Origin of the sequence: Kitasatospora albolonga (genome assembly GCF_039535905.1) — a bacterium.
Lineage (GTDB): Bacteria > Actinomycetota > Actinomycetes > Streptomycetales > Streptomycetaceae > Kitasatospora > Kitasatospora albolonga.
The window spans coordinates 1-56623 of the sequence record NZ_BAAAYB010000002.1; the positions used below are offsets into that span (position 1 = coordinate 1).

Annotated in this window: 57 protein-coding genes and 2 pseudogenes (1 of these 59 cut by a window edge); 24 read left to right on the forward strand and 35 right to left on the reverse strand. The window is 71.0% G+C overall.

Annotation, left to right across the window (positions count from 1 at the left end; translation table 11 throughout):
* Positions 1-27: 27 nt before the first annotated feature.
* Positions 28-945 carry a zinc-dependent alcohol dehydrogenase family protein gene (locus ABD946_RS00110; RefSeq protein WP_345278762.1) on the reverse strand — a complete coding sequence of 306 codons (918 nt, stop codon included), beginning with the start codon at positions 943-945 and terminating at the stop codon, positions 28-30.
* Between the two features lie 128 nt (positions 946-1073).
* On the opposite strand from ABD946_RS00110, the gene ABD946_RS00115 reads away from it, so the two are divergent.
* Positions 1074-1865, forward strand: a complete 792-nt coding sequence (locus tag ABD946_RS00115; RefSeq protein WP_345278764.1) for a helix-turn-helix domain-containing protein — start codon at positions 1074-1076, stop codon at positions 1863-1865.
* Between the two features lie 4 nt (positions 1866-1869).
* Here the strand turns inward: ABD946_RS00115 and ABD946_RS00120 are convergent, their stop codons facing one another.
* From ABD946_RS00120 to ABD946_RS00155, 8 genes and pseudogenes are all read right to left on the reverse strand, one after another.
* Positions 1870-2160, reverse strand: coding sequence for a YccF domain-containing protein (locus ABD946_RS00120; protein ID WP_345278950.1), 291 nt, complete (start codon positions 2158-2160; stop codon positions 1870-1872).
* Between the two features lie 70 nt (positions 2161-2230).
* Complete coding sequence (locus ABD946_RS00125) at positions 2231-2632, reverse strand: YccF domain-containing protein (RefSeq protein ID WP_345278766.1); 402 nt, start codon at positions 2630-2632, stop codon at positions 2231-2233.
* A gap of 107 nt (positions 2633-2739) precedes the next feature.
* Positions 2740-4041, reverse strand: coding sequence for an ArsB/NhaD family transporter (locus ABD946_RS00130; protein WP_345278952.1), 1302 nt, complete (start codon positions 4039-4041; stop codon positions 2740-2742).
* A gap of 330 nt (positions 4042-4371) precedes the next feature.
* Positions 4372-4527: pseudogene (locus ABD946_RS42330) on the reverse strand (CBS domain-containing protein); the annotation flags it as partial.
* Between the two features lie 2 nt (positions 4528-4529).
* The gene (locus ABD946_RS00140) at positions 4530-5834 is read right to left on the reverse strand and encodes a cation:proton antiporter (RefSeq protein ID WP_345278767.1); all 1305 of its coding nucleotides are present in this window, start codon (positions 5832-5834) and stop codon (positions 4530-4532) included.
* 476 nt (positions 5835-6310) lie between these two features.
* The gene (locus tag ABD946_RS00145) at positions 6311-7759 is read right to left on the reverse strand and encodes a hypothetical protein (RefSeq protein ID WP_345278768.1); all 1449 of its coding nucleotides are present in this window, start codon (positions 7757-7759) and stop codon (positions 6311-6313) included.
* 268 nt (positions 7760-8027) lie between these two features.
* On the reverse strand, positions 8028-8888 hold the full coding sequence (locus ABD946_RS00150; protein ID WP_345278770.1) for an IS5 family transposase: 861 nt from the start codon (positions 8886-8888) through the stop codon (positions 8028-8030).
* A 37-nt stretch (positions 8889-8925) separates the two neighbouring features.
* A complete protein-coding gene (locus tag ABD946_RS00155; RefSeq protein ID WP_345278772.1) occupies positions 8926-9264 on the reverse strand; it encodes a hypothetical protein in 339 nt (112 codons plus the stop codon).
* A gap of 397 nt (positions 9265-9661) precedes the next feature.
* Between ABD946_RS00155 and ABD946_RS00160 the strand changes: the two genes are divergently transcribed.
* The 6 genes from ABD946_RS00160 (at position 9662) to ABD946_RS00185 (ending at position 15881) form a co-directional block, all read left to right on the forward strand.
* Entirely contained in the window at positions 9662-10738 is a 1077-nt protein-coding gene (locus ABD946_RS00160; RefSeq protein ID WP_345278774.1) for a PP2C family protein-serine/threonine phosphatase, read from the forward strand.
* Positions 10739-10911: 173 nt separating this feature from the next.
* Complete coding sequence (locus tag ABD946_RS00165) at positions 10912-11055, forward strand: hypothetical protein (RefSeq protein WP_345278776.1); 144 nt, start codon at positions 10912-10914, stop codon at positions 11053-11055.
* Between the two features lie 208 nt (positions 11056-11263).
* On the forward strand, positions 11264-12802 hold the full coding sequence (locus ABD946_RS00170; protein ID WP_345278778.1) for a vanadium-dependent haloperoxidase: 1539 nt from the start codon (positions 11264-11266) through the stop codon (positions 12800-12802).
* 295 nt (positions 12803-13097) lie between these two features.
* Complete coding sequence (locus ABD946_RS00175) at positions 13098-13643, forward strand: DoxX family membrane protein (RefSeq protein WP_345278780.1); 546 nt, start codon at positions 13098-13100, stop codon at positions 13641-13643.
* Positions 13644-13965: 322 nt separating this feature from the next.
* The gene (locus ABD946_RS00180; protein ID WP_345278782.1) at positions 13966-14709 is read left to right on the forward strand and encodes a response regulator transcription factor; all 744 of its coding nucleotides are present in this window, start codon (positions 13966-13968) and stop codon (positions 14707-14709) included.
* Positions 14710-14714: 5 nt separating this feature from the next.
* Complete coding sequence (locus ABD946_RS00185; RefSeq protein ID WP_380149586.1) at positions 14715-15881, forward strand: sensor histidine kinase; 1167 nt, start codon at positions 14715-14717, stop codon at positions 15879-15881.
* A gap of 53 nt (positions 15882-15934) precedes the next feature.
* Here ABD946_RS00185 and ABD946_RS00190 read toward each other — a convergent pair whose 3' ends face one another.
* Both ABD946_RS00190 and ABD946_RS00195 read right to left on the reverse strand, forming a co-directional pair.
* A complete protein-coding gene (locus ABD946_RS00190; protein WP_345278786.1) occupies positions 15935-16234 on the reverse strand; it encodes a YciI family protein in 300 nt (99 codons plus the stop codon).
* Positions 16231-16797: a TetR/AcrR family transcriptional regulator gene (locus tag ABD946_RS00195; RefSeq protein ID WP_345278787.1), complete on the reverse strand. Its 567-nt coding sequence runs from the start codon at positions 16795-16797 to the stop codon at positions 16231-16233. The genes ABD946_RS00190 and ABD946_RS00195 overlap by 4 nt, the downstream gene beginning before the upstream one ends.
* A 103-nt stretch (positions 16798-16900) precedes the next feature.
* Here ABD946_RS00195 and ABD946_RS00200 point away from each other — a divergent pair, with 103 nt between their 5' ends.
* Positions 16901-17311 carry a beta/alpha barrel domain-containing protein gene (locus ABD946_RS00200; RefSeq protein ID WP_345278789.1) on the forward strand — a complete coding sequence of 137 codons (411 nt, stop codon included), beginning with the start codon at positions 16901-16903 and terminating at the stop codon, positions 17309-17311.
* A 134-nt stretch (positions 17312-17445) separates the two neighbouring features.
* Here ABD946_RS00200 and ABD946_RS00205 read toward each other — a convergent pair whose 3' ends face one another.
* Together ABD946_RS00205 and trxA are read right to left on the reverse strand one after the other, a co-directional pair.
* Complete coding sequence (locus ABD946_RS00205) at positions 17446-17988, reverse strand: carboxymuconolactone decarboxylase family protein (RefSeq protein WP_345278790.1); 543 nt, start codon at positions 17986-17988, stop codon at positions 17446-17448.
* A 98-nt stretch (positions 17989-18086) separates the two neighbouring features.
* A complete protein-coding gene (trxA, locus tag ABD946_RS00210; RefSeq protein ID WP_345278792.1) occupies positions 18087-18404 on the reverse strand; it encodes a thioredoxin in 318 nt (105 codons plus the stop codon).
* A gap of 205 nt (positions 18405-18609) precedes the next feature.
* On the opposite strand from trxA, the gene ykgO reads away from it, so the two are divergent.
* The gene (gene ykgO / locus ABD946_RS00215) at positions 18610-18732 is read left to right on the forward strand and encodes a type B 50S ribosomal protein L36 (protein ID WP_345278794.1); all 123 of its coding nucleotides are present in this window, start codon (positions 18610-18612) and stop codon (positions 18730-18732) included.
* Positions 18733-18933: 201 nt separating this feature from the next.
* On the forward strand, positions 18934-19509 hold the full coding sequence (locus ABD946_RS00220) for a DM13 domain-containing protein (RefSeq protein ID WP_345278796.1): 576 nt from the start codon (positions 18934-18936) through the stop codon (positions 19507-19509).
* 188 nt (positions 19510-19697) lie between these two features.
* On the opposite strand, the gene ABD946_RS00225 is transcribed toward ABD946_RS00220, so the two are convergent.
* Positions 19698-20126 carry an NUDIX hydrolase gene (locus tag ABD946_RS00225; protein ID WP_345278798.1) on the reverse strand — a complete coding sequence of 143 codons (429 nt, stop codon included), beginning with the start codon at positions 20124-20126 and terminating at the stop codon, positions 19698-19700.
* Positions 20123-20770 carry an NUDIX hydrolase gene (locus ABD946_RS00230; RefSeq protein ID WP_345278799.1) on the reverse strand — a complete coding sequence of 216 codons (648 nt, stop codon included), beginning with the start codon at positions 20768-20770 and terminating at the stop codon, positions 20123-20125. The genes ABD946_RS00225 and ABD946_RS00230 overlap by 4 nt, the downstream gene beginning before the upstream one ends.
* A 340-nt stretch (positions 20771-21110) precedes the next feature.
* On the opposite strand from ABD946_RS00230, the gene ABD946_RS00235 reads away from it, so the two are divergent.
* The 7 genes from ABD946_RS00235 (at position 21111) to ABD946_RS00265 (ending at position 26410) form a co-directional block, all read left to right on the forward strand.
* Positions 21111-21620: a nucleoside-diphosphate kinase gene (locus tag ABD946_RS00235; RefSeq protein WP_345278801.1), complete on the forward strand. Its 510-nt coding sequence runs from the start codon at positions 21111-21113 to the stop codon at positions 21618-21620.
* 88 nt (positions 21621-21708) lie between these two features.
* Entirely contained in the window at positions 21709-22008 is a 300-nt protein-coding gene (locus tag ABD946_RS00240; protein WP_345278803.1) for a hypothetical protein, read from the forward strand.
* Between the two features lie 154 nt (positions 22009-22162).
* A complete protein-coding gene (locus ABD946_RS00245) occupies positions 22163-22741 on the forward strand; it encodes a hypothetical protein (RefSeq protein ID WP_345278805.1) in 579 nt (192 codons plus the stop codon).
* 81 nt (positions 22742-22822) lie between these two features.
* Positions 22823-23551: a hypothetical protein gene (locus ABD946_RS00250; protein WP_345278807.1), complete on the forward strand. Its 729-nt coding sequence runs from the start codon at positions 22823-22825 to the stop codon at positions 23549-23551.
* A gap of 5 nt (positions 23552-23556) precedes the next feature.
* Positions 23557-24942, forward strand: coding sequence for a hypothetical protein (locus ABD946_RS00255; RefSeq protein ID WP_345278809.1), 1386 nt, complete (start codon positions 23557-23559; stop codon positions 24940-24942).
* Between the two features lie 65 nt (positions 24943-25007).
* Positions 25008-25748, forward strand: coding sequence for a class I SAM-dependent methyltransferase (locus ABD946_RS00260; RefSeq protein ID WP_345278811.1), 741 nt, complete (start codon positions 25008-25010; stop codon positions 25746-25748).
* 68 nt (positions 25749-25816) lie between these two features.
* Positions 25817-26410, forward strand: a complete 594-nt coding sequence (locus ABD946_RS00265) for an ATP-binding protein (RefSeq protein ID WP_345278813.1) — start codon at positions 25817-25819, stop codon at positions 26408-26410.
* A gap of 22 nt (positions 26411-26432) precedes the next feature.
* Here the strand turns inward: ABD946_RS00265 and ABD946_RS00270 are convergent, their stop codons facing one another.
* The 6 genes from ABD946_RS00270 to ABD946_RS00295 form a co-directional block, all read right to left on the reverse strand.
* The gene (locus ABD946_RS00270) at positions 26433-27377 is read right to left on the reverse strand and encodes a hypothetical protein (protein ID WP_345278815.1); all 945 of its coding nucleotides are present in this window, start codon (positions 27375-27377) and stop codon (positions 26433-26435) included.
* A 338-nt stretch (positions 27378-27715) separates the two neighbouring features.
* Complete coding sequence (locus ABD946_RS00275) at positions 27716-28024, reverse strand: hypothetical protein (RefSeq protein WP_345278817.1); 309 nt, start codon at positions 28022-28024, stop codon at positions 27716-27718.
* 245 nt (positions 28025-28269) lie between these two features.
* The gene (locus tag ABD946_RS00280) at positions 28270-30903 is read right to left on the reverse strand and encodes an ATP-binding protein (RefSeq protein ID WP_345278819.1); all 2634 of its coding nucleotides are present in this window, start codon (positions 30901-30903) and stop codon (positions 28270-28272) included.
* A 179-nt stretch (positions 30904-31082) separates the two neighbouring features.
* Positions 31083-32831: a relaxase family protein gene (locus ABD946_RS00285; RefSeq protein WP_345278821.1), complete on the reverse strand. Its 1749-nt coding sequence runs from the start codon at positions 32829-32831 to the stop codon at positions 31083-31085.
* The gene (locus tag ABD946_RS00290) at positions 32828-33427 is read right to left on the reverse strand and encodes a plasmid mobilization protein (RefSeq protein WP_345278823.1); all 600 of its coding nucleotides are present in this window, start codon (positions 33425-33427) and stop codon (positions 32828-32830) included. The genes ABD946_RS00285 and ABD946_RS00290 overlap by 4 nt, the downstream gene beginning before the upstream one ends.
* A gap of 402 nt (positions 33428-33829) precedes the next feature.
* Entirely contained in the window at positions 33830-34831 is a 1002-nt protein-coding gene (locus tag ABD946_RS00295; RefSeq protein ID WP_345278825.1) for a DUF2637 domain-containing protein, read from the reverse strand.
* A gap of 183 nt (positions 34832-35014) precedes the next feature.
* Between ABD946_RS00295 and ABD946_RS00300 the strand changes: the two genes are divergently transcribed.
* Positions 35015-35587 (forward strand): helix-turn-helix domain-containing protein, encoded by a 573-nt coding sequence (locus tag ABD946_RS00300; protein ID WP_345278827.1) that lies wholly within the window; start codon positions 35015-35017, stop codon positions 35585-35587.
* Between the two features lie 669 nt (positions 35588-36256).
* Complete coding sequence (locus ABD946_RS00305) at positions 36257-38215, forward strand: recombinase family protein (RefSeq protein ID WP_345278829.1); 1959 nt, start codon at positions 36257-36259, stop codon at positions 38213-38215.
* Here ABD946_RS00305 and ABD946_RS00310 read toward each other — a convergent pair.
* Positions 38199-38321 (reverse strand): annotated as a pseudogene (locus ABD946_RS00310) (YccF domain-containing protein); the annotation flags it as partial. The gene ABD946_RS00305 and the pseudogene ABD946_RS00310 overlap by 17 nt on opposite strands.
* 206 nt (positions 38322-38527) lie before the next feature.
* Between ABD946_RS00310 and ABD946_RS00315 the strand changes: the two are divergent.
* On the forward strand, positions 38528-39010 hold the full coding sequence (locus ABD946_RS00315) for a ricin-type beta-trefoil lectin domain protein (RefSeq protein WP_345278831.1): 483 nt from the start codon (positions 38528-38530) through the stop codon (positions 39008-39010).
* A 47-nt stretch (positions 39011-39057) separates the two neighbouring features.
* On the opposite strand, the gene ABD946_RS00320 is transcribed toward ABD946_RS00315, so the two are convergent.
* Positions 39058-39531 carry a carboxymuconolactone decarboxylase family protein gene (locus ABD946_RS00320; RefSeq protein WP_345278833.1) on the reverse strand — a complete coding sequence of 158 codons (474 nt, stop codon included), beginning with the start codon at positions 39529-39531 and terminating at the stop codon, positions 39058-39060.
* A gap of 102 nt (positions 39532-39633) precedes the next feature.
* Positions 39634-40260, reverse strand: a complete 627-nt coding sequence (locus tag ABD946_RS00325; RefSeq protein WP_345278835.1) for an LbetaH domain-containing protein — start codon at positions 40258-40260, stop codon at positions 39634-39636.
* A 205-nt stretch (positions 40261-40465) separates the two neighbouring features.
* Here ABD946_RS00325 and ABD946_RS00330 point away from each other — a divergent pair, with 205 nt between their 5' ends.
* Positions 40466-42010 carry an alkaline phosphatase gene (locus tag ABD946_RS00330; protein WP_345278837.1) on the forward strand — a complete coding sequence of 515 codons (1545 nt, stop codon included), beginning with the start codon at positions 40466-40468 and terminating at the stop codon, positions 42008-42010.
* A 157-nt stretch (positions 42011-42167) separates the two neighbouring features.
* Positions 42168-42686, forward strand: coding sequence for a hypothetical protein (locus ABD946_RS00335; RefSeq protein ID WP_345278838.1), 519 nt, complete (start codon positions 42168-42170; stop codon positions 42684-42686).
* A 59-nt stretch (positions 42687-42745) separates the two neighbouring features.
* Here the strand turns inward: ABD946_RS00335 and ABD946_RS00340 are convergent, their stop codons facing one another.
* From ABD946_RS00340 to ABD946_RS00370, 7 genes are all read right to left on the reverse strand, one after another.
* Positions 42746-44338, reverse strand: a complete 1593-nt coding sequence (locus tag ABD946_RS00340; RefSeq protein WP_345278840.1) for an alpha/beta hydrolase — start codon at positions 44336-44338, stop codon at positions 42746-42748.
* A gap of 90 nt (positions 44339-44428) precedes the next feature.
* On the reverse strand, positions 44429-44833 hold the full coding sequence (locus tag ABD946_RS00345; protein WP_345278842.1) for an SHOCT domain-containing protein: 405 nt from the start codon (positions 44831-44833) through the stop codon (positions 44429-44431).
* A gap of 93 nt (positions 44834-44926) precedes the next feature.
* Positions 44927-46462: a vanadium-dependent haloperoxidase gene (locus tag ABD946_RS00350; RefSeq protein ID WP_345278844.1), complete on the reverse strand. Its 1536-nt coding sequence runs from the start codon at positions 46460-46462 to the stop codon at positions 44927-44929.
* 158 nt (positions 46463-46620) lie between these two features.
* Positions 46621-48501 carry an FAD/NAD(P)-binding protein gene (locus ABD946_RS00355; protein WP_345278846.1) on the reverse strand — a complete coding sequence of 627 codons (1881 nt, stop codon included), beginning with the start codon at positions 48499-48501 and terminating at the stop codon, positions 46621-46623.
* Between the two features lie 212 nt (positions 48502-48713).
* Positions 48714-49187, reverse strand: a complete 474-nt coding sequence (locus ABD946_RS00360) for a DoxX family membrane protein (protein ID WP_345278848.1) — start codon at positions 49185-49187, stop codon at positions 48714-48716.
* Between the two features lie 291 nt (positions 49188-49478).
* Entirely contained in the window at positions 49479-50690 is a 1212-nt protein-coding gene (locus ABD946_RS00365; protein WP_345278850.1) for a L,D-transpeptidase, read from the reverse strand.
* Between the two features lie 205 nt (positions 50691-50895).
* A complete protein-coding gene (locus tag ABD946_RS00370; protein WP_345278852.1) occupies positions 50896-51762 on the reverse strand; it encodes a helix-turn-helix domain-containing protein in 867 nt (288 codons plus the stop codon).
* 344 nt (positions 51763-52106) lie between these two features.
* Here ABD946_RS00370 and ABD946_RS00375 point away from each other — a divergent pair, with 344 nt between their 5' ends.
* On the forward strand, positions 52107-53018 hold the full coding sequence (locus ABD946_RS00375) for a carbohydrate kinase family protein (protein WP_345278854.1): 912 nt from the start codon (positions 52107-52109) through the stop codon (positions 53016-53018).
* On the opposite strand, the gene ABD946_RS00380 is transcribed toward ABD946_RS00375, so the two are convergent.
* Positions 53007-53282 carry a hypothetical protein gene (locus ABD946_RS00380; RefSeq protein ID WP_345278856.1) on the reverse strand — a complete coding sequence of 92 codons (276 nt, stop codon included), beginning with the start codon at positions 53280-53282 and terminating at the stop codon, positions 53007-53009. The genes ABD946_RS00375 and ABD946_RS00380 overlap by 12 nt on opposite strands.
* Before the next feature lie 144 nt (positions 53283-53426).
* Here ABD946_RS00380 and ABD946_RS00385 point away from each other — a divergent pair, with 144 nt between their 5' ends.
* A complete protein-coding gene (locus ABD946_RS00385; RefSeq protein ID WP_345278858.1) occupies positions 53427-53867 on the forward strand; it encodes a DUF7144 family membrane protein in 441 nt (146 codons plus the stop codon).
* Positions 53868-53907: 40 nt separating this feature from the next.
* Here the strand turns inward: ABD946_RS00385 and lpdA are convergent, their stop codons facing one another.
* From lpdA to ABD946_RS00400, 3 genes are all read right to left on the reverse strand, one after another.
* Positions 53908-55320: a dihydrolipoyl dehydrogenase gene (gene lpdA, locus ABD946_RS00390; protein WP_345278860.1), complete on the reverse strand. Its 1413-nt coding sequence runs from the start codon at positions 55318-55320 to the stop codon at positions 53908-53910.
* A 47-nt stretch (positions 55321-55367) separates the two neighbouring features.
* The gene (gene htpX, locus ABD946_RS00395) at positions 55368-56231 is read right to left on the reverse strand and encodes a zinc metalloprotease HtpX (RefSeq protein ID WP_345278862.1); all 864 of its coding nucleotides are present in this window, start codon (positions 56229-56231) and stop codon (positions 55368-55370) included.
* Between the two features lie 104 nt (positions 56232-56335).
* On the reverse strand, positions 56336-56623 hold the 3' portion of the coding sequence (locus ABD946_RS00400) for an NADH-quinone oxidoreductase subunit N (protein ID WP_345278864.1). 1203 nt of this gene lie beyond the right edge of the window; 288 of the gene's 1491 nt are visible here — the last part of the coding sequence; the start codon falls outside the window, past its right edge; it ends in the stop codon at positions 56336-56338.

Genomic DNA, 56623 nt, shown 5'->3' on the forward strand with positions numbered 1-56623 from the left:
TTTTTTTTTGAGTTCTCTGGAGAGAGATCACCACGTGTGATATCGGATCCGGTGGACCGTCAGGGCCCGGTTCAGGGCCGTGAACTGGGCCCGGCTGCCGACCGCGAGGGGCCGCACCCGGACCCCGGCACCGAACAGCAGGCCGGCCTCCAGGGGACGGCCGGTCGGGGCGGCGCCCACCCGGTGGCCGACGTAGGCGATCTCACCGCCGAGGGCGGCCGCCCGCACCGAACGCTCCAGGTCACCCGCCACGTGCACGACCGTGTCGGCGCCCCGGCCGTCAGTCAACTCCCGTACCCTCAGCTGCCATTCGGCGTGCTCGGAGCGGTCGACCACCTCGTGGGCGCCGAGCGCCTTCAGGCGGTCCGCCCTCGCCGGCCCCGAGGTGGTGGCGATCACCCGGGCCCCGGCCAGCAGGGCCAGCTGTACCGCGGCCAGGCTGACCGCACCGGTGCCCGAGGTCAGCACCGTCTCGCCGGGAAGCAGCGGACGGCCGCCGGTCAGCGCGTTCCAGGCCGTCAGGGTGGTCAGCGGCAGCGCGGCCGCCTCCTCGTACGACAGGTGCTCCGGCAGGCGGACCAGCCCGCGCTCCGCGGCCACCGCGTACTCGGTCAGGGTGCCGTCCAGCGCGGAGCCCAGCTGCGCGGCGCGGTCCAGCCCGAACGGGCCGTCCAGCCACTCCGGGAAGACCGTGAACGCGACCCGGCAACCGGCCGCCAGGGTGGTCACACCCGCTCCGACCGCGACCACCTCCCCCACGCCCTCGCACCCGGCGACCACCTCCGGGCGGACCGGCAGCGGGTAGTCGCCGGCCAGCACGGTCAGGTCCCGGAAGCTGAGCCCGTTGGCCCGCATCCGGACCAGCACCTGCCCCGGTCCGGGCTCGGGGACGGGGTGCTCACGGAGCGTCAGACGGCCGCCCTCGGTGATGTGGTAGCTCTTCATCGCTGCTGGGAAGCCTCTCGCTCGGGGCGCGTCGGACGCTGTCCCGACGATCCTGCGGCGGCCCGGGGCGGCGGACAATTCCGCACAGGGAATGGCCCGGGCGCTCCGGCGGTGGTTGGATCCCCCGGGTGAGCACCGCGACCGAACAGACCGGCTTCCCCGCCGAGTTGCGCCGCCGACGGACCGAGCGGCGGATCAGCCAGCTCGACCTGGCGCTGCGGGCCGGCACCACCCAGCGGCACCTGAGCTTCATGGAGCGCGGCCGCTCCCGCCCCGGCCGGGCGATGGTGATCCGGATCGCCGAGTCGTTGGAGCTACCGCTGCGGGACCGCAACTCCCTGCTGCACGCCGCCGGTTACGCCCCCGTCTACCCCGAGTCCCGGCTGGAGGCCGCGATGCTCGGCCCCGTCCGCGAAGCCCTGGACGTCATCCTCCGCGGGCACCTCCCGTACCCGGCGATCGTGCTGCGCCCGTACGGCGAACTGGTCGCCGCCAACGAGGCGGTGGGCCTGCTCACCGAGGACGTGTCCGCCGAGCTGCTCCGCCCGCCGGTCAACATGATCCGGCTGCTGCTCCACCCCGAGGGGCTGGCCCGCCGGGTCCGCAACCTCCCCGAGTGGGGCCGGCACGTCACCGAGAACATGCGCCGCACGCTGGAGACCAGGGGCCACGACACCCGGCTGGCCGCCCTCGTCGCCGAGTTGGAGACCTACCTGCCGGACGCCGCCCCCGGGCCGGAGCACCTGGGCTTCGCCGTGCCGCTCCGACTGGCCGTCCCCGAGGGCGAGTTGCGCCTGATCACCACCATCACGTCCTTCGCCACCGCCCTGGACGTCACCCTGGCCGAGCTCCACCTGGAGGCCTTCCTCCCGGCCGACGAGGCGACGGCGGAGATCCTCCGGGCCCGGGCGGCCGGCTGACGGATCAGCGGTAGCCGAACTTCTCGTCGGTGGAGACCACCTCGCGGCCCAGCGGCATCAGCGAGATCGGAATCATCTTGAGGTTGGCCCAGGCGAACGGGATGCCGATGATCGTGACCGCCAGCGCGATGGCGGTGGCGATGTGACCGATCGCCAGCCACCAGCCGGCGAAGACGATCCAGATCACGTTGCCGATGCAGGACGGCGCCCCCGCGTCCGGCCGCTCCACCGTGGTGCGCCCGAACGGCCAGAGCACGTACCCGGCGATCCGGAACGAGGCGATGCCGAACGGGATCGTTGCCGGGCGATCAGGATCGAGCGAGTACGCCGCTGCGCTTCCAGCTGACGCTGCCGTAGTCGTGGGGTCAGCGACCGCCGAACTTCTCGTCGGTGGAGACGACCTCACGGCCGAGCGGCATCAGGGAGATCGGGATCATCTTCAGGTTCGCCCAGCCGAAGGGAATCCCGATGATCGACAGGAACAGCGGGATGCTCGTCACCAGGTGACCGATCGCCAACCACCAGCCGGCGAACACCAACCAGATCACGTTGCCGATGCACGACGGGGCACCGGCTCCAGGCTTCTCCACCGTCGTGCGCCCGAACGGCCACAGGATGTAGCCCGCCAGGCGGAACGACGCCACGCCAAATGGAATGGTGACAATAAGGACACAACAGACGATACCTGCGAGTGCGTACCCAATGGCCATCCAGATGCCGCAGAAGATCAACCAGAGCACATTGAGTACAAAATCGATCACCTTCATGGCCTCAGCCTTTCATGGTCAACGCCCGACTTCTCGCAACTGGGTATGCCCCGCCACTTGGCGCCGCAAGGCGTCCGGGTGGCCTGGGCTGCTGCTTAGGGTCTGGCTCATGCTGCGAGGGCGAAGTAGCGGAGCCAGAGGTAGAGGGCGGAGACGGCGATGGTGACGGCGGCGACGGGTGCGCCGTAGCGGGTGAAGGTCCAGAAGGTGATGGGGGTGCGGTTGCGCTCCGCGATGCCGAGGACGACGACGTTGGCGGAGGCGCCGATGGCGGTGGCGTTGCCGCCGAGGTCGGCGCCGAGCGCGAGGGCCCACCACAGGACGTGGCCGTAGGGCTCGCCGACGGTGTGGACGAGGTCCGCGGTGATGGGGGCCATGGTGGCGACGTAGGGGATGTTGTCGACCACCGCCGAGAGAACGCCGGAGGCGACGAGCAGGAGCATGACCGCGCCGAGCGGGTTGCCGCCGGTGGCGTCCGCGAGGGCCTGGGAGACGGTCTCGATGACACCGGTCTCGATCAGGGCGCCGACCATGACGAACAGTCCGGCGAAGAACGCGAGGGTCGGCCACTCGACCTCGCCCAGGACGTCCTTGACCTCGACCTTCGAGACGGCGACCAGCAGGCCGGCTCCCAGGAGCGCGACCACGGAGGGGGCGTAGTGCAGGACGGGGTGCAGGACGAAGCCGGCGATGACCAGGGCGAGGACGGCGAGGCCCTGGGCGAGGAGGCGGTGGTCGTGGATGGCTTCGCGTTCGTTGAGTGCCATGACCTCGGCGGCGCGGTCCTCGTCGAAGCCGAAGTGGGCACGGAACATGATCCGGCACATCACCAGCAGCACGCCGGTCAGGACGATGGCGAGCGGGGCGAGGTGGACGAGGAAGTCGTTGAAGTTCAGGCCGCCGCGGCTGGCGATGATGATGTTCGGCGGGTCGCCGACCAGGGTCGCGATCCCGCCGATGTTCGAGGCGAGGACTTCCGCGATCAGGAACGGCGCCGGCTTGAGGCCCAGGCGTTTGCAGACCAGCAGGGTGACGGGGGCGACCAGCAGCACGGTGGTGACGTTGTCGAGCAGCGCGGACGCGGTGGCGGTGATCACCACGAGCATCGCCATGACGCGGAAGGGCTTGGCGCGGGCGCGTTTGACGGACCAGATGGCCAGGTACTCGAACAGGCCGGTGCGCTTGAGGACACCGACGATCATCATCATGCCCATGAGCAGGAAGATGACGTTCCAGTCGATGCCGGAGTCGGTGGAGAAGAACGCCGACTCGTCGTCGGTGGCGCGGATCGCGAGCATGAGGGCGGCGCCGCCCAGGGCTGCGGCGACCCGGTGGACCCACTCGGTGATGATCAGGACGTAGGCGGCGGCGAAGACCGCCAGGGCCGCCCAGGCTTGCCAGTTGTTCACGCGTTTCCCCAGGAGTCGGTGCAGCAGGTTGGACGCGGTGATCACGCCGAGCAGCTCCCCGCCGGCCACACCGCCGCGGCGGCGGGCGGCGGGACCGGCGGGGTGTTCGACGACGGCGACGAGCGGACTGCGGGTGCGGGCCATCAGGGCCGCGACCTCCACGGCGGTGTCGTCGGCATCGGCGACGGCGGGCTCCGGGGCGTCCCTGGGCAGGCACTCCCGCACGCTGACGCCGGTGAGTTCCTCGCAGAGCCGGTCGGCGTGGGCCTCGTCGATGACGGCGGCGAGGGAGGGGTCCTCGATGACGTAGCCGGGAACCAGGAGCCTCACCAGCTGGGAGGCGGGCAGGACCGCCTTGGGGCGGCCCGCCTCGTCCAGGACGAGAACGCCGGGCAGGCGGTGCTCGGCGAGCAGTCGGGCGGCGTCGAGTGCCTGGTCGTCGAGGTTCACGGTGGGGAACGGTTCGGCGAGGTCGCGTGCGCGCATCGTCAGGTCTCCTTCGTCGCGGCGGGCAGGGTGTCGGCGGCCCTCTGGGCCGGGACCGTGTCGCCCGGCCGGGCCCCTGCGGGTGCGGGGCCCTCGGGGTGGGCGGTGGTCTCATCCTGGTCGTCGGGGACGGGCACCAGGTCCTCGACGCGGAACAGCCGGGCGACGGGGACGTCCGAGCTGGAGTGCAGGGCGATGGAGAAGGCGATGCACACCGCGATCAGCGTGTACGCCTGCTCGCCTTCGGGGATGCCGGCCTGCAGGACCAGCAGGCCGTAGACCACGGAGGCGAAGCCCTTGGGGCCGAACCAGGCGGCGACGAGCTGTTCGCGGCGGTCGATGCGGGAGCGGAGCAGGGAGAGCAGCAGCGAGGCCGGGCGGATCAGGACGATCGCCAGGACCACCGCGGCGTACCCGCCGAGGGAGAGGTCGCCGAACAGCCGCGGGGTGAGCAGGGCCCCGAAGACCAGCAGGGCGGCGAACTTGCTCAGCTCGGCGAGGGCCTCGCCCAGCGGCTCGAAGGACTGCTTGGCTTGCGGTGAGACCGAGGCGAGGACGGCGCCGGCGGAGAACGCGGCGAGGTAGGGGTTGGCGCCGGTGAGGTGGCAGGCGGCGTAGAGGATGACGCCGGTCGCCAGTGGTAGCAGCGGCTGGAGTTTCGCCTCGGCGCCGAGCAGTGGGACCCGCACCAGCAGGTTCACCAGCAGCGGCAGCACCACGCCGAGTGCCAGGCCGCCGAGCAGTTCCAGGCCGATCACGGTGAGGGAGGACTCGGCGGTGGGTGAGGTGGGGCCGGCGGCGGCGATCAGCACGAGGACCACCGGCAGGGCGAGGCCGTCGTTGAGGCCGGACTCGACGTTCAGCAGCTGCCGCAGCCGGGCGGGGACCTCCTTGCGGCCCACGATCGCCGAGGCGAACACCGGGTCCGTGGGCGCCAGGACCGCGCCGACCAGCAGCGACGTCGTCCAGTTCAGACCGACGAGGAAGTGCGTGGCCAGGGCCATGCCGATGAACGCCAGCGGCATGCCCAGGCCCAGCGCGCGGGCAGGGTTGCGCCAGGCGCCGCGCAGGGCGGGGAAGGAGACGTGCATGCCGTCGGTGAACAGGACCGTGAACAGCGCGAGGTCGGCGGTGACGACCACGATCGGGTCGTTCGGGTTGATGTGGATCAGGCCGAGGAAGCCGTCACTGACCAGTGCGCCCGCCAGCAGGAACAGCAGTGAGGTGGACAGGACGGTCCGGGCGGCGAGCCCGGAGATAAGGACCGCGGCCAGTAGCGCGACCCCGAAAACAGCGATGAGCACCATACGAGCCCCCTTGGCGAAGAAGAGATGTGTCCCTTGTTCGCCGACCAGGCTTCCCGGCACTCCGCCTCGGAGTTTATGCGACTTTTACGGTTCTCTAACAGGCTTTTGACGGCCCGGTCGCGGGGGGATCAGCAGGGGCCGGGAGCCCGAGCCACCATCCGGCACACCGGACGGGCGCCGCCGCCGGTGCCGGCGGGGCGGGGAGCCCTGGTCAGCACGGCGCCACGATCGGTGTGCGCGCGGGACCAGCTCCACCCTGGTCCCGGGCGTACCGCTACCGGGCGGGTGCGGACGCTAGAGCCTGTCTCCTTGAACAGTCCGTGCGGTGTTGATGCGGTGGGGTGTCGCCGTCGGGGATACAGCCCGTGTCAGAGGTGGCCGGTTGGGGCTGTCCGTGGGGTTGTCCTGCTGGTTCTGGTGGGTCCGCCCGCGTGGGGTGTTGTGGGCGGGCGGACCCACGAGGTCGTGCCGGTGTGCTAGTTGTCGGCGTCGAGGTTCTCGCAGCTTTCGAACCGCGCGCCGTTGCCCTCTTCGCCGCAGACGTCGGTTCCGGCACCGCCGTTGACGGTGACCTCGTCTGCTTCGCCACGCAGGGTGATGGTGTCGTTGCCAGCGCCGCCGTCGAAGGTGGCCTCTTTGGAGGTGCCGCGTTCGGGCTGGTCGGTGGTTCCGAGGGTGATGGTGTCGGCGCCGTCGATGAAGCCGCTGAGGATCTGGCCGCCGCCTCGGATGTCGGACCACCTGACCGCCGCCGTCTGGGGTGTGCCGCCCGTGCCCGGGTTCAGGGTGATGCGGTCAGCGCCCAGACCGCCCTCCACGACACCACGGATGATGCCTCCCTGGGCATTCTCGGCGCCGTAGACGGCGAGTCCGGGGACGGCGTCGGAGTCGCCTCCGGTGATGGTGATGTTGTCCGCGCCCCGGTCACCGCGCAGCTGCCCCCCGGACAGTCCGTTCCCGCCGGCTCCGGCGGGGAAGTCGTTGCCGTCGGCGGCGCCGCCCTTGCCGCCGGTGAGGGTGATGGTGTCGTCCCCGTCGAGGACGCGTCCCAGCACCGGGTCACCTCCCGCCACGACACCCCCGACCACGGCAGTTCCACCCTGGCCGGCTTGGCCGCCGTTGGCGGCGGCGCCGTTTCCGCCGGTGAGGATGATCTCGTCGGCGCGCGTGCCGCCGGACACCGTCCCTTGCTGCACGGCGACACCGCCGTTGCCGCTGGTGCCGGCCTCGGCGACACCGGCGCCGCCGTCGCCGCCGGTGACGCGGATGGTGTCGGTGTCATCACCGACGTCCAGGCCGGCCAGGCCCGGGTCCCCGCCGTGGACACTGCCGCCGAACACGCCGGACCCACCCGGGGAGGAGGAGAGGCCGTTGCCGCCGCGGACGGTGACGCGGTCGTAGCCGTCCCCGCCCCGCACCTCACCCTTGACCCCTGGGCCGCCGGGGCCCGCGTCGGCGGCGTCGGGGTCCTGGGTGCTGTTGCCGCCGGTCAGGGTGATGACGTCGTTGCCGGTGCCGCCGTGGACCAGACCGCCCGCCCCCACCGCCGCCCCGCCGAACCCGAGCCTGTACTTGCTGATGCCGCCGGTGATGGTGATGGTGTCGGATCCCCCCTGGCCGCGCACCACTCCCGATACCGCGTCCCCGTTGGTCTCAACGTGATTGATTCCGTCCGGCGCCACCACGAGCTCGACCGGGATGCCGGTGACGGTGATGGTGTCCTGGCCGTCGCCGCCGTTGATCTCACCAGCGACGTTCCCGGTCACGGTGATCTTGTCGTCGCCGCCCAGCAGGTTGATCACCGCCCCCGCCGGCACCCCGTTCGTGCACACCACCGTGTCGTTGCCGGGTGTCGTCGCCCCCGTACAGCCCGAGGGGAGCGCGGCGTGCGCGGTCCCCGCCCACACCACCGGTGACAGTGCCACCGCGCCCACCGTCACCAACCGCGCCACAACCGCCGCCGCCCCCACAGACCTGCGAACCCGCGACATCCACGCACTCCCTTGACTCACCACACACCGATGGACGGGCGACGGGGCCAGCTACCTTGCCCGTCCACCCACGCCCAACCATGCGGTTCGTGTTCGGAGCGTGCCCTGCCGACGGAGCGAGTGGGTGATCACCCACCGCCACCGAGGCCGGAGCGGTGGCCGTCGTACCGGACCGGCCCCTCGCCGGCCTCCGCCCCCGCCGCTACCCGCGGGTCCAGATCAGGATCGCGGCGAGGTGGAGTGCGGCCCGGTAGACGAGGGCGAGCTTGTCGCAGCGCATCGCCAGGCCACGCCACTGCTTGAGGCGGGCGATGCACCGCTCGACCGCGTTACGGTCCTTGTACGCCTCGGGGTCGAAGGCGGGCGGCCTGCCCCCGAGGGGACCGCGCCGCCGGCGGTGGCGGACCTGGTCGGCGGGCTGCGGGATCACCGCCCGGATCCGCCGGGCGCTCAGGTGGGCGCGGATCGCCCGGGAGGAGTAGGCACGGTCCGCGAGCACCGCCTCCGGCCGGGTCCGCGGACGCCCCGCTCCGGCGCGCGGGACCCGGATCGCGGTCATCACGGCGGTGAAGGCCGGAGCGTCACCGGCCTGCCCGGCGGTCACCACGACCGCCAGAGGGCGGGCCCCGCTGTCAGCGGCCAGATGGACCTTCGTGCCCAGGCCACCACGGGAGCGCCCCAGCGCGTGGTCACCGGGCTCCGGCCACCCGGGTACGGCCGTCCTCCGGGCGCCGGCGGCGTGCTGATGGGCCCGGCAGACGGTGGAGTCCACCGACACCGTCCACCCCAACTCACCACCCGCGTCCGCCGCCGCCAGCACAGCGGCGAGAATCCGCTCCCACGTGCCGTCCACCGCCCACCGCAGCAGGCGCTTGTGCGCGGTCCGGAACGACCCCAACTCCACCGGCAGGTCTCGCCACGGCGCCCCCGTGCGGTACTTCCACGCGATGGCCTCCAACGTCCGACGGTGATCAGCCCACCGACGACCCCGCACCGGATCCGCCGGCATCAACGGCCCGATCCGCTCCCACATCACATCAGTGATCACCAACCGGACAGACACATCCGATCAACAGCTCAACCCATCAAGGAGAGACGCCCTAGTCCTCGAAGTGGAGCAGTCGTCCGGCCCCGATCTGGCGCAGGGTCTTGCGCACCTGCGGAGAGGCTCCGCGCACCGTCACGGTCACCGCGTCGGGAGGCTGCAGCAGGAACGGCCCCAGGAACTTGACCGCGTTCTCGCTGCCCAGGTGCGTGACGCGGCTCAGGTCCCACGTCCACGAGTTCACCCCGCGCGCGCTCAGCGTCCGCAGGACCTCACTGATCCGCGCCGAGGACTCGAAGCCGCCCAGGTCCCCGGAGAATTCGAGGTCCGCGTGCCGCTGGTGGTGGGAGAGCACCCGGACCGGGCCGCGGCCGAAGGCGTTCCTCCAGGACATGGGCACCGAGAGCCTCCTTCGACGGTCCGGCGGCCAGCTCCGGCGCGGATGGTGCGGGGTGAGGTCAGAAGCGCCCCTCGTCACCATCGCAGAACGCGAGGGTCATCGTCGGCTCCCACGCATGTCGACGCGGGGCCGCCACCCTTCCCCCTTTCCTACGGCCTGCCGGCCGGGCGGGCAGGGCCGGCGCGTCCGAACGGGCGAGCCGGTCCTCGACCACCGGCCGTCGCCGCGGCCCGGGCGCCGCACCACGGCGTCCTCCAGGGTCATCCGTGCCACCGGCAACCGGCTGGGTGCCCGGCCCTACCCGCAGCGCCTCGCACTGATCGGCGCAAATGCCGCATATGGTCACAGGGACGACGTTGCCGTCCACAGGTCCAGGAGGCTCGGGAAGCGCATGGACACTCCATCCGGTCACCGGCCGGCCTATGTGCGGTTCGCACCCGGTCTGATGATCGCGGTCGCCGCGTGCTTCGACCTGCTCACCCCGATCGACTTCCAGGGCGCCCCGCTGCTGGCGGTAGCGTGCGTGGTGGCCGGGGCCACGCTCTCCCTGCGCTCCACCGTCGCGGTCGCGGTCGTCGCCCTGGCCACCGCGATCGTCTTCAGCATCCGCCGTGACACCTTCGGCCACGTCACGGGCGTGATGGAGCTGTGCAACGTGCTCTTCGCGGGCCTCGTCAGCCTCGCGGTGAACCGCGTGATCGCGCGTTACGACCGCCGTCTGGACCTCGTGCGCACTGTCGCGGAAGCAGCCCAGCTCGCGATCCTGCCGATCCCGCCCGACCACCTCGGCCCGCTGCGGATCGCCGTGCGCTACCAGGCCGCTCAGAGCCAGGCGCACATCGGTGGGGACTTCTACGCCGTCCAGGACACCCCCCACGGCATCCGGCTGTTGATCGGCGACGTCCGGGGCAAGGGGCTGGGCGCGGTCGCCGCCGTCTCGGTCCTGCTCGGCGCCTTCCGTGAAGCCGCCGAACAGGCCGCCGACCTCCCGGCCCTGGCCGAGCAGCTCGACCACGCCCTCAACCGGGCGGGCCTGCGAGGCGAGGGGGAGGACGAGCTGGAGGGCTTCGCCACCGCGCTGCTGGCCGAGTTCGCCCCGGACGGCGCCACCGTGCGGCTGCTCAACCGGGGCCACCCCGCGCCGTACCTCCTGCACGGCACGACGGTGCGGGAGCTGGAGGCGAGCGAGCCCGACCTGCCTCTGGGCATCAGCGTCCTCCACCCCCACCGCACGGCACCGGACAGCCACCCGCTCCCGCCCGGCAGCACCCTTCTGCTGGTCACCGACGGAGTCACCGAGGCCCGCAACACCACCGGCGACTTCTACGACCCGGCCACCACCCTGAACGGACGCGGCCCCTTCCCCTCACCCGAGGTCCTGATCGACACCCTCGTCCACGACGTCGACGCCTGGTCCAACGGCACGGCCAGCGACGACATGGCCATCCTGGCCGTCGCACACCACTGACACCGAACAGGCCGAAGAAGTCATGACGGCCCCGCCGCAGGCCGGGGCCCGCCGCGATCATCACGGCCGACCGGCTCGACCCTCGTCACAGGACCTTGGCCGCCTGCGCACTCCACCGGCGGGCCGGCCAGGTCACGCACACACGGCAGGCCGCAGGCCGCAGGCCGCAGCCCGTGATCGGCGACGGCGTACGGCCGGCCCGGCCTGAGGTCAGCGCGAGCGCCACCGCCTCCTCGATCCCGGCCGCCCTCGACGCCGCGCTGGCCAGGACCAGCGCCTTCTGGACCATCAACGCCGAGCCCCGGACAGCGGGGTGAGCAGGACCCGCGGCATTCAGCGCATCGGATATCCCATTGGCCGCAGTGGCATGCCCACACAACAAACCGGTGGGCCGGTTTATGACCTGACGGAGTCCCGCGAAGGCGATGGAACAGTCGTACGCCACGGGGCAAGCATGAGGCCCGCCGCGAGACCACGGGGGCTCCGGCGCACCACAGCTCGTCATCCGAGAGGACGAACCAGCTCATGAGACCCACTCTCAGTACCGCTCTGCGTCGCGCCACCGTGGTCAGCCTGGCCGCGGTGATGTCCCTGTCGACCCTGGCCGGTGCGGCCGGCGCGGCCGAGGACACCACCGACTCGGCGGTCAGCCAGTTCGCCCTGCAGGAGACCTGGGCCGAGTACGAGGACGCGGGCAACAGCCTGCTGCTGGACTGGAACGAGAAGACCGTCCAGGCGACCATCGCCCAGGTCGACCTGAACGGCGCCACGGGGATCCAGCCGCCGGTGGCCGCGCGCTACCACGCGATCGTCTCCACCTGCGTCTACGACGCCTTCGCCGCCTACGACGCCCGCGCGATCGGCACCCGCCTGGGCGGCCAGCTGCGCCAGGTGTGGTGGAAGCGGACCTACGCCAACCGCAAGGCCGCCGTCGCCTACGCCGCGCACCGCGCGCTGAAGGACCTCTTCCCCCAGCAGACCGCGAGTTTCGACGCGCTGCTGCAGTCCCAGGGCTACAACCCGGCCAACAACGAGGTGAACAACTACACCGCGGCCGGCATCGCGCACACCGCCTGCGACGCGGTGCTGAACTTCCGCCACAACGACGGCGCCAACCAGCTCGGCACCCCCGCCTACTCCGACCCGGGCAACACCGGCTACACCCCGGTCAACCCGCCCCAGGACATCAACGCCTTCGACAAGGCGACGATCGTCAAGCCCGACGCCTGGGTCCCGCAGGTCGTGGGCGGTGTCACCCAGAAGTTCGTCGCGGTCCAGTTCGCCACCGCCAAGCCCTACGCGCTCACCACTCCGGGGCAGTTCCGCCCGATCGCCCCGCCGGCCTACGGCACCGCGCAGGCCAACGCCTCGGTCGAGGAGCTGCGGCAGATCAGCGCCAACCTCACCGACACCCAGAAGTCGATAGCCGAGTTCTGGATCGAGGCCAAGGAGGGCCCGACCGGTCACCAGAACCGCCAGGCCCAGTGGGTGGCGCGCCGCGACCACAACATCCTGAGCAAGGATGTGAAGATGTTCTTCGGCCTCAACCTGGCCATGGGCGACGGCGGCGTCGCGGTGCGCGACGCGAAGAAGTACTACGACTACGCCCGCCCGCTCAGCATGATGCGCTACGCCTACGACGGCCAGCAGATCCAGTCCTTCGGCGGCCCGGGCCTGGGCACGGTGACGATGGACGGCAAGAACTGGAAGTCCTACATCCCCACCCCGTCCTTCCCCGCCTACATCTCCGGCCACTCCACCTGGGGCGCGGCGTGGGGCGAGTACATGAAGCTGTTCACCGGCAGCGACACCTACGGCCAGTCCGCCGTGGTCAAGGCCGGCACCCTGAAGTACGACACCAACGCCCCGGCCACCGACATCACCCTGTCCTGGCCGACCTTCAGCGAGGCCGCCGCCCAGGACGGCATGTCGCGCCTGTACGGCGGCGTGCACTGGCGCTACGACATGGAGCAGGGCGCGGTACTGGGCAAGAACCTGGCCAACAACGCCTACACCGTCGCCAACAAGTACTTCAACGGCATCACCCCCAACGTCGCCCAGTGACCAACGGTGACCAACACCGCGGGTGACCACCACCCCTGACGGCCCTTCGGGCGGCCGGCCGCACCTGGCCGGCCGCCCGATCCCGTGCTCCCCGGCTCCGTGTGATCCGGTCGGCCGAAGCGGCTGCTTCCGGCCATCGCCAACACCGGGCGTCCCCATCGGCAGATCGGCGATCCGGCTGTCCGCGTGCGCCCCTAGCGTTGAGGACCAGCTTACGAGGGGCCCAACCGGCCTTTCGCTGACCACTGTTGACGGGACTCCCCCGACGTGGGGCAGCTCGGGAGACGAGGGGAAAATGGACACTTCCAGCAGACGCCGTACGGACCTGGCACGGAGGGGGCGCCGGGCCGTTTCGCTGCCGTTCACGGTCGAGGGGCGGCTCGCGCTCCTGCTGCGCGCGAGCGCCGCCGTGATCTTCCTCTGGTTCGGGATCCCCAAGTTCGTGCCGGGTCTGAGCCCGGCCGAGTCGCTGGTGTCCCGGACAACCGACGTCCTCACGTTCGGTCTGGTGCGCGGCCACGTGGCGTGCGTGCTGGTCGCCGCCCTGGAGGTGGCCATCGCGACGCTCCTGCTCAGCGGCCGGCTGCCGCGGCTCACCGGGCTGGTCTTCCTCGGCCACATGGCCGGCACCGCCATGCCGCTGCTGCTGTTCCCCGCCGAGACCTGGACCGCTCCGATGGTGGGCACCCTGGAGGGCCAGTACATCGTGAAGAACCTGGTCCTGATCGCCACCGTCGTGAGCGGGCTCGTGCTGACCGTCCGTGAGCGTGCACAGCCGCTGCTTCCGCCGGCGGCCACCGCGAGGTCCGAGCAGGTGAAAGCAGGCGTTCTCGTCGGCTGATCACCGGCACCCGGGGAGCAGACGGGCCAGGCCGGTCAGGGGAACCGGAGGCCGGTTGATCTGACGAAGTCCCAAAGGCTTGGTGGAGCCGGTGCGAGGGGCGTAGGAGCATGACTCGCGCCGTGTGGCGGGCAAGCCGGTGCGAGTCGCCTCCAGCACGACGGTCCACACGAAGCCGGCACTCGATGAGCCTGCGGGCGGTCGGCCGTCCATGGCAGACCGCCCGCAGCCGTGGCTTGGGCGGCGGTCCAGGTCGGGAGCAGACTGAGGTCGGCCCGTGACCGGATCTCAGAACGCGCGTTCACGGGGAGAGGAAGATCCGTTGAGCACCGCACCGGCCGCACGTCCAGGGCAGGACAGACGCGTCCTGGTCGTCGAGGACGACCCCACCGTCGCCGAGGTCGTCACCGACTACCTCACCCGCGCCGGCTACCGCACCGTCCACGCCGCCGACGGCCACAGCGCCCTGGAACTGGCCCGGCGGACGGACCCCCACCTGGTGGTGCTCGACCTGATGCTGCCCGGCCTGGACGGCCTGGAAGTGTGCCGCCGCCTGCGGGCCGCCGACGGCCCTCCGGTGCCGGTGGTGATGCTGACCGCCCGCGGGGACGAGGCCGAGCGCATCCTGGGCCTGGAGAGCGGCGCCGACGACTACGTCACCAAACCCTTCAGCCCCCGCGAACTGGTCCTACGCGTCACCTCGGTCCTGCGCCGCGCCGAAGCCGCAGCACCCACCGCCCCTCCAGCCGTACTGCGCACCGGCGCCCTGACGGTGGACCCCACCGCCCGCCGGGCCGAACGGGCAGGCCGCGACCTTGCCCTGACGGTGCGTGAGTTCGACCTGCTGCTGTTCTTCCTGCGCCACCCGGGCCAGGTCTTCTCCCGCCAGGACCTGCTACGCCAGGTGTGGGGGTGGGAGTTCGGCGAAACCTCCACCGTCACCGTCCACGTACGCCGCCTGCGGGAGAAGGTCGAGGACGACCCCGCCGCTCCCAGGCTCATCTCCACGGTCTGGAGCGCCGGTTACCGCTTCGACCCGGTCGCCGTGGAGGCGGTGCAGCCGTGATCGACATGCTGATCATCATCGCGCTCGCCGCCCTCGGCGCCCTGCTTGCCGGACTGCTGGGCCTGCCCGCCGTCAAGGCGCTGCGCCGCCGCTCGGTCGCCGCGTCGCTGTTCGCGGTGTCCGCGCTGTCGGTGGTGGCGATGGCGGCCGGCACCGTGGCGGTGGCACTGGAGATGTTCATCTCCGTCCACGACTTCCACGTCGTGCTGATCGTGGCCGGGGTGTCCGGCGCGATCACGCTGATCGCCGCGCTGCTGTTCGGCCGCAGGATCGCGGCCGGCAGCCGGGAGCTCGCGGACGCCGCCCGTACCGTCGGCGACGAGAGCGGCTTCACCGCGCCGCCCGACCCGCCGACCGCCGAACTCACCGCGCTCGCGGCCGCGCTGGAGGACACCTCGGCCCGCCTGGCCGCCTCACGGGAGCGCGAGCGCACCCTCGACGCCTCCCGCCGGGAGCTGATCGCCTGGATCTCCCACGACCTGCGTACCCCGCTCGCGGGCCTGCGGGCGATGGCCGAGGCCTTGGAGGACGGTGTCGCCCCCGACCCGGCTGGCTACCACACCCGGATGCGGGTGCAGGTGGAGCGCCTGTCCGGTATGGTCGACGACCTCTTCGAGCTCTCCCGCATACAGACCGGCTCACTCGAGCTCGCCCTGGCCCGGGTCTGCGTCTACGACCTGGTCGACGACGCCCTTGCCACCGCCCGCCCGCTCGCCGACGAGCGCGGGGTGCTGTTGGTGGACGGCGGCATCGCCCGCGTCCCCGTCCACGCCGACAGCCTGGGCATCACCCGGGTCCTGGGCAACCTGCTGGTCAACGCCGTGCGCTCCACCCCCGCGGACAACGCCGTGGTGGTGAGTGCCCGTCAGGAGCAGGGCTGTGTGGTGCTCGCCGTCACGGACGCCTGCGGCGGCATCCCCGACGGTGACCTGGCCCGGGTCTTCGACACCGGCTGGCGCGGAGCCGAGGCCCGCACACCTCCCCCCGGCCGCACCGCCGCCCCGCAGCGGCCCCGGCAGGGTGACAGCGGAGCCGGGCTCGGCCTGGCCATCGTGCGCGGCATCGTCGAAGCCCACGGCGGCCGGGTCTCGGTCCGCAACGAGGGCGACGGCTGCCGCTTCGAGATCACCCTTCCCCTCGCCACCTCCAGAGCCCCCGCCCTGGCCGGCTGACCGCTATCCGCCGCGGCGCCCGGCTGCCGGCCCGACGAGTGCCTGCACCAGGGTCAGGGCAGCAGGAACTTCAGCCGGTCGTCGGCCATGCCGGGGGCGATCTCGATGATCTCGGCAGTGACGACGTCCTCGGCGACGAACGGGTCGGCCGCCACCCGCTCCTCCAGGACCTCCTTCGAGAGGCCGTGAGCGATCACCGCTCCTCCAAGACCCGGCTGGATGCTGCCGACCAGCAGGAAGACGCCGTCGTCCAGGCCGCTCCTGATCCACTCCTGATGGCCACTCATGTACCGGGCGGCCTCGGCCTTGTTGGCGGAGAACCGGAGCAGGACCACGAACATGGTGTCTCTCATCTCTCGTAGGTGCGCAGCCACTCGCGCATCCGGTCGACCTCCCGCTGGATGAACTCCTCGTCGCGGAAGGCGTTGGCCATCACGGCGACGCCCTGGCTGAAGGCGAGCACGTGCATGGCCAGTTGGTCGGCCTGCTCCGGTGGGGCGATGAGTGTGAACTGCTCGCGCAGCCACTCGCGGAACAGGGTGAACAGGCGTCCGGCCTGGCCGAGCATGGAGTGCTCCAGCTTGGCCAGCTCCGTGGTCAGGGTGCCCACCGGGCAGCCGTAGTCCTGGATGTCGGTGCGGTTGTCCAGCACGATCTCGACGTAGCGCAGGATGCGGCCGGCCGGGGTGGGCGCCTCGGCCTCCCAACGTTGGAGCATCCGGCGGGTCTTGGCCAGGCGGGCGTCGATCACCGCGTCGAGGATCGCGTCCTTGGACTTGAAGTGGTAGTAGAAGTTGCCCCTCGACAGCCCCACCTCGCCGGCGATGTCCGCGAACGAGGTGTGCTCGAAACCGTGGTGGTAGAAGAGCCTGTCGGCCGCCGCCACGATCTGCTCACGCGTCGCCCCAGCAGCCACCACGCACTCCCTCACTTCGTAGGACAGTCGACCTAGGCGCACAACCTAGGTCAGACGTCCTACGCCGTCAAGCCGTTGACACCGCCGTCGGTGCGGACCTGGCGTGACGGCCCCGCAGGCCCACTTCGCGTACTTCCTCGCCCAGTTGAGCCCGCGCGACCTGGCCTACACCCACGTCCTGGAAGGGGACAAGACGGCCAAGGCCGCAGGCGTCGACTACCGCGCCCTGCGCTGCGCCTTCACGGGCACCTACATCGCCAACAACGGCTACAACCTCCCGCGCGCCCAGAAGACACTGAACTCCGGGCACGCCCACATGGTCGCCTTCGGCACCCCGTTCATCGCCAACCCCGACCTGGTCCGCCGCTACCGCGACGACCTACCGCTGGCCGCCGCCGACCCCACCACCTTCTACGGCGGCGGCGCCACCGGCTACACCGACCACCCCTACCACCCGGGCGACGAGAACGCGGCTCCAGAGCGGACCGCACGGGCTGTGCCGTCGGCCCTCTGACGTGATCCCGGCAGGATCCACCACGCGGCGGCCGGGGCCGGACATGCCGCGGCCCGCGCGCCGGGGAGGTGGCGCGCGGGCGTTGGGCAAGTCCTCACGTAGCGGGCGGGGATCCCGCTGAGGTGGTGTCAGGGTCAGCTGTCGGCGCGGACCACCGGCCAGTCGATGGCCACGTCGGCGGCCTTGTTGAGGTAGTTGGTGAAGACGTTCAGCGCGACGTGGGCGATGACCTCGGCGACCTCACCGTCGGTGAGGCCGGCCTCCTTGGCGGCCTTGACGTCGGTGTCCTCCACGCCGCCCTGGGTGCGCAGCACCGCGGTGGCGAAGGTGAGCGCGGCCTGGGCCTTGACGTCGCCGGAGCGGCCGGCGCGCGCCTCGGTGGCCTCGTCGCCGTCGATCTTGGCGATGTTGGTGGCGATGTAGGTGTGGGCGGAGAGGCAGTAGTCGCAGCCGTTCTCCTGGGCGGTGAGCAGGGCGATGCGCTCGCCGATCGCGGCGCCGAGGGAGCCGCCGCCCAGGGCGCCGGAGAAGCCGAGGTAGGCCTTGAGGACGGCGGGGCTGTTGACCATAGCCTTGGTCATGTTCGGGGTGACGCCCAGCGCCTTCTGGACGCCGGCCAGCAGCTCGGCGGCCTCGCCGGTGGCGGTCTCGGGCTGGATCAGGGGCAGACGGGACATGGCAGTGCCTTCCTCAACGATGGTGCTCGGGTGGGTGGTTGGCGCGGTGGCGGGCTTGCGGAAGCGGAAGAAGGAGCGGCGGGGTGCGGTGCCGCTGCTCACAGGTGGGGCTCCAGTTCGCCCATCAGGGCCTGGGCGGGCATGGCGCCGAGGAGCTCGTGGACGACCTCGCCGCCCTTGAAGAGCTTCATCGCGGGGATCGCCCGGATGTCGAACCGCTTCGCGAGGTCGGGGTTCTCGTCCACGTTGACCTTCACCACGGTGAGGCGGTCGCCGTGCTCAGCGGCGATCCGCTCCAGCACCGGGCTGACCTGGCGGCAGGGCCCGCACCACTGGGCCCAGAAGTCCACCAGGACCGGCTTGTCGCTGCCCAGGACCTGCTCGGCGAAGGTGTCGCCGGTGACGTCGATGGCCATCTGGAGCTCCTCTCACACTCAGCCCTAACGCCTATGGGACCATTCAACCGTTAGGTCCGCAGGGATGATTCCCGCCCTGCGGGAATTTCTCCAAGGTTTTTCCGGAGTGATTCACTCCGCCTCTCCGGTGGAATGAACCGCCCCTGGCCCGTGTTTGCGACCCGTGGCCGGACGGCCCGGCCACGAAACCCCAGGAGGGATTCGCATGAAGGTTCGCAATTCGCTGCGATCACTGAAGAACAAGCCCGGCGCCCAGATCGTTCGCCGCCGGGGCAAGGTCTACGTCATCAACCGCAAGGATCCGCGTTCCAAGGGCCGCCAGGGCTGAGCCGCTCCCGACGATTGACGACCGTACAGCCGGTCGGAGGGGCCGCAGCGGGGTGCCCGGGGAATGTGTCAGGTCATTCCCGGGCGCCCCGCACCAGGCATTGACGTCAGAATTCCGTAATGACTCCACCCCTGGCGGAAGGCACGCCAGAGGTGTTTAAGTCGTGCCCGTCAGCCTGATTTCTCGTTCCCGGAGTTCGTGATGCGACGACGCATTTCCAAGCCAGCCCTGGCCGCCGTCTCGCTCGTGCTCCTGGCCGTGGTTGCGGCCGGCCTGATCGCCTTCCAGCCTTGGAAGGCCTTCACCAGCACCACCATCGACGAGGCCCTGCCCACCCCTGCGGCGGCAGCCGTCACTGCCGCACCCACCGCCGCTACACCCTCGGCTGGCGGCGCGACGCCACCCTCGCCATCCGCTACGGCGGCCACCCCGAGGGACCTCGGCCGGGGAGCCTTCGTCTCGGGCGAGCACGCCACCACCGGCCAAGCCCACCTCGTCCGCCTCGCCGACGGCAGCACCGTCCTGCGCCTGGAGGGCCTCGCCACCTCCGAAGGGCCCGACGTGAGGGTCTACCTCTCCACCCGCCCCGCCGCCGAGTCCAAACTCGACACCCTCGGCCCCGGCGCCGTCGAACTCGGCCGCCTCAAGGGCAACCTGGGCAACCAGAACTACACCGTCCCCGCCGGCACCGACCTCACCCACCTTCGCAGCGCCGTCATCTGGTGCAAGCGCTTCTCCGTCGGCTTCGGCGCCGCAGACCTCACCGACCCCTTGTGATCGAACTGCCGAAGTACCGGTGTGCGCCGACGTGAAGTCGGGGGTCAGGGTGGAGTCGGCGGCGTCACATCCGGCAGGTTCATCGTGCTTCATCGCACGAACTGCTGATCGCTGATGCGCTCACGTCTTACAGAGCTGCTTGAGGCCGCCGCTCGAGCGAGCTGATTCGGGCATACATCCAAGCCCTGTCAGCCATCTTCCCGGGAGGCAGCTGACCTGAGCGCCTCATCCAGGTATTGCTGCACCGGCTCGAACAGGCCGTACGGCACGAACTCGGGGATCTGCTCGTGCGTGACCCAGGCCAGCTCGACCAGCTCCTCGGTGTCGACCACCGTGGCAGTGCCGCTCACCACAATGCACGCGGCGTATGACATCTGACGCCCCGTCTTCGGGTGCACCCGCTCGCCGAGCAGCCGAATGGCTTTGACCGTCAGGCCAACCTCTTCGGTGGTCTCACGGACAGCAGCCTCCTCGGCCGACTCGCCGGCCTCGACTTCACCGGCCGGGAATTGCCACGACAGTTCGCCCTCCTTGACCCGGCGCTGGACCATCAGGACGCGGCCGTCCCGGACCACGATGGCGGCGGCAATGCCTGGCTTGTCGGTCTGCTCGGTCATGTCTGCGACTCCTCCAGGGCGGCCAGGATGGGCGGGAAGATCGTATCGACGGGGATAAACCGCAGCACGGCGTTTCTCGGAACCCACATGACGTCGGCATTCTCGATCGAGTCCTGGTTCTGGGCCTCGCCCACCAGGTACTCCGCGAGGAAGTACTGGCACCAGACGCCGGTGGTCGGGTGGAGCCGGCCGCCAAGGTCTTCGCGCACGGCGCAGTGGACACCGGTCTCGGCCAGCGTCTCACGAATGGCTGCTGACGCTGGGCTACCACCCGGCTTGATCACACCAGCTGGGAACTGCCAGCGGATGCCAGCGGACTCATCGTCTCGGCGGCAGACGAGCAGCACCTCAGCCCCACGCACCACCACCGCGATGGCCACCCGCAAGGCCTGGGCTGTGGCGAGGCTGCTGGCCTCGGCGGTCAGCAGCGCGAACCGCTTCTGGGTGGCCAGCGGCGCCTTCTCCAGGATCTGGTCAAGCAGCTGCCGCATCTCAGTACGGGGGACGAGCTCCGGGTTCTGGTGCCAGCTGGCCACCGTTCGTAGCCCGATGCCCAGGCGGCTGGCGAACGCCTCGTTGGTGTCGCGCAGCGCGTCCTGGAGCTGGCAGGCGGACTTGCCGGTCCAGGTCTCGACGACGTCCACGCTGTCCCCACTCTGTTGTGTGCTGCTGCCGCGCTGCCACCAAGCTGCACCGCGGCTGCACTGGCAGTGCATGGCGACGGGGCTCGGATGCGGCCAGACTCAGGCCCATGCCGACGAACACTCGGACCCAGAGCGCCAGTCGCGAGCGCTTCGCCTACCAAGGATGGGCGGGGCCGCAGCGATTCTAGGCGAGCTCATCGAGTACGTCTGGCGCTTCTTCAACCTGGTGGCAGCCCCGCCAGCCCAACGCGCAAAACCGCTTCACCCGCGCGGGTAACCTCAGTGCCAGACGCGTTTGATGCACCGTCAAATCGCCACTCTGGCAAGGGAAAGGGAACAAATGACCGAGGAGACCCAGGGCCAGATCGAGCGCACGCTCGTCCTGCTCAAGCCCGATGCAGTGGCCCGTGGTCTGTCCGGCCGTGTCTTGCAGCGGTTCGAGGACGCCGCGCTCAAGGTCGTTGGCACGAAGATGAAGTGGATGGACGCCGAGTTCACCCGCAAGCACTACGCGGACCTGGAGGAGCGCCTTGGCTCCGAGGTCTACAACCTGACCGCCACCTTCATGCAGCAAGGGCCAGTCATCGCCCTGGTGCTGGAGGGCTACGACGCCATCGCCACGGTCCGCAAGATCGTCGGCAGCACCTACCCGGACCAGGCGCCCGCCGGCACCATCCGCGGCGACTTCTCGCACATGAGCCGGGGCGCCAGCGTGGCCGTCGGCAAGGCGGTGGCGAACCTGATCCACGCCTCCGGCAACCGCGAGGAAGCCGCGCAGGAAGTCGACCTCTGGTTCGCCAAGGACGAGCTGTTCGACTACAAGACGCTGGCCGAGACGTACATCTACTGATTCGGCGGCCTCCTGGGCGTCACTCCGGTGACGTCGGCCAAGTTCACCACCACGAGAACGACTGGCACGACACGAGGAGAAGGCACCGATGACGAACACGATCCGTCTGGCTTCGCCGGCTGAGCTGGAGGCCGCCTTCCAGCAGGAGCTGGCGACGGACCGCTGGGCCGCGGCCGAGACGGCGTACGCCCTGGCGCTGCTGCTGCGGGACGCCGGCGACTGGAGCACGTCCCGCGAGTGGGTGACGCAGTGCCTCCAGCTGCTGGAGGGTTTCCCGGCCGACACCGAGGACCAGGTGGCCACCAAGCGCACCAGTGTCGGCGGCGTGCCGCTGCCGAACTACCTGCATGCGGGCGTCGTCCGCGAGCGCTTCGGCGAGCAGGCCTGACGTAGCGAAGCTACTGGCGGTGCGGTCAGGGAGCAGAGACCAGCCGCACCGCCAGCGCACCATCAACTTCATCGCCATCATCTGCACCGGCCAGGGGGTACCTGACGCCGGTGCGGGCCATCAGCCATGCCCAGATCATGAGAGGACGACTGCCTTGGCCGTCGAGATCGAGATGCGCGCCCGGTTCAACAAGGACACCCACGACGCGCTGGTGGAGCGGCTGGTCCGCGACGGCGAGGACTTGGGCCAGGACAACAAGCTGATCCACTTCTTCGTGCTGCCGAACCAGCTGCTGAAGGTCACCGACAACCAGTCCGCCGGCACCGCCAAGATCACGCTCAAGGACAGCAAGATCGGCCAGGGTGCCGCGTTCGGCGAGACCGAGTTCCCGATTGCTCAGGCGGACGTGGCCGCGGCCGTCCGACTGTTCGGCGCGCTCGGCTTCGAGGGCACCCGCCACGAGGCCTTCAACTTCCGCCGCAACTTCCGCTTCCGTGGCGTCGAGATCGCGGTCAAGTGGAGCGAAGCGTGGGGCTACCACGCCGAGTTCGAGCGGCTGCTGGACGACGACGCCTCGGACTCCGCTCGCGACGAGGCCGCCGCCGAGATCATCGACGTAGCCGCCGAGCTGGGCGTCACCGTCATGACCGAGCAGGAGCTGGCCGACTTCACCGCCGCGTTCGAGGCCGAGGAGGCCGCGCGCAAGGCCGCCCAGGCGGCGGAGCTCCGGTAGGACACCCAACTGTCTGCAACCACCGAGGGGGTGGGCTGCACGATGACCACAAGCACGACCCACACGGACAGCTTGGTCGAGATGGCTGCCCGCAAGGAACTCCCGCTCCACCAGTTCACCGACACCGCCACGGTCGAGTGGATCAAGGCCAACCGGCCCGACTTCCCGCCGGCCTGGCCGTCGCCGCTCCGGCCCTCCACCAAGGCCCTGGTGGAGCAAGCCGCCATCCCCACCCGGTGGTTCGCCGAGCCCCAACTCGCCGACTCCATCCACGGCCACCGCCACGGTCTGCGGACGGCCGTCCTCGCCGCGCTGCTGGCCGACTGGCACGGCTTGAGCGAGACGGACACCGCCGCCGCGGTCATCGCGGCGGCCGTACACGACTGCCAGCGTCAGCACGACAAGGACGACCAGGGCCACGGCAGCCGAGCGGCGGTCTGGCTGGCGGCCAACGCGGAGTTGGCCTGGTCGCACTTCCGCCTCACGCCCAGTCCGAGCGAGATCATCCGCGCCGCCACCGCGGTCCGGCTGCACGAGGTGCCGTACGAGGCGTTCACCGCTGACGACCGCGCCGACCACAGCCGGGCCGAGCAGATCTGCGACTTGGTGAAGGCAGCGGACGCACTCGACCGCTACCGGCTGCCGAAGCGCTCCTGGTGGCCGAACAGCCAGTACGTCCGCGAGCCCTCCTTCGACCAGCTGCTGCCGCTCGCCTTCGACCTGGTGGTCACCTCCGAAGAAGCCTTCCTCGCCGGCGCCTCCAGCGTGACCGCCGTCCGCTACGCCGCAGCCGAGAAGGGGCTGGTGTAGAGAGCGTGGACTTCACCGACTCCTACGAAAGCTGGGCCGACGCCCACGCCTTCTTCGGCGCCAGCCTCGTGCCGGCGACGCCCAACCCGGACGATCCACTCGGCATCCAGAAGGTCGCCTGGACCGACCGGCTGTCCCTCGGCACCCCCAACGGCCACCTGCTGCGCCGCAACGCCCTGTTCGACTCCCTAGCCACCGGCGGCAAGCTCCACCTGCTGCACGTCACCCACGCTCTGGAGAAGATCAGCCAGGACGGCGTGCTCTACCCCTCCGGCGGGTGCCTGGTCGGCAGCATCTACTGTGCGCCGCTCACGGCGACGAACCACGGCTTCCGGCCGCACAACCTCGGCGCCTACATCCTCAACCGCGAGGCGCCGGCCTTCCTGGCGAAGATCGGGCGACCGGATCACCAGCCCACCCCGCTGGTCTTCGAGCTGGACCTGCCGCCGCAGGCGTACCAGGGACTGGCCGGCGTGGACTACCTCCGACTCGGGTCGATCCACCTGGCCATCTACACCCACCTTGAGTACCTGCTGTCCAAGGCCGAGCGGCACCAGCTGCGCGAGACCGTGGTCAGCCGGGTGAAGAACTCCACCGCCTTCCTGGCGCTGGCCAGCGCCATCGCCTACCAGGGCGCGACCGTCGAGCCCGCTGACTTCCTGCGGCAGCTCGACGCCACGATCCCGCGGCTGCCGATCCTCGGCTACCTGTTCTTCGAGGCCTTGTCCGAGTACGCGATGCTGCACTCCATCAGCTCACGTACGCGCCGGCTGGCCGAGCTGGGCGAGTTCAACAACTGGCTCTACAAGGAGCTGCTGTTCGCCGTCCCCGGGATGATCGGCCGGTTCGACCTGGCGAAGTTCCACGTCCCCGATCTCGCCGACACCCTGGCGAAGGTCGACTCCACCCTCGACCCGACCGCTGCGGCTGCCTACCTGACCGACCGCATCAGCCACCTGGTCGCCGCCCGCCTCTTCACCCCTGGCCAGATGCCGGACCGCTGGCGCCACACCAAGTGGGAGTTCGACAGCCTCGCCACCCAACTCGGCCCGCTGCTCGGCCACCTGATCCACCGTGAGCTGCGCACGTTCGGCCGCTCGCCGGACTTCTACTTCTACTTCGACCAGGTCAAAGCACTCCAAGCCTGGAACTACTGGAACCACCTGGACATCCCGGTGCCCTTCAACGGCACCATCCCCAAGGGCGAGATCGGCATCAACCCGGCCTACCCCGACCTCCAGTACCGCGTCTGGCGCGCCGACCCCGACGAAGCCGGCAACCTCCACCCGACCGAGCAGCTGGAGCTGACGGTCGCCCCGCGCCTGGTCGACCTCCGGTCCACCCTCATGCGCAACAACCAGTGGTCCCAGCCCTCGCCCAGCGCCGCCTGATCACTGCTCAGCTCACGCAACTCGGTACTCCGCCCAAGCCACCACACCCAAGGGAGACGTCTGCCATGCCCCGAGACATTTGCGGCATACCGTTCATCGACCTACTCGGCGAACACATCACAGCCGCCCTCGCCGAGCCGACCACCACACATGGCCTGGCCCGGACGCTGCGCGCAGCCGCCAAGGAGATCGAGCTCAGCCGCTACCACCGGGCGAGCCAGCGGGCCTACCCCAACGGCATCGAGGAGAGGCCGGCCAAGGTCCAGATCGGCGGCGGCAGCCACCAGCTCGACGGCTTCTTCAACATCGACCTGGTCCCGCCGGCCGACCTGCTGTGGGACGTGCGAGAAGGCCTGCCGCTTCAGGACAACACCGTCGAGCTGCTGTTCAACGAGCACTTCCTTGAGCACATCGACTATCCGCAGTCGGCCAAGGGCTTCGCCCGCGAGTCTCACCGCGTGCTGGCACCGGGCGGCCACGTCGTCACCGGCGTACCGGACGCCGCCTTCGTGCTGGACCGTTACCCGGCCGCACCGGACCAGGCCACCGAGATGGTCGAGCGCTGGTACGCCAAGCGCAGCTGCCAGGGCGACATCAACACCTTCCTCGATCTGGTCAACTACGTCTTCCGAGACCAGGACGACGACCCGAAGTACACCCCGCACCTGTGGGCCTACGACTTCGAGAAGCTCGTCCAGCTGTTCAGCGAAGCCGGCTTCACCACGGTCGAGCCCTGGCCCTTCGATGCCACCCTGGCCAACCCCAAGCGCGAGTGGGCCAGCGTCTACGTCATCGCCACCAAGTAGGAACTCGGCCCCAACCAGAGCGGTGGTCCGGCCCAGCCGGACCACCGCCTCGCCGGGAGGCATCCGCAATGCCGCAAGTCCCCACCGCGCACAGCCACCTGATGCTGGCAGACACCCCCAACGCCGTCGGCTGGGCCAGGCGCCACACCCGCGACGTGCTGAACCGCTGGCAGGTGCCTCCCGACCTGATCGACACCGTGCTACTGGTGGTCTCGGAGCTGGCCACCAACGCCATCCGGCACCCTGGTGCGAAGCAGCCGGAGCGGCTGACCTTCGCCGAAACAGCCGAGGTGCAGACCTTCTTGCTCGACCTCCAACTGCACGGCCAGGCCGTCGTGGTCCAGGTCGCCGACCACGACCCGCGGCCGCCGATGCTTCAGCACGTCGGAGAGGAGGCCGAAAGCGGACGCGGCATCTTCCTGGTCGAGCACATGAGCAGCAGGTGGGGCCACTACCAGCCGACGGGCGGCGGCAAGGTGGTCTGGGCCGAGCTACGCCTCGGCGTGCAGAAGCCAGCAGCCCCGCCTGTGGCGATGGTCCCGCGGCTGACGTCGAATCGAGCGGGCAGGCCTCGGCCGTTCAGGCCGATGGCCCACGAGCAGCTGCCTGTCGATGACCACCACCTGATGGGCCGGGTCCTGGTCGGCCTGCGGGGGTTGTAGCAACGCACTCACCACCGTGAGATCAGCTGGGAGTTGTGAGTACAGCGGCACTGTGACGGTCACGCGAGGCGGCCCGGGCCGCGCGAACAAGCGCCCGTGCCCGGGCTGCGCCGCCTGGCGTAGCGGCTTCGCCTCCACCGACGGCAGGCGTGCGGGCTTCAAGTCCCGCACAGGGGCGGCATATGCCGGTCTGGGGTACGGGGTCGTGGCACTTGGTGCACTCGGCGTACCAGGCGGTTACGGGTCGCTCAAACGCCCGGACTGGCGGCATCTTGCGCTCCAGCCGAGACCGGAGCACCGCGACGGCCGAGTGCACCGGTGTGGGCAGGCCCGGCAGTAGAGCTTGGGCGAGGTCGGCGGGACTGCTGCCACGCTCCAGCCACTGCGCCACCAGGGGCGCGAGCGCTTCCGCTTCAGTCTGGCCGAGGCGTAGGCGCGGTTCGGGCCGGATCACCCGGAACAGGGTGGCGACCGCCTCCCAAGCCTGCTCCTCCGGCACTGCCATGGCCTCCTCGTGGTCCTGCTTCCCGGAGTACCCCTCCCGCCCGCCCACACTCGCTGGCGGCTCATCGGCAGGAAGCGGCTCCTCTTCCTGCTCGGCAGGGAGGGAGGGTTCTTGGTACCGGTCCTTTGGAAGGACGTCAGCGCCACCGGTGGTCGCTTCACCGGAGACCGGACGGGTGGCACCCGGCACGACGAGCTGCGAGGTGTCGTAGACGTGGGTCTCGGTGCGGATGGTGCCGTCGGGCATCCGGATCTTCTCGACCCGGTAGAAGCCGGCGTCGGCCAGCTCCTTGAGGGCCTTGCGGATCGCGCCGCGTCCCTGGGGGCTGGTGTCGGCCATGTGGCGGCCGTCCTCGCGCCAGCCGTCGGGGCGGGAGAGGAGGTCCGCGAGCAGGCCGCGGGCGGTGTAGGACAGCTGCCGGTACTGCAGCACGCAGTTGGGCAGCACCGTGAAGTTGCGCACGTGGGCGCTACGATGGACACGCATCGGGAGGTCGCACTCCTGTTGCCGGACCCCGGGGTGTTACCAGCACCGCCGGGGTCGCCTATTTTCGGTTGGACTTCGGAACGTAGCACACGCATCGATCGAAGATCGACTCGATCAGCGAGCGACCACCATCACACTTCGCCGATGGCAGAGCTCACTACGGCTACGTCGCCAAGTGGCAGGACTGACTTACCACTTCGGATCACTGACGCACAGTCGGGCCACTGCTCTCGGCTCCCTCGTAGCGGGTCGGAGCACCGCCTCCGGCGCCCCCGGGGCCGGGAGGCGCAGCGCCTCCCGGCCCGTTCGACCTGTTAGTGCCAGATGGTGCCAGCGAGGAGGCCGTCGAAGCCGAGTCCTCGGTACATCTCCTCAAAGGACGCCCACTCGCGTTCCTCGAAGGCGTCGTCGCGGGCCTCGTTAACGTCGGCGGGCTCCAGGTCGTGTTCGAGCCATTCGTGGGTGCAGCGGCAGCGGACGAAGACCAGGTCGGGGTGGACGTGGATCAGCAGCCAGTCGCGGGCGGCGTTGCAGGCGGCGCAGGTGATGGTGATGCCGCGGGGGTTGAGGGGGCCGGGGTGGGGGACGGCGAGGGTGGTGTTGCGGTCGGCGGGATTGGTCATGCGGTGCCCTTCCGTGTCGGTTGCAAGCACCACAAGACGACTGGCGGGCACACCCTTCCCGGACTTCGAAGAAGACATCGAACCGACACCATGACTGTCTCGCAAGCCAGTTGGCGGTGTCGACCTGGGCGGCTGCCTCGGCTGCGTGCGTCTCGGTGCCCGACCGACATGACGGTCGGTGCGCCCTTCCGGGCCCGCACGGCTGCCGCCCTGGTAGGGGTGGCAGCCGTGCGGGGTGTCGGCTACTAGCGTTCTGTGGCCTGGTAGTTGATGACGGCGTGGCGGGCGAGGGCGGGCAGGTCGACGTGGTCGGACAGGCGCTGGCTGACAAGGATGGGGACGGCGTCCGCCCAGGAGAGGGCGGGACGATGGGTGTGGAACTGGGCGATGTCGGTCGAGCCGATGGCGGTGATCTGGTCGGTGTCGAGGCCGGCCAGGATCTCGTCGATGATCCTGTCCTTGGGGAACATGGCGTCGATCGCCTCCCCGACCGCTGCGGCGGCACGGTGGCGCAGGGAGCCTTCGGCGGTGGCGGACAGCCAGCTGTCGGGGGGTATGACCTTGCCGGTGGCGTGGTGGCGGGCGAGTCCTTCCTTGATGTAGGCGATGAGGTCGGGGGAGGAGAAGGCGTTCAGCTCGACGCGCTGGTAACGCCACTTGCGGGGCTCGCCCTTGCGGTTCCAGTCGCAGGCCTTGCCGGTGAACCAGGCGCGGGCGGTGTCGGTGAGGTGGGGGAGGATGCGGGTGGGCAGGGCGGCTTGGCGGGTGTCGGGTTCGGCTTCCAGGCCCTTGGCTATGGCGTCGTCGACGCTCAGGCCCAGGTCGATGACCTCGACGCGGTGGTCGGGCATGCGGGCGGTCTCCTCTCCGAGGGTGCGGGCGATGTTGTAGCCGGCGGGGTCGGCGTCGTGGAGGACGAAGATCTGCACGTCGCCTGGGGGCATCTTGGCGAGCAGGGCGCGGCACGCCTCGGTGCTGTAGCCCTCGTTGGTGATGATCGCCATGTCGTACTGGTCGGCGATGCCGGACTCGCGCACCGGTAGCCACAGGCCCGTCTTCTCGATGACGAGGATCTTGTTGTAGCTCCATTGCGGCGGCCGGTAGCGCTCGACCTCGCGGGTGCCCAGGCGTACGTCCTTCGTCCCGTCGGGGTCGTGGGGATGGTGGAGGGTTCCGCGGGGTTCGCGGTACAGGCCCCGGATGGGGCCGTTGGCCCGTTCCCAGTCGGGGAGCAGGGTCTGCTCGACGTAGGGGGCCTTGAGCTTGGAGCCGGCAGGCAGGAGCTTCAGCGCGAGCGGGCGGATCTTGTAGAAGAGGGTGTGGGAGGAGAACGACAGGCCATCCGCGCCGCGGGCCTGCGCGATGGCCTCGTGCATGACCGTGAAAACGGCGTCCTTCTTGGTCACCGTCGGCTTGGCTCGGGTGGCGGCCCGGGCGTCGGCCTCGCGTTGGCGCGCCGCCTGCCGTGCCTCTTGTCGCTCTGTGCTCTGCCGGGAGCGCTTGTCCTTGGCCAGCACCCTGCTCGCGTCGGTGAGGGCCTTGGCGCAGGCGTCGGCGACCTCGCGCGGGACGACGAGCGTGGTCTTGCCCTTGTCGGTGAACCGCGGCACCGGGCAGACCAGGTGGACGATCGCCGCGCGCTGGAGCTGGTTGCTCGGGTCGGGGACGGCGTCGGCCTGGGCCAGGAAGGAGAGCGCCCCGGTGTCGGCGATCTTGTCGCCCGCCAGGCGGGTGCGTGCCAGCGGGTCGCCGAAGGTCGCCGAGTAGTTCACGGCGAAGCTGACCGCGCCGGGGCGCTTGGTGCGGGCGACGGTCACTTCGATGCTCCACGGGATCCCGGCCCCGTCGGTGAGCTGCTTGCGCGCGAACCACGGCTCCTCGACGCCGAACGCCTGGTCCAGGACGTGGGCGTAGTGGTCGCGGTGGACTTGGCCGAGGTATTTGGGCGTGGGCGGCTTGCTGTTCTCCTTCATCGCGGCCAGCAGCACCGCCACCTGCTCCAGGTTCTCCTCGAAACCGGACAGGTGCGTGATCCCTGGGACCTGTTCGGCGACCTTCTTGGCCTTGGCCGAGCCGGTCAGGCCGGCGAAGGTGTTGGTGAAGGCCCGCACCGTCAGGTCCGCCCCGCCTTGGCGGTGCTCGCTGATGTGGGCGATGACCAGCTTCTTCATCGCGGCCTCGTCGTAGTGGTGTGCGCTGGTCGGGTCGGTGGGCCAGGGCTTGCGCCACCCCTCAGGCGCGGTGGGCTCGTAAATTCCGGCCCCCTCGCCGCCTTCGGTCTGAGCGTGGTCAACGAAGCGGGCGTGCGGGTTGACGAGTGCGAACTTTCGCAGCCAGCGGGCCGCCTTCTCGGCCGTGACCTGCGCGGCGGGCAGTGGGACCGTGACCGACGTGCCGCCGGTGCGGGCGGAGGGCGCCTTCGTGTGGCGGATCGCGACCTCCGCGCAGGGGTCGGTGGACAGGGCGATGTCGTGCCGCACCCCGAGCGCCTCGATGACCACCGGCTCCGTGACGCCGAGCGCGCAGGGGATGCCGAGCAGGGTCTTGAATGCGTTGCCCTGCATGCCGCGGGTCGGGGAGCGCAGGCTCGCCTTGTCGGAGACGTTGCGGGTGAAGTCCAGGATCCGCTCGATGACCGCGCCCGGGATGCCGGGGCCGTTGTCCGTCACACTGACGCGCGCCACCCCATCGGCCCACGACACCGCGAGACCGATCTCGGGGGCGATGCGGGCGGACTCCGCCGCATCGAGGGCGTTGTCAAGCAGTTCCTTGATCACGACATCGCCGAAGCGGTCGTGGGACTGGCCGGTCTGGGACTCCAGGGCCCGCCAGTCCAGGAACTCCGCGGTGCGGGACGTCGAGAACACGGTGCGCGGCACAACAGGGATCGAACGCAAAGAAGAAGTCTCCAGTACTGGGTTGGTGGTGTGCGGATCTGCCCGGCCACCGCTGGGCGGCCGGCGAACAGGAGAAGGGTTCTGCCGGTCAAGTTGGTGCTGGCAGGGAGGGCTTGGTGGGCGGGGCGGGAAGGGGCTCCCGCCCCGCCCACCGGGGTTGGTCACCGCGTGCGGTGCGCAGTCTCCGGTCCGGAGGGCGGCGGGGACGGCGGGCTGGCCGCGATCGCCGGCGTGCCGACGGTGCGGTGGGTGACCGTGCGGGACAGCGCCGCACCGGTGCGGCGCTCCTCCGGGTTGACGATCGGCGCGGGTACCGGGAGGTGGGCGCCCCGGCGGATGCGCCAGGTGAGCACGGTGGCTGGGGAGTCGGCGCTGGCCAGCTCCCTCTGCCCGGCGGCCTGGGCGAGCAGGGCCTGCGGGTCATGGCCGGCCTGCTCGGCTTCGGCCAGGGTGGCGGCGAGCGCCGCCCAGCCCTGGTCCGCGAGCACCCGGGCTGCCAGGTCAGCAGGCAGTGCCCGGCGGGCCTGTGCCTCGTGCCGATCGCGGGCGGGCTGGGGCAGCTGGCGGCCCTGGGTATCGAGGACTGCGATCGGCCGCCCCGCGTGCCTGCCGTAGGCGGTCCGCAGATGTGCCGCTGCCGCTCGTGCGGCCTCGGCCTGGTGCCGGTGGCCTTGGGCGGCGTGCCACTTGGCGATGACGATCGCCAATAGCACGAGGCTGGCCAGGATCGTGGCTGCGGCCGTGCCCTCCTCGCCCCGGCCTCCGGCAGGGGCGGCGTAGAGGAGTTCGCGGGCCACCGAGCGCATCGCCCGCGCCTCGGCCCGGGCGACGCGGGTGCGGGCGATCGCGGTGAACTCCAGTGCCCGGGCGGCCTGGTTGATCTCCTTCCTGGACAGGATCGGGCTGGTGAGGGCGAGGGTGTCGAGGACCTCGATCGTGCCGCTGACCACCGCGGCGACCTGACCGGCACGCGGGTCTTCGTCGATGGTGGCGGTGGCATGGTCGATGCTGGTACTGGCCCGGTACCTGACCGGGGCCGGCCGCCCCTTGCCGACCAGTGCGGGTTCGTCGATGCCGGCGGCGAACCGTTCGTGGATCTTGGGCAGGGTCAGGTCGGCCGCCAGCTGGCTGCCGGAGAACCACACTGGAGGGCCCGGCCCGCCAGTGGGTAGGGCGAACTTGTAGCCCCTGGCGTCACCGGAGGGCAGGCGGCGGACCTTGCACCGGATCCCCTGCGCGGCCAGGCGGGCGAGGAACTCCTCCTCCCCCACAGCCCCCGCGAGGGCTCGCCGCACACCGGTCCGCAGCCGGGCCCGCCCCGTCTCCTCTTGGCCCAGGCGCTCGGCCTTGCGCAGCTCCGGGCTCTTGGGGCGCTTGGGGATCCCCGCCCGGTAGTCGCGGGTTCGGGTGTCGGACCAGTCCTTGAGCCCCAACTCGCGCTCTATCTTGGTGAGCTCGGCCTCCGTCCGGTACTGGTCACCCCGCAGGCGGGCCTGGGTCAGGTCGGCGCGCACCACGGTGGCGAGGATGTGGATGTGGTTGTCCCCGTGGTGGACGGCGACCCAGCGGCAGCCGTCCGGATCGTCGTCGGGGGCGATGCCGGCGGCGGCCACGACCCGGCGCGCGATCGCGCCCCACTCTGCGTCGCTGAGGTTCCGGTCGGTGGGGTCGGCACGGACCATGCGGTGGTAGACGTGCTTGGCGACCGGACGGCCGTAGCGCACGACGTGCAGGTCAAGGGCGTCGCGCAGCTGGGCCAGAGTGGCCTCGCCGTCGCGGCCCGGGTCGGGGGCGAAGCCGTCCCAGGAGGCCACCAGGTGCGGGTCGGTGTGCTCGTTGCGGCGGCCCGGACCGTACAGGTACTTGAGCGCCTTGAGCGTGTCCGCCCCGGAGCGGGCGGTGGTGATCACCGGCGGGCGGCCTTCGCCACCCGCATCGCCGCGGCGTCCACCCCGGCCACCGCCCTGCGGACCTCGGCCACCGCTTCCCTGGCCCTGGCCAGGGAGGCCTGCGCCGGACCGTGCTCGACACCGATCTCGGCGTTGAGCTGGAAGGCGATCTGGTTGACGTTTGCGCCGAGTCGGCTGACCTGGAAGCGGGCAGCGTCCAGCGCCTGCACGGCCTGATCGAGCTGCTCGTCGCGGGCCACCGTCCCGGCGCCGCCCGGGGTCAGGGCCTGGCGCTCCAGGTAGTCGGCCACGTTCAGGCCGGCCGCCTGCGCAAGCCGCTTGATCTGCACTTCCCGCTCCGCTGTGCACCGGAAGCCGAGCTTCTTCGTCTTCGGGTTGTCGTTGTCGCGCCGGCGGCGCTTGGCACGGCGGACGCTGGCACGCGGAGCGCGCTCGGCGGATCGGGCGGACGAGTGCGGCTCGACGGCGAGCGTCTTCTCCTGCTTCGCCGCGCCCCCGCAGTGAAGCTCCGGTGCTGCCGCCCCCGGCAGCACCGGCACGTCCACGCCCCCTTGGGCGTGGACGTCCGCGTGCGGGGCCCCGTAGGGGCCCCGCACGCACTCGCTTGCTCCGCCAGGGCCCCGTAGGGGCCCCGCACGCACTCGCTTGCTCCGCCATTGACGTGTGGGTGGTCAACTTCGGTGCGGTCGAGCGAGGTTACACCACCGGCAGAGCGGCGGTCCGGAACGGGAAAGATGTCGGTCAGGGCATGCTCCAGGGGTTGTCGGGATCGCGTTGGCCAGCGTCCGGACCATGCCCAGCACGAGGGCGGCAGGCTTCGCGGGCAGGCCGCCATACTCCGGAGGCGGGACGGTCCGGCGTGCGCACGGCGAAGGGATGCAGTCTGTCCGCAGCGGCCGAGTCAGCTGCGGACGGACCGAGCCGGACCAAGGAGTTCTGCGCATCGGCAGAAGTCCGAGCGGACGCACCGGACAGTGGACCGGCTCGCCGGGGGGAGGTCAGTCGACCGGTGGGTGCTCGCGGGCCGGACCGTGCGGGAACTCCTTGCGGAGCTCGTCCATCAGCACCGTGAAGCGGGTACTGCCCATGGGCAGGTTGGCCTCTCGGACCGCGCGCTCGACGACCGGGCGGCTCGGGCGGCCATGGGCTCGGACCGCAGGCCGGCTGACCTCCAGCAACCGCTCCATCGACACCCCCGCCGGACGACCCGTCCGCCGCCCCGGACCACCCCCAGCATCAGGAGACGGCTCGGCCACGCCATCGGCATCCGGTCCACCGCCGTCCGTCCGCGCCTCGGAGCCGGAGAGTTCTGCCGACCCCGCCCCCGGACCACCATCGGCCCGGACCAGCACGGAGTCCGCGGCGGACGAGAGCGGACCACCGGCCTCGTCGGGCGTGGAGGAGGAGGACGGCGCGGACCGGACCGCAGTCTCGTCCGGACCCTCCGGACCGCCGGAGACGGACAGCCCGGTCGCGGCGGACGGCCAGGGGGTGCAACACGGACCGTCAGCCAGCTGGTCCGGCGCGCCGGGGTCCGAGAGCGCGGAGTCGGCAGAAGTCCCGCCCGACGCCCCGGCCGGGGCAGGCTGCGGGGTGATGGCGTGGCGGGCGATGAGGATGTAGAGGTGGACGGCGCCGCCGAGCGCGAGCGGGGAGAGCATCGACAGGGCGGCGACGACGCCGTCGCCGAGCTGCAGCCCGTCGCCCTGGTCGAGCACCTGGTTCAGGCGTACGGCGTGCAGGGCGTTGGCCCACACGCTGGCTGCGGTCGCCCCGGCGAACAGGAACCAGGCGTACAGGCGCGCTGGCCACGGTGCGGCCCGCAGGACCAGCAGAGCGCGCACGCCGTAGGCGATGAACCCGTCGACGGTGAGCGGGAAGACGTACGCCAGCGGGCCGCGCACGTGGATGGCGACGGCCATCTGCTGCAGCGCGTCGAAGGACAGAGCGAATCCGGCCACGCCGATCAGGGCGACGGCGAGCCGGTCCCAGGCGGTCACCCGGACAACCCGGGCAGGGGACGGAAGGCGAGCGGGGAGTGTCGCAATAGCGGGGGTCGTGGTGGGCTCCGGGATCTTGAGGGATGATGCATTTCGGATGGACTTGCCATCCGCCAGGGATGACCGTAGCGTGTCCCCAGCGACGATGCAAGAACGAGCCAACTTCGATGCGAGGTGAATCGAGTGACCGATCAGCCGGGCCAGCCCGAGAACTCCCCTACAGCCCCCGCGCTCAGCGAGGAGCACGCCGCCGAGCGGGTCCGCCTGGAGCGCGAGTACCTCGGGTGGAGCACCGGCGAACTCGCCAAGCGCATGACCGCCGCCGGCTACCCCATGAACCAGTCCTCGGTCTGGCGGATCGAGAGCGGCGAACCCCGCCGACGGATCAACCTCGACGAAGCGATCGGCTTCGCCAAGGTCTTCAGCCTCACCCTGGAGGAGTTCCTCGGCCCGCCCGAGCCCTCCTCCGACAAGCACATCTCCCAGCTGACCACCGAGGTAGTCGCCAGGTACCGCTTCCTGCTGGACCTACTGCAGAGCACCAACTCGGTGTTCGACGCCGTCGACCAGTACAACGCGATCTTCCCGCAACACGCCAAGGAGCTGAACGACCGCATCGTCCGCGCCCTCAGCGAGGAGAGCCGCCGACGCGGCCCCGTCCGCGTCTCCCCTCTGATCTTCTTCCGCTTCCCGGCCTTCGCGGAAGCCAAACGGCAGGCGGAGCGGCTGCAGGGCGACGCCACACCCGAGGTGTAGCCGCCGACTTCCCTGTCAGTTCCGGCCGGTCACCGCCCTCGGCTCCGCTGCCGAACTGCCCCGCCGCCACCGAGAAAGGAGCCAGGCGCCCCACCCCTCGGCCCTTGAGCTCAGCTCACGGGCTGATCGCGCCGTCGTCACGGACACGGCGCTCTCCCCGACCTCGGCGATCACTCCCGAGTTCCCCAGACCGATCTGACGGTCTTCTCCAGCTGCCGTTCGGCGCAGGCCTCCGCCCTGCCGCGACCGACCGCAGCTTCCCTGGCCTGTCCCCTGCCGGACACGGCCGCGTCACCATCACCCCCACCGAGGCCACCGCCTCTCCTCCCCACCCCCGAAGCCCAAGGAGTCCCATTACCCACGCCCAGTTCCCCCAGCTGAACCGCCCCAACATCACGGCCTCCTTCGGCAGCCAGCTGCACAGGAGCGTTCGCCCGACAGGCGTCCGGCAGCCCAGGATCTCCGTGACGTGGTCGCAAGGGGCCGACCTGACACCAGCTGAGCGCACACGCCTCCTGCGCCTCCTGTTCGCTCCACGCGATGCAACTCCTCGCGCTGGTGCGGAAACAGCACCAGGTCGCGAGTAATTCGCATACCCTCACCCCACCTTGAGCGCCCCGGCGACGGCTGCAGCCGTCGCCGGGGCCGGCCGACCGCCCAGGAGCCGTCATGACAAATCCCATCACCCGCCCGCGCGCCGCATCCGCCACGCTCGCCCACGCCACGGCGCCTCGCACCCTCCGGGCCGTGGACTACCTCCGGGTCAGCACCGAGGAGCAGACGCAGGGCTTCGGCATCGCCAGCCAGGCCAAGAAGAACGCCCGGCACATCAAGGGCAAGCGCTGGGATCACGTCGGCACCTTCGAGGACGACGGCGTCTCCGGCTCCAAGGAGATGGGCGAACGTCCGGACTTCGACCGGCTGATGGAGTGCGCCAAGCTGGGCGAGTTCGACATCGTCGTGGTGGAGAAGGGCGACCGCATCGGCCGGACCGGCCGCGCCTTCTGGCGCTGGGTCTGGGCTTTGGAGGACATCGGCGTCTTCGTCGCCATCGTCAACCGCAACATCGACAACACCACATCCGAGGGCCGCGCGCAGATGCGCCGCGAGGCCGACTACGCCGAGACCGAGTGGGAGAACATCCGCTCCCGCACTCAGGGTGGCCTCCAGGAGAAGGCCGAGGAGCCCGGCGCCCCGCACATCGGCGGCCGGCCGCCGTTCGGCTACCGGATCAAGCACAAGGGCACGAAGCGCGCCTCCCGCCTGGTCGTCGACAAGGGCGAACGGAAGCTCATCCGCCGCGTCTACCGGATGGCGGTGGCCGAGAACCTCAACTTCCGGCAGATCGCCATCCGGCTCAACGCGGAGGGGAGGACAACCCGTTCGGGCAAGCCGTGGTCAGCCGCCAACCTGCGTGACCGCATCCTGTCCCGTGCCGTCCTCGACGCCGAGCTCGTCTTCCGCGGCGAGCACGCCGCGACCGACATGGACGGCAACCCGGTGTGGGGCGAGTCGGTGACCATCTCGCTTCCGCCGGTCCTGGAGGAGCACGAGGCGGCCGCCCTTCGCAGGAAGGTCTCCTCGCGATCGAAGCCCAGCAGCGGCAACCGGGCGGTCTATCCGCTGAGCGGTCGCCTCATCGGGCTCTGCGCCGAGCCCTACACCGGGATCAGCCGTGAGTCGCTCGCCACCGGCCGCCGGAACTACCGCTGCAGCGGCAAGAACGAGCCCATCCCCGGGCAGGAGGTGTGTGACTGCTCCTACGTCGACGCCGAGGCCGTCGAGACCCGGGTCTGGTCCGAGGTGGTCAAACTGCTGGGCGACTCCGAGAAGTTGGAGAAGCTCGCCGCCGAGTGGGTCGGCATGGCCGAGGGCGACCAGTCCGCGCACACCGAGCGGATCGCGGACCTCGACCGTCAGATCTCCGCCCTGGACAGCTCCATCGCCGTCGTGATCGTCGCCTCCGCCAAGCAGAAGCAGTCGGCGAACGCCATCGCGGAGGCGACCGCCTCACTCAACGCCGAACTGGAGCAGCTTCACCAGATGCGTGCCGAGGCGGCCGCGTGGCTGGCGGAGATCGAGGACGCGGACCGCCGCGCCCGAGACCTCCGGCAGCTCGCCCGGACGGCCCGGCACCACCTCGCGGACATGAAGCCCGAGGAGCAGGGCGAGGTGCTCGCCCTGCTCGACGTGAAGGTGTTCATCGAGGGGCCGATCCCGCTCCGCCGGGGCGGAGTGCCCTGCACGGTCCAGTCCTGGTACCGCACCGCCGAACTGGCCGTACCCGTGAGCGATCTGTCCGACGAGAGCTGGGAGTTGGTCGCCCACCTGCTGCCGGCCGGCCGCGGCGACCGCGTCCGACGGTCGGTCGACGCGATCCTCGCCAAGGCCCGGACCGGGACCTCCTGGCCGATGCTGCGCGAGGAGTACGGATCGACCAGCACCGCCTCGAAGTACTTCAACGAGTGGGTTCAGAACGGAACTTGGGCTGACGTCAACCGCATCCTCGCCACCGTCGAACTGGCGCCACTCCCTGCCCTCGACCTCGTGCCGCCTATGCGAATCGAAGGGCGGGTCGACCCGCGCGTGATGCTGATCCCCTGTGAAGGCTCCCGAAGGGGATGGTGACGATGAGGATGCAGCAGATGATCCCGGCCACCGCGTAGCCGAGCGCCATCCAGATCCCGCAGAGGATCAGCCAGAGCACGTTCAGGACGAAACCGATCACCTTCATGCCCCAACCCTCCCACGGACCGGGCCCCCGGCGGCAGATCCGGTCACGGCGAGTCCACCGCCACACGTTCGGATGAAAGGCGGTGACCTGACTGTTCGTCCACCAACTCACGCTGCTATCAATGGCTTTGTCCCGGGCTCGACCTGGGGAATCCCCCGAGGTCGTACACGGAGCGTACGGCCTTTCGCGAGAACGGAATCCGCCTGATGGCCATCGCAGTTCGCAGGACGCTCGCCGTCGCCACGCTGGCTCTGACCGCCTCCATCCTTCCGGCCGCCGGGGCCGGGGCCGCCGTCGAGGGGCCGCAGCCGGCCAAGCGCGCGCCGGGCCTCTACTGCCTCGCCAACACCTGGAACACGCCGACCGTCTCCAGCAAGGCGTGCAACACCTCGGACCAGGGCCAGCACTGGACGCTCTCCGGCCAGCAGATCGCGCTGAGCAACGCCCGGGCCTACTGTCTGGCCAACACCTGGAACAAGCCGGACGTCTCCACCAAGCCCTGCGACCCCAAGGACCAGGGCCAGTACTGGACCTTCAACGGCCAGCAGATCGCGCTGACCTTCGCCCCGGCCTACTGCCTGACCAACGCCTGGGGCACGCCGGACGTCGCGGTGCGGCCGTGCGACGCCAACGACCCGGGCCAGCGCTGGGTGGTCTTCAACGAGCAGCTCAGCCTGGCAGCGGCCTGACGCGCCACCGCCCGGCCCGGGGCGAGGGGCCCCGGGCCGGGGCGGCGTCAGGCGAACTGGCCCGGGCGGTAGTCGCCGGCCGGGGTCTGCAGGATGACGTTGGCGCGGTTGAAGGCGTTGATCAGGGCGATGGCGCCGACCAGCGCGCCGAGCTGGTCCTCGTCGAAGTGCTGGGCGGCGCGCTGCCAGACCTCGTCGCTGACGCCACCGGCCGCGTCGGCGATCCGGGTGGCCTCCTCGGTGAGCTCGATCGCGGCGCGCTCGGCCTCGGTGAAGACGGCGGCCTCGCGCCAGGCGGCGACCAGGTTGAGCCGCTCGGGGTTCTCGCCGTGGTGGACGGCGTCCTTGAAGTGCATGTCGGTGCAGAAGCCGCAGCCGTTGATCTGGCTGGCCCGGAGCTTGACCAGCTCCTGGGTGGTGGCCGGCAGGCCCGAGTCCTCCAGGACCTTCCCCGCCGCGATGATGTGCTTGAAGACCTTGCCCAGGACCGGGTTGGTGTAGGGGTTGAGGCGGATCTCCACGGGGTGCTCCCTCGTTCGGTGCTCGTCTTGCGCTGTCATCCCTTCGACGGAGCGGCCGGGCCGGGTGTGACAACCGGCGGACGTGACCCGCGTCACGCCGCGTCAGAGCCTCGGCGCCTCCGGGTGGTACGCGCGCTGGCGCTCGACCGGTGCGGCCGCGAAGTCGCCGCTGCCGTTCACCACCTCGCCCGCCTCCAGGGACAGCCCGCGCGCCAGGCCGCTCCCCTTGAGCACCGCGCCCCGCCCGTCCGGGTCGGGGTACGCGTGGTCGCCGCCACCCGCCAGCCGGACGGACTGGACGGCGACGGCGCCGATCACCTGGCAGCCATCGCCGATCTCCGAACGGCCGACGACCTCCGGGCCGTTGAGCAGCCTGGTCCGGTCGCCCACGACCACGGCCGCGTCGGCCCGGTTGGCCTTGATCCGGGCACCGCCGTCCCCGAACAGGTTCCGGTCCCCGATCCGGACCGAGCCGCCGGCCTCCGCGAGCACTGCGGTGCCGGGGCGGAGCACGTTCCCGGAGCCGATCGAGCAGCTGCTGAGCTCGTCGCACTCCAGCGTCACGCCCGGGTAGAGGACGTTGTCCTGACCGAGCGTCACCCGGCGGGAGATCAGCACCGAGAAGGGGTCGTGGATCACGTTCCCGTCCCCCGGCGCCAGCAGTTCGGTCACGGTCCGCAGCCCCGCCGCGGTCCGGGCGGCGTCCAGCACGGCAAGCCAGTTCTCCACGGAATCCCCCTCGTTCGTTGTCCTCCGTGCCCGATCGTGCCGCACGGTGGAGGCCCGGGGGGAAGTTGTTCGGACAACGGACACCCACCACGGGTGGCGCGTTCACGCGCCGTCGCTACGGTCGCACCGCCCGGCGCTGTCCCGGGTGCGTGCGCGGGTGGGGAGCCGGCCGGGTGCGCTGAACCTGTCGAGGAGACGAACCCCTATGCAGCGCAAGGCCTTCAAGGCCGCGTTGGTGCTCGTGACCGCGAGCGCCCTGGTGGGCGGCGCGGCGGTCACCGCCAACTCGGAGCCGTCCGAGCAGTACCGCAACGACCAGGGCCACGACGGCTGGTACGGCGGCGGCAACGACATCCGCAACGTCATCTACATGGTCGGCGACGGCATGGGCCGCACCCACGTCACGGCCGGCCGGGACCGCTTCTACGGCGCCGCGGGCCGCCTGAACATGGAGCGCATGCCGGTCGTCGGCCAGGTCGCCACCTACGCGGTCGAGAAGGGCAGCAACAAGCCGGCCCTGGTGACCGACTCGGCGTCCTCCGCCACCGCCTGGTCCTCCGGCGTGAAGACCTACAACGCGGCGCTCGGCGTGGACTCGTACGAGAAGCGCGTCGCCACCCTGATGGAGCAGGCCAAGGCGGCCGGCTTCTCGACCGGCAACGTCTCGACCGCCGAGATCACCGACGCCACCCCGGCCGGCCAGTTCAGCCACGTGCTGCTGCGCGGCTGCCAGGGCCCGGTCTACTCGGACGCGGCCTGCCTGCCGAAGAACGCCGACGGCACGTACGAGGCCAAGCCCTCGGACGCCACCCTGATCACCCCGGTCGCCGAGCAGATCGCCCGCAACGGCACGGCCGACGTCATCCTCGGCGGCGGCCTGGCCCGCTTCGAGCCGGACGACCAGAAGGCCCTGAAGGACCGCGGCTACCAGGTGCTCGGCAGCTTCGGCGACGCCGCGCTGCCGGCCCAGACCGCCGCCAGCCAGAAGGTCGCCACCAAGGCCGAGCTGGACGCGGTGCGCAGCGGCAAGGTCATCGGCCTGTTCAACCGCGGCAACCTGACGGTGGAGGCGGCCAAGTCCGCGCTGCCGGCCGGCGCCCCGGAGAAGGCCGAGCCGACCCTGTCGGACCTCACCACCAAGGCGATCGACCTGCTGGGCAAGCGCAACCGCAAGGGCTTCTTCCTCCAGGTCGAGGGCGCCCAGATCGACAAGCGCTCGCACGCCAACGACGCCGCCCAGACCCTGGGCGAGATCAAGGCCTTCGACGACGCCGTGGCCAAGGCCGTGGACTTCGCCAAGCGCGACGGCCACACCCTGGTGATCGTCACCGCCGACCACGAGTGCGCCGGCTTCAACATCATCGAGAAGGGCACCTTCACCAACGCGGAGGCCGCCGCCCCGCCGGTGAACGTGGACCCGGGCAACCCGGCGAACAACAGCGCCCCGTCGCGCACCGGTGGCAACACCAAGGACGCCACCCGCTCCACCGGCATCGTGAACGGCGCCGGTTCGAAGGACCCGAAGAACTTCGCCCCGGCCACCTTCCGCACCCCGGACGACGCCGCGGGCGTGGTGGACGGCAGCCCGGAGGCCAGCCTCTGGCTGACCTACCTGTCCGGCAACCACACCGGTGCCGACGTGCCGCTGTTCGCCTTCGGCCCCGGTTCGCAGCGCTACGCCGCCAGCCAGGACAACACCGAGCTCTACGGCAAGATGTACCGCTCGCTGTTCAACCGCTCGCCGCGCTGACACTCAGCAGCACCAGGACGGCTGACGCCCCGTCACGAGGGCCGAAGCCTGGTCAGGACGGCTGACGGACCCGTCCGACACCGGGGGCCGGGAGGGCACACGCCCCCTCCCGGCCCCCGGCCGTACTCCCGCCCCCGCTCCCCAGGAGACCCCCGCCGTGAACCCGACCCGCCGCGCCCTCGTCCTCCCGCTGCTCGCCCTGGCCCTGCTGACCGGGTGCACCTCGACCGGGTCGAAGGACGCCGCGCAGGACGCCGGGCCGCTGCCCGCCCCGAGCCAGGTGACGCTGCCGGAGCCCAAGCAGGTGCCCGCCGCCCCGGCCTCGCTGGGCGGCGAGGTCCGCCCGGGCGAGGTGCGGATCGAGCCGGGACCGTTCACCGACCGGGTCACGCTGACCAAGCTGGCACTGGACAAGGGCTCGGCCGTCGGCGGCCACCTGACCATCACCTCGGACATCAGCGACGTGCTGGTCATGGAGCTGCGGGCCGCCTTCTACGACCAGCAGGGCCGGCTGGCCGGCACCGGCACCTTCCACTACCAGGAGGAGGAGTCCGAGGGCGCCCACCCGGGCCCGCGCGCGGCCGAGGGCGGCATCGACTTCTCCATCCCGGCCGAGAAGCTCACCTCGGCCCCGGTCACCGCGGTGCTCTCCCTCCCCGTGCTCGTCAACGAATGAGCGTGCCCGCCCCCCGGTGAGGAGGAGCGGGCACGCGGCACGGCGGTGGTGACGTCGGATCAGACCGCCGGGAAGGGGTCCAGGTCCGTCTTGAGGGTCTGGCCCGGGGCCGGCGGGGTCCTGTCGACCAGGTAGTCGGTGACCAGGGCGTTGAGGGCGGCGCTGCGGCCGACCGCGCAGTGCTCGATGGAGTCGACGGTGACCAGGACCGCGTTGCCGAGCTCGCGCTGCATGCGCTGGGCGAACTTGTACTGGGTGGCCGGGTCGTAGAGGTTGCCGATGACCATCACGGTGTTGGCGGTCTTCTTGTTCCACGGGCCGCTGTAGCGCTCGGAGGTGAGCGCCGGGGCCGGCCAGCTGGCGCACGGCGGCGCGTCGAAGGCCTGGTAGCGGCCGAAGGTCGGGGACTCCTTCTCCCAGGCCTTCGCCACCAGCGGGAAGAGCTGCGGGACCGGCGGGTACGGCTTGTCCTGGCAGTTGACGCCGTAGTAGGAGTCGTCCGAGGTGTACGGGGTCTCGGCCGGGGCCTCCCGGAGCGCGTTCGGGGCCTGGACGGCCAGCTGGTCGGCGTCGCCGGTGGACGGCTGACCGCCCGTCAGCGAGCGGGCGCCCTGGGCGTTGATCGCGGTGTCCAGGTCCTGGATGGACTTGGCCAGCGGGGCCAGCCGGGTCTGCGCGTAGAGCGCGTTGGCGACCTGGCTGGTGAAGGTCGAGAGGGTGACGACGGCGCCGCTGGGCAGGGTCACCGGGCTGGTGCGCAGGTGGTCCCGGATGGCGTCGAAGCGGGCCCGGTTGTCGCCGCCGGCGAAGGCGCAGCGCTGGATCCCGGCGGTGGCGCAGTGCTCCAGGAAGGCGTCCAGCGAGATCTCGAAGCCGTCGGCGCGCTGGCGGTCGTACTCCAGGCCGTTGGCCAGGCGCAGCTGCGGGTCGACGTTGCCGTCGACGATCACGGCGCGGACCTTGGACGGGTACATGTTGGCGTAGGTGGAGCCGATCAGGGTGCCGTAGGAGAAGCCCGCGAAGGTGAGCTGGGCGTCGCCGACGGCCTGCCGCATCCGGTCCAGGTCGCGGACCACGTTGATGGTCGACATGTGCTTGATCAGCGGGCCGGCGTTCTTGCCGCAGGCGGCCGCGTAGTCGCGGTTGGCGGCCATGGTGTCGCGGACCTCGTCCGCGGTGACCGGGACGCCGGTGGCGCGGCCCCAGAGGGCGTCGGACTCCTCGTTGCTGGTGAAGCAGCGCAGCGGGTTGCTGCGGGCCACGCCGCGCGGGTCGAAGCCGACCAGGTCGAAGCGGTCCTGGACCTTCTTCTGGAAGCGGGTGGTGGTGGCCCAGAGGTAGCCGCTGCCGCCCGGGCCGCCGGGGTTGAGGAAGAGCGAGCCTATTCGGTTGGCCGGGTCGGAGGCCCGGCGGCGCAGCATGGCGATGCCGATCTTCTCGCCGTTCGGCTTGGCGTAGTCCAGCGGCACCGGGTAGGTGGCGCAGTCGTAGATGCCCGGATCCGGCTTGCTCGGATCGGGGTTGCAGGGTGTCCAGGACACCGGGTCGACCTTGGCCGGAGCTCCTCCGGCGGACGGTGCGGCGACGGCCACACCGGGGACCAACAGCAGGGCACTGGCCGCAGCCAGGCCCGCACTCCAGACACGAGACACGGAACCCCCCTCGACATGTCCAAATCAGGCGCGGCCAGCATGCCAGTTCGGAGATCGTCGAGGAAGGCCCCGGGCGTGATCGGTTCCGTTTCAGGCCAGCAGCTTGGTCTTGGCCTGCTGGAACTCCTCCTCGGTCAGCGTGCCGTTGCTCCGCAGCTGCGCGAGCTTCGCCAACTCGTCGGCCTGGGTGGGCTTCTGACTGCCCGTCTGCTGTCCGGCGGCCTCCTGGACGTAGGACCGGAAGGCGGCCTCGCTGCGCTGCACCTGCTCGCGGTCGCGCTGGGCCATCGAGTTGCCGCGGGCGATCAGGTAGACCAGCACCCCGAGGTAGGGCAGCAGGATCACGAAGATCAGCCACCCCGCCTTGCCCCAGCCGCCCATCGAGTGGTCGCGGAAGATGTCCCCGATCACCTTGAAGAGCAGGAAGAACCAGAGCACCCAGAGGAACAGCCAGAGCATCGTCCAGAAGAGGTTGAGCAGCGGGTAATCGTCCATCGGAACTCCCTCGGACCGCCGCCCGCACCGTGCGGACGGCGATCCGATCATAGGGAGACATTCTGGACATATCGGGCCGCCACGCCCGGGAGGTCAGCCGACGTTCGGGGTGATCCCGGCGAAGTACTGGCGGGCGACGTTGTACGCGTTGTTCGCCACGTTGCGGCCGAGCACCGCGCCCTGCTCCTTGTCGAAGCGCCAGTGCACACCGCCGTAGAGGCGGGACATGCCGTCCTCGTCGGCCGCCTGGCTGAAGGTGTCCCACTTCAGCGTGACGTCGGCCGCCGGGGCGTTGGTGTCGTACTTCAGGCTGCCGGCCTTGACCACGGCGCTCTCGCCGTAGGCGTCGCTGCCGGTCCACAGCTTCATGTACTCGCCCCAGGTGGCGCCCCAGATCGAGTGGCCGGAGATGTACGAGGCGAAGGCCGGGGTCGGCAGGTAGGACTTCCAGTTCTTGCCGTCCATGGTGACGGTGCCCTGGCCGGGGCCGCCGAAGGACTGGATCTGCTGGCCGTCGTAGGCGTAGCGGATCATGGTCAGCGGGCGGGCGTAGTCGAAGTACTTCTTCGACTCCCAGGCCGCGTTGCCGCTGTCGCCCATCGCCATGTTGAGGCCGAAGAACATCTTCACGTCCTGGCTCAGGGTGTGGAAGTCGCGGCGGGCGACCCACTGGGCCTGGCGGTTCTGGTGACCGGTCGGGCCCTCCTTGGGCTCGATCCAGAACTCGGCTATCGCCTTCTGGCGGTCCGTCAGGCCCGCGCTGATCTGGCGCAGCTCCTCGACCGCGGCGTTGGCCTCCGGGGTGCCGTAGGCCGGCGGGACGATTGGGCGGAACTGGCTGTTGCTCTTCAGCGCGTACGGCTTGGTGGCCGCGAACTGGAGGCCGGCGAACTTCTGGGTCGCGCCGTTGACGATCAGCGGGGCCCAGCGGTCCGGGGCGACCACCTTGGACTTGTCGAAGGCGTTGACGTCCTGCGCCGGGTTGACCGGGGTGTAGCCGCTGCCCGGGTCCGAGTAGGCGGGGGTGCCGAGCTGGTTGGCCCCGTCCCCGTGGCGGTAGTTGAGCACCGCGTCGCAGGCGGTGTGCGCGATGCCGGCCGGGGTGTAGGTGTTGACCTCGGCGTTGGCCGGGTCGTAGCCCTGCTGCTGGAGCAGCGCGTCGAAGCTCGCGGTCTGCTGCGGGAACAGGTCCTTGAGCGCGCGGTGCGAGGCGTACGCCACGGCGGCCTTGCGGTTGGCGTAGCTGCGCTTCCACCAGACCTGGCGCAGCTGACCGCCGAGCCGGGTGCCGATCGCCCGGGCGTCGTAGGCGGCCCAGGCGTCGTAGGCACAGGTGGAGACGATCGCGTGGTAGCGGGCGGCGACCGGCGGGAGGATGCCGGTGGCGCCGTTCAGGTCCACCTGGGCGATGGTCGCCTGGACGGTCTTCTCGTTCCAGGCGAGCAGCAGGTTGGCCCCGCCGTCCTCGAACTCGGCCCAGCTCTCCTGCAGGGCGAACTGGCTGGCGGCCGAGTCGGTGGTGTCCTCGGCCGCGCCGGCCACTCCGGTGGCCAGGGTGGTGACGGACAGGACGGCCGCCAGGGCCAGGACGGTGCTCCGGCGCAGGCCGGTGGCGAGGGTGGATCGCATCTACCGCTTCCCTTCGATCGGGTGAACCTCAGACGCGGGACACTCTCGACCGACGCGCGACGGCCCCTCCAGTCGGCTTCCGACACTTCGTCAGAGCCGACCGGAGGGGCCGTTTTCCTTTCCGGTGGAAGGGCAGTTCAGCGGTGGTGCCGGGTGGGTCAGCGGGCGGCCGCCGAGGTGAGGGACCGCAGCGGGGCGCGGTCGGCGGTGCTCAGCATGTCGGAGGCGATCGCGTCGGCGTCCTGGCGGAAGAGGGTGTTGAGGCCCGGCTTGCCGCTGCCGACCTGGGTGAACCAGCGGGTGTGCTCGGTCGGGATGCCCAGCGCGTACAGGTCCCGGTGGACGGTGCCGTCGGCGGCGATCAGGTGGAACGGGGCCCGGGTGACGTTCAGGCCACCGGTGTAGACGATCTCGCCGCTCACCTCGTCGACGTGCCGGTACTCGCCGATGGTGCCGTCGGCCAGCAGGGAGCGGGTCAGCGGGGAGGAGTCGCGGTAGAGGTCGGGGGTGGGGATGCGGGCGTCGATCAGCGCGGTGGCGGTCCGCTCGGAGCCGTTCACCTGCGGGGAGGAGATCCGGAAGGTGCCGCTCTGCTCGTCGGCGGCGAAGTCCGTCGCGGGGCCGGCCACCTCGACCACCCCGGCCTCGATCAGGGCGACCAGCTGCTCGACCCGGGCGATCGGCGGGCCGGCCGAGAGCAGCGAGTTGACGGGCAGGAAGTCGCGCTGGAACTCGCGGGCGTAGCTGTCCGGACGCAGACCGCCGAAGTCCACCGCCTCGCGCACCACGTTGCGGATGTCGCGCAGCACGTCCAGCGCGGCCTTCAGCGGGCCCTCGGCGTTGCCCTGCTCGGCGGCGGCCAGGTCGGCCCGCATCACCTCCAGCAGACGGGCCCGGAACTCCCGGCCGTCGGCGAACAGTTCGCCCTGGAACGGGCGGGCCAGCTTCTGCAGGTCGATCGGCTCGGCCGGGGTGGTGGCGCCGCTGCGGCGGTGCACCTCCTGGTGGACGTGCTCCACCTCCCGCATCAGCAGCGGCAGCACGTCCTCGTTGAAGACCAGCTGGCCGCTGCCGGTCTCGGCCAGCCGGCGGTCCCGGGCCTCGGCCACCGCCTGCTTGGTGAGGAAGACCGGCGTGTGGGTGTGGTCGGGGTCCTTCTGGTTGCGGCCGCGGGCCGGGATCGGCAGGCCGCTGCGCGAGCCGGTGACGATCTTCGGCTCCAGGCCGCTGGCCAGGTAGCGCAGGGTGCCGTCCGCGTCGGTCTCGAAGGTGCCGCCGCGGCCGATGGTCAGGCTGAGCATCACGTCGTAGAAGGAGAGGCCGAGGCCGCGGATGGCGACCGTCGAGCCGGGGGCGATGGTGTCCTTGTCCAGCGCCATGTCGGCGGCGGAGTCCCCGCACAGGTAGGCGGTGCCGGGGTGGCGCTCGGTGAAGGCGAGCATCCGCTGCTCGAACTCGTCGGGCTGGTTGGTCGGGTGACCGGTCGCCAGCAGCACCTTGTCGGCCTCGATCAGGTAGGGCACGTGGTACGGGGCGAGGTCCACCCGGAGCACGTGGCCGCCGGCGCCGCGCGGCACGACGTGCTCCACCCGGCCGTTCAGCTCGACCACCTGGACCCGCTCCGGCAGGCTCGCCAGGATGCTGCGGTAGACGGCCTGCTGGTACTGGCCGTAGCGCTGCCGGGAGGCGTAGTCGTCCGGGCCCAGCAGCGGCTCGCCGTGGGTTCTGGCCCGCTCGGCGATCCACTGACCCAGCGAGGGGCCGGCGCCGGGGCGGGCCGGGCCGCCGTCCGGGTCACCGGAGTACATCGTCACCTGGCCGACCACCGTGTTCATCGTGAACCAGTCGTCCTGGTCCGTGCGCCACACCCGCCCCGAGCCGACCTCCACCGCGTCGATCACGTGGATGCGGACCTGACGGCCGCTCAGTTCGCCGCCGTTCAGCCGGGCGGCCAGGCGCTCCAGGACCGAGAGGCCGCGCGGACCGGAACCGACGATGGCGATGGAGAGGGGCTCGGTGGCAGTGGCGTTCGTGGTCACGGTTTCCGTCCTTGGTGAGGGGTTCCGGTTCGATGACACAAACGTATGGCCGAATTCGCTGAATTGTTCCCCGGTGCCGCCGATGGGGGATCGCGGACAATCCGGTGATCGCATTCCGGCAATTCCCCCGGGAAATGCAAGAACCGGAGGACGGCGTCATTGCCGTCCCCCGGTCACGGGAGGGTGGTGCGGGGCGGTGGTACGAGGGTCGGTCAGGCCGCGACGGTGGCTGGCCGGGCGTGCTCCAGCTCCTCGATCTGCTGCCGGAGCTGCAGGTGCTGACGCTGGTCCTGACGGGTCAGCACCAGGGCGGAGGTCACCGCCGCGATCAGCACCGCGTTCTTCAGGATGTACTGGCCCTCCAACGTGCCGACCGTCGGCATCACCCAGGTGACCTCGGGGAACAGGATCAGCGGGGTGGCCGTCCCGGCCATGTGGCCGAGGAAGGCCAGGTAGGTGAGCCGCGGGATCCGGCCGGTCAGTAAGAGGAGGCCGAAGCCGACCTCGAAGACCGCGATCAGCACGCAGGCGAGGTGCCCGTGCAGCACCCCGAAGGTCAGCGCCTCCGTGGTGCGGACCGCCAGCGGCTCGGCCGGGCTGAGCCCGGGCCAGAACTTCGGCAGGCCGAACCAGATGAACACCAGGGCCACGCTCACCCGGAGCATCAGCGAGAGTCGGGCCTCCACGCTGACAGGGAGGAATTCAGCGCGGAGGCGCCTTCTGATCGGGGCGGCGGATGCACGCTCTCCGGTCGTGGTCATATCGGGTTCTCGCTTTCTCGGGAATTCCGAGGGACAGGGAGTCCGCACCGAAATGGAAAGCGTTGGTACTCCGTCTCCATTTCCTGTGGGGTTCTACTCCCACAAATGTACGGTCCACGCACGACCCGTGGCCGTTCGTCCCTTCGATGGGGGGTGCCCGGCAAACCCGATGGGCACCCCCGCCCGAGGCGGCGCGCTAGCGCTGACGCGCCGTCATCACCACTTGCTCCAGTCGATGTTCCAGCCGCTCATGCCGTTCGACGGGTCCACCTGCTTGCCGACGGAGTTCTTCACGGTCACCACGTCGCCGACGATCGAGGCGTCGTAGAAGCTGCCCGCCGGGGTGTCCGACGAACCGTCACCGGCCGTGTCGTACAGACCGATGCAGCCGTGGCTGGTGTTCTGGCTGCCGAAGACCGACCGGGCCACGTTCTTGCCGTGCACGTAGGTGCCGGTCGGGGTGAGCCGCAGCGCGTGCGGCATCTCGACCTTGTAGGCCGGCCCCTCGTGGTTGGCCACCGTGCTGGAGTCCATGACGGTGGTGCCCTCCTTGGCCATCACCACCATGGTCCCGTTGAAGGTGTTCTGGGAGGCCGGCGAGGTGGCACCGGCGCTGATCGGCACGGTGAACGGCGCCTTGCCCTCCTCCGTCACCACCATCTGCTTGGACTCGGCGTCCGCGACGCTCACCCGGGAGCGGCCGATGGTGAAGGTCTGGCTGCTGTCCACCTCGCCGTAGACGCCGGGCGAGGTCTCCACGCTCTTGAGGTTGTACTTGACCGTCACCTTGCTGTTCGACTTCCAGAACTTCTCCGGGCGGAAGTCCACCCGCTGGGTGCCGAACCAGTGCGCCTTCACCACGGCGTTGTCGGCGGTCTGGAAGGTGACCGCCTTCTCCACCGCCTCCTTGTCCTTCACCGGGGTGGTGAAGGTGAGCGAGACGATCATGCCGACGCCGTAGGTCTGGTTCTCCGCCACGTTGTCCCGGGGGCCCGCGCCCTTCTTCGGGGTCAGCGTGGTGAAGCTGCTCTTCTTGCTGGTCGCCACGCCCTTGTCGTCCACCGCCTGGGCGTCCACCTGGTACTCGGTGGAGACCGCCAGGTTGTTCTTCGGGGCCCAGCCCAGGCCGTCCGCGGTCAGCTCGCCCGGCACCTCGGCGCCGTCCTTGCCGGTCACCTTGACGGTGGTCAGCTTCCCGCCCGCGACCGCGACCTTCAGCGCGCCGGACGGCTTGACCTCCTTGGTCCCGTCCGCCGGCTCCACGCTCACCACGGCCGCCGAGGTCTTCGACGGCTCCGCCGACGGCTTGCCGGCCCCGTCGCCGCCACTGCCGCCGCTGCCACCGCCGGTGCTACCGCTGCACGCAGCCGTCAGCATCAGCACGCCGCCGACCACGCCGGCCACCAGGGCCCTGTCTGCCCGCCTCATCCGTACACTCCCCACACATCGCCCTACGGTCTCTGTATACGTCCACACGGGTGGTGAAGGTTGCGTCAGGCGACCCGGTCTCGGTCACGAATGGGCAACAGCTGCACGGACCGCCCCACGACGGCTCGGTGAACGCCCGGCGGCCGGGCCGGGTCTCCGGCCCATCATGCGGCCCGATTCCTCGGCGGCGACGGGCGGGGTCCCCTCACCACTCCCCCGGCGGCCGGACGCAGGGCTCGGCGGCGGCCAGCTCGACGGCGGCCCGGGAGGCCGTCAGGCCCGGGAGGGTCCGGACGTCGGCGCCGGTGAGCCTGCGCCAGCGGAGCAGCTGGTGCTCCAACGCCTCCGGCCGCAGCCGCAGGGCGCGGGCCGCCGCCACCGGGTCGAAGCCGTGGTCGGCGAACGCCCGGACCGCCTCGGCCAGGTGCGGGTACGTCCGGGCCGCCGCCACCGCCGGGGCGAGCAGCGGGTCCAGCCGGTCCACCGCGGCGGCCGTCACGGCCAGCGGCCACAGCTCCGCGTACCGCCACGTGCCCGGGCGCCCCGCCGCCAGGCGGTGCGCGGCGCGGGCGTCGCGCACCGAGCGGCGGGCCGCCTGCGGGCCGATCCGCTCCAGGCCGACGGCCACGCAGCCGCCGCCGAGCAGCGCCGTCACGGCCCGCTCCTCGGCGCCCTGACCGAGGATCAGCCGGCGCTCCGGCTCCGCGGCCTCCAGCGCGAACCGGCCCGGCACCCGGCCCAACCGCTCGCGCAGCCGCTCCGCCCCCTCCTCCCCCGGGGCGGCCGCCGCGCGGCCGGCCAGCCAGGCCTGGAAGGAGCCCGCCGGATCGAACCCGGCCCGCTCGGCCCCCGCCCGCAGCTCCTCCTCCGGGCCCTCCCCGGCCGCCAGCCGCACCAGCCGCTCCCGGGCGGCCAGGACCTCCCGGTGCCCGTGCACCAGGGCCGCCAGCACCTCGGCAGGACCCTCCCCCGGACACACCCGCCGGTACCCCGCCAGCACGGCCGCGAGCCCGGCCCCCTCCGCCGCCCCGGCCGCCCCGTACCGCCGGGCCGCCTCCTCCTCCGTGCTCACCACCCACGCCCCTCCCGCCCCAGGAGCGACCAACATAACGCCGCACGAACTGCCCGCCCAGGGGCATCCGACGCCCGGAGGGCGCTCAGGGGCGCGCTCCCGCCCGGCAGGGCACCCGCCCAGGGGCGCGAGGAACTGCGCGAATCGGAAGGAGGAGACCCGTGTGCCGGGAACGGGGCCTCACCTGCAAGTGGCTGTCCGTACCCGGCACCTGGGTCGTCGCCTTCCGATTCGCGCAGTTCCTCGCGCCCCCGGGGTGACCACCAACCCCGCGCCCACGCGGCGGAGCCGCACATCGGCAGAGACCCGCCCCGGGCGGTCCGGTGCGCCGGTACCGTGGCGGGATGAGTTCGTTCGTGGTGGTCGGGGAGAGCGTGGCGGACATCGTCCGGAAGCCCGGCCGGGAGGACGTCGTGCACGCCGGGGGGAGCCCGGCGAACGTCGCGTACGGGCTGGCCCGGCTGGGGCGGCGGGCCGCCCTGCTGACGCAGCTCGGGGCCGACCCCGTCGGCGGGCTGATCGCGGATCACCTGCGCGGCGCCGGGGTGGAGCTGCTGACGGACGGTCAGGACGGGGTGCCGACCCCCACCGCCGTGGTGACCCTCGGGCCGGACGGGCAGCCCTCCTACGACCTGGACGTGCGCTGGACCCTCACCGACACCGGGGTGGCGCCGGCCGACCACCTGCACCTGGGTTCGGTCGCCGCCCTGCTGGAGCCCGGGGCGGCGGCGGTGCTGGCCCTCGCGGAGCGGATGCGCGCCGCCGGAGCCACCGTCAGCTACGACCCCAACGTCCGCCCCGCCCTGCTCGGCTCCCCCGCCGAGGCCCTGCCGAAGGTGGAGCGCTGCGTCGCGGTGGCCGACCTGGTGAAGGCCAGCGACGAGGACCTGGCCTGGCTCTACCCGGGGAGGGCCGAGCGCGAGGTGGCCGAGCACTGGCTGGCGCTGGGCCCGGCCGTGGTGCTGGTGACCAGGGGCGCCGCCGGCTCCGCCGCGTACACCCGGTACGCCGGGGCCGAGCAGGGCGCCGCCCCGGCCGAGGTGGTGGACACGGTCGGGGCGGGGGACTCGTTCACGGCGGCGGTGCTGGACCGGCTCGCCTCCCGGGGACTGCTCGGGGCGGCGGCCCGCCCGGCACTGGCGGTGCTCGACCAGCGGGAGCTGACCTGGCTGCTGCGCTACGCGGGCCGCGCCGCCTCCCTCACCGTCTCCCGGGCCGGCGCCAACCCGCCGACCGCCGCGGAGCTATCGGCCTGAGAGCACCGGCGGCATCGGGTGCGCGGCCCCGGCGACCTCCAGGACGCAGACCGGCGGGTCGCTCGGGCTGATCCGGACGGTGAACGGCACCGGCGGGTCCTCGGGGAGGGAGTCGTCCAGGGTCCAGGGGCCGCGGCCGGTCAGCCGGGTGCTGCCGACCTCCTTGCCGTCGACCAGCAGCTCGGCCTCGGTGTGCAGGCCCTGCCGGAGGAAGACGGTGACCGAGTGCCCGCCGTGGTCGCGGTGAAATCGGTGACGGCGCATACCGCACCCCTCTCCTGGGGTCTCCATCGTCCCGCGCCCCCGAGGGGCCGTCCATCCGCCGCCCCGTCCGGGGTGCCGTCCACCGGTGCCCCTCACATACTGGGACAAAACTGGCACTCCGTCAGTTCGCCCCAGGAGGCAGCCATGGCCCAGGCATCCGGCCCGCTCTACGATCCGTCAGGCCCCGTCCCCGCACCGGGCGGTGCGCGCCGGTCGAACTCCGGGGCGGTCACCGGCCTGGTGCTGTTCGCCGGCGTGATGATGGTGGTCAGCGGGGTGATCGGGATCATGCAGGGCGTGGTGGCGCTCGCCAAGGACGACGTCTACCTGACCACCCCGAACTACACCTTCTCGTTCAGCCTGACGTCCTGGGGCTGGATCCACCTGCTGCTCGGCGTGGTGCTCGCCGCGGTCGGCTTCGGGATCCTCACCGGCGCGGCCTGGGCCCGGGTGCTCGGCATCGCGCTGGTCTCGCTGCACCTGGTGCTGAACTTCCTGTTCCTGCCCTACTACCCGCTCTGGTCGCTGATCGCCATCGCGATCGACGCCTTCGTGGTCTGGGCCCTCTGCACCTTCCGCGACTGACGCGCGGCGGCTGCGCGAAGGGCCCAGACCAACCGGCCGGTCACATGTTGATCATGTGGCCGGCCAGGCCGTGCACGGCCTCCTTGACGGCCTCGCCGAGCGTCGGGTGGGCATGCACGTTGCGGGCCACCTCGTGCACGGTGAGGTCCCACTGCTGGGCCAGCGTCAGCTCGGGCAGCAGCTCGGTGACCTCGGGGCCGATCATGTGGGCGCCGAGCAGCTCGCCGTGGGTCTCGTCGCTGATCACCTTGACGAAGCCGACCGGGTGGCCGAGCCCGTGCGCCTTGCCGTTGGCGGTGAACGGGAACTTGGAGACCTTCACCGCGTACCCGAGCTCGCGGGCCTGGGCCTCGGTGTAGCCGAAGCTGGCGATCTGCGGCTGGCAGTAGGTGGCGCGCGGGATCATCGCGAAGTCCACCTCCATGGTCTCCGCGTCACCGATGGTCTCGGCCGCGATCACGGCCATCGCCTCGGCCGCGTGGGCCAGCATCAGCTTGGCGGTGACGTCACCGATCGCGAAGATGTGGTCCACGCTGGTGCGGCCCCGGCCGTCGACCGCGATCGCACCGCGGTCGGTGAGCTTGACCCCGGTGTTCTCCAGGCCGTAGCCCTGGGTGCGCGGCGCGAAGCCGATCGCCTGGAGCACCTTGTCGGCCTCCAGCACCTGCTGGACGCCGTCCTTGGTGACGGTGACCTTCACCTTGGCCGCCGGGTCGCTGTCGTCGATCGACTCGACCCGGGTGGAGGTGAGCACCTGGATGCCCAGCTTCTTGTACTGCTTCGCCAGCTCGGCCGAGACCTCGGCGTCCTCCAGCGGCACCATCCGGTCGAGGAACTCGACGATGGTGACCTGCACGCCGTAGTTGTGCAGCACGTAGGCGAACTCGACGCCGATCGCGCCGGCGCCCGCGATGATGATGGAGCCGGGCAGCTGGTCGGTGAGGATCTGCTCCTCGTACGTCACCACCCGGTCGCTCAGGCTGGTGCCGGGGAGCAGCCGGGTGGAGGCGCCGGTGGCGATGACGCAGTGGTCGAAGGTGACGACCTCGAAGCCGCCGCCGTTCAGCGCGACCTGGATGGTGTGCTCGTCCACGAAGGTGCCACGGCCGTCGTACTCCGTGATCCCGTTCTTCTTCATCAGGTAGTGGACGCCCTTGACCCGGCCGTCGGCCACCGAGCGGCTGCGCTTGAAGGCCTCGGTGTAGTCGAAGCTGACCGAGCCCTCGACCTTGATGCCGAAGGTCTTGGCCTCCTTGGTGAAGATGTGCGCCAGCTCGGCGTTGCGCAGCAGCGCCTTGGACGGGATGCAGCCGACGTTCAGACAGACGCCGCCCCAGTACTTGGACTCGATCACGGCCGTGCGCAGGCCCAGCTGGGCGGAGCGGACGGCCGCGGTGTAGCCACCGGGCCCGGCACCGAGGACGACGACGTCGTAGTGTGCTGCGCTGCTCATGCGGATGTGCTCCTGTGATGGCTGGAATGAGGGCGGTGATCAGATTGTCACGGCAGCCGCTCTCCGGCCATCCGCTCCAGCCGGGAGATCCGCTCGGCCATCGGCGGGTGGGTGGAGAACAGCCGGGTGCCGGCCTCACCGGTCCGGAACGGGCTGGCGATCATCATGTGGCTGGCGGTCTTCAGTGCGGGCTCGGGCGGCAGCGGCAGGCGCTGGGTGCCGCCCTCCAGCTTGCGCAGCGCACTCGCGAGGGCCAGCGGGTCCCCGGTGATCCGGGCTCCGTCGGCGTCGGCCTGGTACTCCCGGGAGCGGCTGACGGCCAGTTGGATCAGGGAGGCGGCCAGCGGGCCGAGGACCATCATCGCCAGCATCCCGAACAGGCCCGGGCCGTCGTCGTCCTCGCTGCGGCCGAACGGGATCAGCCAGGCGAAGTTGACCAGGAACATCACCACCGAGGCCAGCGCCCCGGCCACCGAGGAGATCAGGATGTCCCGGTTGTGGACGTGGCTGAGCTCGTGCCCGAGCACCCCGCGCAGCTCCCGCTCGTCCAGCAGCCGCAGGATGCCCTCGGTGCAGCAGACGGCGGCGTGCCGCGGGTCCCGGCCGGTGGCGAAGGCGTTCGGCGCCTCGGTGGGCGAGATGTAGAGCCGGGGCATCGGCTGGCGGGCGGAGGTGGAGAGCTCGCGGACGATCCGGTACAGCCGCGGCGCCTCGATCTCGCTGACCGGGCGGGCCCGCATGGCGCGCAGCGCGAGCTTGTCGCTGTTCCAGTACGCGTAGGCGTTGGTGCCGAGGGCGACCAGCAGTGCGAGGACGAAGCCCGCCCGGCCGAAGAAGCTGCCGATCACCAGGATCAGCGCCGACAGGCCGCCGAGCAGCGCGGCCGTCCTCAACCCGTTGTGCCGGTGCACGCAGGCCCTCCAGGTGGTGCGGTGGGAAGCCCTTCTGACCCCATCCCTACTACGGGATCAACGTGCCCGCACGGGCCCTTCGTTCCCTGAGCACCGGTGGTACGTCAGAACAGCGACCCGCCGACCACCTGCAGGACGAGCTGCGGAGCGACGGAGAGCACACCGGCGGCCGCGGCCGTCAGGGCGATGGTCGCCTTGAGCGGGCCCGGCACCTGACGGGCCGTCCCCTCGCCCGGGGCGAAGAGCTTCGCGGTCCAGGTGAGGTAGTAGTACAGGGCGATGACGACGTTGGCCGCCATCACCACGGCCAGCCAGCCGAGGCCGGCGTCCACCGCGGCCCGGAAGACCACCACCTTGCCGAACAGGCCGACCACGCCCGGCGGCAGGCCCGC

Excerpts from the sequence above, each read along its gene's own strand:
- ABD946_RS00385 (WP_345278858.1), top strand. The coding sequence starts at position 53,427 with ATGGCCCAGGCATCCGGCCCGCTCTACGATCCGTCAGGCCCCGTCCCC.
- ABD946_RS00330 (WP_345278837.1), top strand. The coding sequence starts at position 40,466 with ATGCAGCGCAAGGCCTTCAAGGCCGCGTTGGTGCTCGTGACCGCGAGC.
- ykgO (WP_345278794.1), top strand. The coding sequence starts at position 18,610 with ATGAAGGTTCGCAATTCGCTGCGATCACTGAAGAACAAGCCCGGCGCC.
- ABD946_RS00170 (WP_345278778.1), top strand. The coding sequence starts at position 11,264 with ATGAGACCCACTCTCAGTACCGCTCTGCGTCGCGCCACCGTGGTCAGC.
- ABD946_RS00365 (WP_345278850.1), bottom strand. The coding sequence starts at position 50,690 with ATGAGGCGGGCAGACAGGGCCCTGGTGGCCGGCGTGGTCGGCGGCGTG.
- lpdA (WP_345278860.1), bottom strand. The coding sequence starts at position 55,320 with ATGAGCAGCGCAGCACACTACGACGTCGTCGTCCTCGGTGCCGGGCCC.
- ABD946_RS00345 (WP_345278842.1), bottom strand. The coding sequence starts at position 44,833 with ATGGACGATTACCCGCTGCTCAACCTCTTCTGGACGATGCTCTGGCTG.
- ABD946_RS00160 (WP_345278774.1), top strand. The coding sequence starts at position 9,662 with ATGGACACTCCATCCGGTCACCGGCCGGCCTATGTGCGGTTCGCACCC.
- ABD946_RS00250 (WP_345278807.1), top strand. The coding sequence starts at position 22,823 with ATGGCTGCCCGCAAGGAACTCCCGCTCCACCAGTTCACCGACACCGCC.
- ABD946_RS00175 (WP_345278780.1), top strand. The coding sequence starts at position 13,098 with ATGGACACTTCCAGCAGACGCCGTACGGACCTGGCACGGAGGGGGCGC.
- ABD946_RS00235 (WP_345278801.1), top strand. The coding sequence starts at position 21,111 with ATGACCGAGGAGACCCAGGGCCAGATCGAGCGCACGCTCGTCCTGCTC.
- ABD946_RS00260 (WP_345278811.1), top strand. The coding sequence starts at position 25,008 with ATGCCCCGAGACATTTGCGGCATACCGTTCATCGACCTACTCGGCGAA.
- ABD946_RS00185 (WP_380149586.1), top strand. The coding sequence starts at position 14,715 with ATGCTGATCATCATCGCGCTCGCCGCCCTCGGCGCCCTGCTTGCCGGA.
- ABD946_RS00305 (WP_345278829.1), top strand. The coding sequence starts at position 36,257 with ATGACAAATCCCATCACCCGCCCGCGCGCCGCATCCGCCACGCTCGCC.
- ABD946_RS00155 (WP_345278772.1), bottom strand. The coding sequence starts at position 9,264 with ATGTCCTGGAGGAACGCCTTCGGCCGCGGCCCGGTCCGGGTGCTCTCC.
- ABD946_RS00205 (WP_345278790.1), bottom strand. The coding sequence starts at position 17,988 with ATGTCCCGTCTGCCCCTGATCCAGCCCGAGACCGCCACCGGCGAGGCC.
- ABD946_RS00240 (WP_345278803.1), top strand. The coding sequence starts at position 21,709 with ATGACGAACACGATCCGTCTGGCTTCGCCGGCTGAGCTGGAGGCCGCC.
- ABD946_RS00110 (WP_345278762.1), bottom strand. The coding sequence starts at position 945 with ATGAAGAGCTACCACATCACCGAGGGCGGCCGTCTGACGCTCCGTGAG.
- ABD946_RS00315 (WP_345278831.1), top strand. The coding sequence starts at position 38,528 with ATGGCCATCGCAGTTCGCAGGACGCTCGCCGTCGCCACGCTGGCTCTG.
- ABD946_RS00190 (WP_345278786.1), bottom strand. The coding sequence starts at position 16,234 with ATGAGAGACACCATGTTCGTGGTCCTGCTCCGGTTCTCCGCCAACAAG.
- ABD946_RS00125 (WP_345278766.1), bottom strand. The coding sequence starts at position 2,632 with ATGAAGGTGATCGATTTTGTACTCAATGTGCTCTGGTTGATCTTCTGC.
- ABD946_RS00350 (WP_345278844.1), bottom strand. The coding sequence starts at position 46,462 with ATGCGATCCACCCTCGCCACCGGCCTGCGCCGGAGCACCGTCCTGGCC.
- ABD946_RS00140 (WP_345278767.1), bottom strand. The coding sequence starts at position 5,834 with ATGGTGCTCATCGCTGTTTTCGGGGTCGCGCTACTGGCCGCGGTCCTT.
- ABD946_RS00225 (WP_345278798.1), bottom strand. The coding sequence starts at position 20,126 with ATGACCGAGCAGACCGACAAGCCAGGCATTGCCGCCGCCATCGTGGTC.
- ABD946_RS00275 (WP_345278817.1), bottom strand. The coding sequence starts at position 28,024 with ATGACCAATCCCGCCGACCGCAACACCACCCTCGCCGTCCCCCACCCC.
- trxA (WP_345278792.1), bottom strand. The coding sequence starts at position 18,404 with ATGGCCATCGACGTCACCGGCGACACCTTCGCCGAGCAGGTCCTGGGC.
- ABD946_RS00265 (WP_345278813.1), top strand. The coding sequence starts at position 25,817 with ATGCCGCAAGTCCCCACCGCGCACAGCCACCTGATGCTGGCAGACACC.
- ABD946_RS00220 (WP_345278796.1), top strand. The coding sequence starts at position 18,934 with ATGCGACGACGCATTTCCAAGCCAGCCCTGGCCGCCGTCTCGCTCGTG.
- ABD946_RS00375 (WP_345278854.1), top strand. The coding sequence starts at position 52,107 with ATGAGTTCGTTCGTGGTGGTCGGGGAGAGCGTGGCGGACATCGTCCGG.
- ABD946_RS00380 (WP_345278856.1), bottom strand. The coding sequence starts at position 53,282 with ATGCGCCGTCACCGATTTCACCGCGACCACGGCGGGCACTCGGTCACC.